Origin of the sequence: Streptomyces sp. HP-A2021, assembly GCF_022807935.1 — a bacterium.
GTDB lineage: Bacteria > Actinomycetota > Actinomycetes > Streptomycetales > Streptomycetaceae > Streptomyces > Streptomyces afghaniensis.
Window position 1 is genome coordinate 5,350,017 of sequence record NZ_CP094344.1, and the last position, 53,699, is coordinate 5,403,715.

General features: G+C 71.4%; 61 protein-coding genes (2 of these 61 cut by a window edge). 36 read left to right on the forward strand and 25 right to left on the reverse strand.

Annotated elements, in window-relative coordinates:
- Positions 1-119 carry the 3' portion of a VOC family protein gene (locus MQE23_RS24170; protein WP_020273456.1) on the forward strand. Its footprint begins 256 nt before the window's first position, so the window shows 119 of its 375 coding nt (coding positions 257-375); its start codon lies off the left edge, out of view; it ends in the stop codon at positions 117-119.
- On the opposite strand, the gene MQE23_RS24175 is transcribed toward MQE23_RS24170, so the two are convergent.
- Positions 113-475, reverse strand: a complete 363-nt coding sequence (locus tag MQE23_RS24175; protein ID WP_020273455.1) for a DsrE family protein — start codon at positions 473-475, stop codon at positions 113-115. The genes MQE23_RS24170 and MQE23_RS24175 overlap by 7 nt on opposite strands.
- A gap of 203 nt (positions 476-678) precedes the next feature.
- On the opposite strand from MQE23_RS24175, the gene MQE23_RS24180 reads away from it, so the two are divergent.
- The 3 genes from MQE23_RS24180 to MQE23_RS24190 are packed head-to-tail and all read left to right on the forward strand — an operon-like array spanning position 679 to position 2,684.
- Positions 679-1,254: an FABP family protein gene (locus MQE23_RS24180; protein ID WP_243380250.1), complete on the forward strand. Its 576-nt coding sequence runs from the start codon at positions 679-681 to the stop codon at positions 1,252-1,254.
- 16 nt (positions 1,255-1,270) lie between these two features.
- Positions 1,271-1,708 (forward strand): transcriptional repressor, encoded by a 438-nt coding sequence (locus MQE23_RS24185; protein WP_010036186.1) that lies wholly within the window; start codon positions 1,271-1,273, stop codon positions 1,706-1,708.
- A 10-nt stretch (positions 1,709-1,718) separates the two neighbouring features.
- Positions 1,719-2,684 (forward strand): folate-binding protein YgfZ, encoded by a 966-nt coding sequence (locus MQE23_RS24190; RefSeq protein ID WP_020273453.1) that lies wholly within the window; start codon positions 1,719-1,721, stop codon positions 2,682-2,684.
- Between the two features lie 19 nt (positions 2,685-2,703).
- Here MQE23_RS24190 and dtd read toward each other — a convergent pair whose 3' ends face one another.
- A complete protein-coding gene (gene dtd / locus MQE23_RS24195) occupies positions 2,704-3,129 on the reverse strand; it encodes a D-aminoacyl-tRNA deacylase (RefSeq protein ID WP_037669993.1) in 426 nt (141 codons plus the stop codon).
- A 212-nt stretch (positions 3,130-3,341) separates the two neighbouring features.
- Here dtd and MQE23_RS24200 point away from each other — a divergent pair, with 212 nt between their 5' ends.
- From MQE23_RS24200 to MQE23_RS24210, 3 genes are all read left to right on the forward strand, one after another.
- A complete protein-coding gene (locus tag MQE23_RS24200; RefSeq protein ID WP_020273451.1) occupies positions 3,342-3,974 on the forward strand; it encodes a hypothetical protein in 633 nt (210 codons plus the stop codon).
- A 75-nt stretch (positions 3,975-4,049) separates the two neighbouring features.
- A complete protein-coding gene (locus tag MQE23_RS24205) occupies positions 4,050-5,312 on the forward strand; it encodes a GNAT family N-acetyltransferase (protein WP_243380252.1) in 1,263 nt (420 codons plus the stop codon).
- 224 nt (positions 5,313-5,536) lie between these two features.
- Complete coding sequence (locus MQE23_RS24210) at positions 5,537-6,445, forward strand: GntR family transcriptional regulator (protein WP_082319905.1); 909 nt, start codon at positions 5,537-5,539, stop codon at positions 6,443-6,445.
- Positions 6,446-6,447: 2 nt separating this feature from the next.
- On the opposite strand, the gene MQE23_RS24215 is transcribed toward MQE23_RS24210, so the two are convergent.
- The gene (locus MQE23_RS24215) at positions 6,448-6,636 is read right to left on the reverse strand and encodes a hypothetical protein (RefSeq protein ID WP_020273448.1); all 189 of its coding nucleotides are present in this window, start codon (positions 6,634-6,636) and stop codon (positions 6,448-6,450) included.
- A gap of 139 nt (positions 6,637-6,775) precedes the next feature.
- Between MQE23_RS24215 and MQE23_RS24220 the strand changes: the two genes are divergently transcribed.
- The 5 genes from MQE23_RS24220 (at position 6,776) to MQE23_RS24240 (ending at position 12,367) form a co-directional block, all read left to right on the forward strand.
- Positions 6,776-7,654 (forward strand): winged helix-turn-helix domain-containing protein, encoded by an 879-nt coding sequence (locus MQE23_RS24220; protein WP_082319904.1) that lies wholly within the window; start codon positions 6,776-6,778, stop codon positions 7,652-7,654.
- Positions 7,655-7,746: 92 nt separating this feature from the next.
- Positions 7,747-8,397 carry an HAD family hydrolase gene (locus MQE23_RS24225; protein ID WP_243380253.1) on the forward strand — a complete coding sequence of 217 codons (651 nt, stop codon included), beginning with the start codon at positions 7,747-7,749 and terminating at the stop codon, positions 8,395-8,397.
- Positions 8,398-8,604: 207 nt separating this feature from the next.
- A complete protein-coding gene (locus tag MQE23_RS24230; RefSeq protein WP_020273445.1) occupies positions 8,605-9,618 on the forward strand; it encodes an aminoglycoside phosphotransferase family protein in 1,014 nt (337 codons plus the stop codon).
- A 41-nt stretch (positions 9,619-9,659) separates the two neighbouring features.
- Positions 9,660-10,283, forward strand: a complete 624-nt coding sequence (locus MQE23_RS24235) for a TetR family transcriptional regulator (protein ID WP_020273444.1) — start codon at positions 9,660-9,662, stop codon at positions 10,281-10,283.
- A 68-nt stretch (positions 10,284-10,351) separates the two neighbouring features.
- On the forward strand, positions 10,352-12,367 hold the full coding sequence (locus MQE23_RS24240) for an AAA family ATPase (RefSeq protein WP_243380255.1): 2,016 nt from the start codon (positions 10,352-10,354) through the stop codon (positions 12,365-12,367).
- An 84-nt stretch (positions 12,368-12,451) separates the two neighbouring features.
- Here MQE23_RS24240 and MQE23_RS24245 read toward each other — a convergent pair whose 3' ends face one another.
- On the reverse strand, positions 12,452-13,363 hold the full coding sequence (locus MQE23_RS24245; RefSeq protein WP_279345158.1) for an NAD(P)-binding domain-containing protein: 912 nt from the start codon (positions 13,361-13,363) through the stop codon (positions 12,452-12,454).
- Between the two features lie 51 nt (positions 13,364-13,414).
- Between MQE23_RS24245 and MQE23_RS24250 the strand changes: the two genes are divergently transcribed.
- Complete coding sequence (locus MQE23_RS24250; RefSeq protein WP_020273441.1) at positions 13,415-13,771, forward strand: helix-turn-helix domain-containing protein; 357 nt, start codon at positions 13,415-13,417, stop codon at positions 13,769-13,771.
- A gap of 156 nt (positions 13,772-13,927) precedes the next feature.
- On the opposite strand, the gene MQE23_RS24255 is transcribed toward MQE23_RS24250, so the two are convergent.
- The 3 genes from MQE23_RS24255 to MQE23_RS24265 all read right to left on the reverse strand — a co-directional run bounded on the left by MQE23_RS24255 (position 13,928) and on the right by MQE23_RS24265 (position 16,340).
- Entirely contained in the window at positions 13,928-15,109 is a 1,182-nt protein-coding gene (locus tag MQE23_RS24255; protein WP_243380256.1) for an SGNH/GDSL hydrolase family protein, read from the reverse strand.
- 5 nt (positions 15,110-15,114) lie between these two features.
- Positions 15,115-15,702 carry a TetR-like C-terminal domain-containing protein gene (locus MQE23_RS24260; RefSeq protein WP_020273439.1) on the reverse strand — a complete coding sequence of 196 codons (588 nt, stop codon included), beginning with the start codon at positions 15,700-15,702 and terminating at the stop codon, positions 15,115-15,117.
- 89 nt (positions 15,703-15,791) lie between these two features.
- The gene (locus MQE23_RS24265) at positions 15,792-16,340 is read right to left on the reverse strand and encodes a DUF2269 domain-containing protein (protein WP_243380258.1); all 549 of its coding nucleotides are present in this window, start codon (positions 16,338-16,340) and stop codon (positions 15,792-15,794) included.
- Positions 16,341-16,530: 190 nt separating this feature from the next.
- Here MQE23_RS24265 and MQE23_RS24270 point away from each other — a divergent pair, with 190 nt between their 5' ends.
- Entirely contained in the window at positions 16,531-17,184 is a 654-nt protein-coding gene (locus MQE23_RS24270) for a class I SAM-dependent methyltransferase (RefSeq protein ID WP_243380259.1), read from the forward strand.
- Between the two features lie 19 nt (positions 17,185-17,203).
- Here the strand turns inward: MQE23_RS24270 and MQE23_RS24275 are convergent, their stop codons facing one another.
- Positions 17,204-17,932 (reverse strand): hypothetical protein, encoded by a 729-nt coding sequence (locus MQE23_RS24275; RefSeq protein WP_243380260.1) that lies wholly within the window; start codon positions 17,930-17,932, stop codon positions 17,204-17,206.
- A gap of 104 nt (positions 17,933-18,036) precedes the next feature.
- On the opposite strand from MQE23_RS24275, the gene MQE23_RS24280 reads away from it, so the two are divergent.
- Complete coding sequence (locus MQE23_RS24280; protein ID WP_243380261.1) at positions 18,037-18,414, forward strand: VOC family protein; 378 nt, start codon at positions 18,037-18,039, stop codon at positions 18,412-18,414.
- On the opposite strand, the gene MQE23_RS24285 is transcribed toward MQE23_RS24280, so the two are convergent.
- Positions 18,404-18,928, reverse strand: a complete 525-nt coding sequence (locus MQE23_RS24285; RefSeq protein WP_243380262.1) for an AAA family ATPase — start codon at positions 18,926-18,928, stop codon at positions 18,404-18,406. The two genes, MQE23_RS24280 and MQE23_RS24285, sit on opposite strands and share 11 nt — an antisense overlap.
- A gap of 100 nt (positions 18,929-19,028) precedes the next feature.
- Between MQE23_RS24285 and MQE23_RS24290 the strand changes: the two genes are divergently transcribed.
- The 3 genes from MQE23_RS24290 to MQE23_RS24300 all read left to right on the forward strand — a co-directional run bounded on the left by MQE23_RS24290 (position 19,029) and on the right by MQE23_RS24300 (position 20,921).
- Positions 19,029-19,712, forward strand: coding sequence for a helix-turn-helix transcriptional regulator (locus MQE23_RS24290; protein ID WP_243380263.1), 684 nt, complete (start codon positions 19,029-19,031; stop codon positions 19,710-19,712).
- A gap of 89 nt (positions 19,713-19,801) precedes the next feature.
- Entirely contained in the window at positions 19,802-20,470 is a 669-nt protein-coding gene (locus MQE23_RS24295; protein WP_020273432.1) for a hypothetical protein, read from the forward strand.
- 118 nt (positions 20,471-20,588) lie between these two features.
- Positions 20,589-20,921 carry a DUF2516 family protein gene (locus tag MQE23_RS24300; RefSeq protein WP_020273431.1) on the forward strand — a complete coding sequence of 111 codons (333 nt, stop codon included), beginning with the start codon at positions 20,589-20,591 and terminating at the stop codon, positions 20,919-20,921.
- Between the two features lie 34 nt (positions 20,922-20,955).
- On the opposite strand, the gene MQE23_RS24305 is transcribed toward MQE23_RS24300, so the two are convergent.
- The 4 genes from MQE23_RS24305 to MQE23_RS24320 all read right to left on the reverse strand — a co-directional run bounded on the left by MQE23_RS24305 (position 20,956) and on the right by MQE23_RS24320 (position 25,395).
- Entirely contained in the window at positions 20,956-22,305 is a 1,350-nt protein-coding gene (locus MQE23_RS24305; protein ID WP_037669979.1) for a response regulator, read from the reverse strand.
- Positions 22,306-22,590: 285 nt separating this feature from the next.
- Complete coding sequence (locus MQE23_RS24310) at positions 22,591-23,679, reverse strand: C40 family peptidase (RefSeq protein ID WP_020273429.1); 1,089 nt, start codon at positions 23,677-23,679, stop codon at positions 22,591-22,593.
- Between the two features lie 214 nt (positions 23,680-23,893).
- Positions 23,894-24,715 (reverse strand): class I SAM-dependent methyltransferase, encoded by an 822-nt coding sequence (locus MQE23_RS24315; protein WP_243380265.1) that lies wholly within the window; start codon positions 24,713-24,715, stop codon positions 23,894-23,896.
- 56 nt (positions 24,716-24,771) lie between these two features.
- Positions 24,772-25,395 carry a dihydrofolate reductase family protein gene (locus MQE23_RS24320; RefSeq protein ID WP_037669976.1) on the reverse strand — a complete coding sequence of 208 codons (624 nt, stop codon included), beginning with the start codon at positions 25,393-25,395 and terminating at the stop codon, positions 24,772-24,774.
- 190 nt (positions 25,396-25,585) lie between these two features.
- Between MQE23_RS24320 and mshA the strand changes: the two genes are divergently transcribed.
- A complete protein-coding gene (gene mshA / locus MQE23_RS24325; RefSeq protein WP_020273426.1) occupies positions 25,586-26,923 on the forward strand; it encodes a D-inositol-3-phosphate glycosyltransferase in 1,338 nt (445 codons plus the stop codon).
- On the forward strand, positions 26,916-27,425 hold the full coding sequence (locus MQE23_RS24330; protein WP_020273425.1) for a YbjN domain-containing protein: 510 nt from the start codon (positions 26,916-26,918) through the stop codon (positions 27,423-27,425). Before mshA ends, MQE23_RS24330 begins: the two co-directional genes overlap by 8 nt.
- On the opposite strand, the gene MQE23_RS24335 is transcribed toward MQE23_RS24330, so the two are convergent.
- The gene (locus MQE23_RS24335) at positions 27,403-28,221 is read right to left on the reverse strand and encodes an AraC family transcriptional regulator (RefSeq protein WP_020273424.1); all 819 of its coding nucleotides are present in this window, start codon (positions 28,219-28,221) and stop codon (positions 27,403-27,405) included. The genes MQE23_RS24330 and MQE23_RS24335 overlap by 23 nt on opposite strands.
- 49 nt (positions 28,222-28,270) lie before the next feature.
- Here MQE23_RS24335 and MQE23_RS24340 point away from each other — a divergent pair, with 49 nt between their 5' ends.
- Complete coding sequence (locus MQE23_RS24340; protein WP_020273423.1) at positions 28,271-28,714, forward strand: DUF2000 domain-containing protein; 444 nt, start codon at positions 28,271-28,273, stop codon at positions 28,712-28,714.
- 217 nt (positions 28,715-28,931) lie between these two features.
- The gene (locus tag MQE23_RS24345) at positions 28,932-29,549 is read left to right on the forward strand and encodes a hypothetical protein (protein WP_243380267.1); all 618 of its coding nucleotides are present in this window, start codon (positions 28,932-28,934) and stop codon (positions 29,547-29,549) included.
- Here MQE23_RS24345 and MQE23_RS24350 read toward each other — a convergent pair.
- Positions 29,539-29,979 (reverse strand): DUF5707 domain-containing protein, encoded by a 441-nt coding sequence (locus MQE23_RS24350; RefSeq protein WP_243380268.1) that lies wholly within the window; start codon positions 29,977-29,979, stop codon positions 29,539-29,541. The genes MQE23_RS24345 and MQE23_RS24350 overlap by 11 nt on opposite strands.
- Positions 29,980-30,219: 240 nt before the next feature.
- Between MQE23_RS24350 and MQE23_RS24355 the strand changes: the two genes are divergently transcribed.
- The 3 genes from MQE23_RS24355 (at position 30,220) to MQE23_RS24365 (ending at position 33,591) form a co-directional block, all read left to right on the forward strand.
- Positions 30,220-32,541, forward strand: coding sequence for a histidine kinase (locus tag MQE23_RS24355; RefSeq protein WP_243380270.1), 2,322 nt, complete (start codon positions 30,220-30,222; stop codon positions 32,539-32,541).
- Positions 32,538-33,215, forward strand: a complete 678-nt coding sequence (locus MQE23_RS24360; RefSeq protein ID WP_020273419.1) for a response regulator transcription factor — start codon at positions 32,538-32,540, stop codon at positions 33,213-33,215. The genes MQE23_RS24355 and MQE23_RS24360 overlap by 4 nt, the downstream gene beginning before the upstream one ends.
- Before the next feature lie 97 nt (positions 33,216-33,312).
- Positions 33,313-33,591 (forward strand): hypothetical protein, encoded by a 279-nt coding sequence (locus MQE23_RS24365; RefSeq protein WP_128092589.1) that lies wholly within the window; start codon positions 33,313-33,315, stop codon positions 33,589-33,591.
- A gap of 3 nt (positions 33,592-33,594) precedes the next feature.
- Here the strand turns inward: MQE23_RS24365 and MQE23_RS24370 are convergent, their stop codons facing one another.
- The 3 genes from MQE23_RS24370 to MQE23_RS24380 all read right to left on the reverse strand — a co-directional run bounded on the left by MQE23_RS24370 (position 33,595) and on the right by MQE23_RS24380 (position 35,263).
- Positions 33,595-34,014: a nuclear transport factor 2 family protein gene (locus MQE23_RS24370; protein ID WP_020273417.1), complete on the reverse strand. Its 420-nt coding sequence runs from the start codon at positions 34,012-34,014 to the stop codon at positions 33,595-33,597.
- A 65-nt stretch (positions 34,015-34,079) separates the two neighbouring features.
- Positions 34,080-34,451 (reverse strand): hypothetical protein, encoded by a 372-nt coding sequence (locus MQE23_RS24375; protein WP_020271849.1) that lies wholly within the window; start codon positions 34,449-34,451, stop codon positions 34,080-34,082.
- A gap of 200 nt (positions 34,452-34,651) precedes the next feature.
- The gene (locus tag MQE23_RS24380; protein ID WP_037668437.1) at positions 34,652-35,263 is read right to left on the reverse strand and encodes a DinB family protein; all 612 of its coding nucleotides are present in this window, start codon (positions 35,261-35,263) and stop codon (positions 34,652-34,654) included.
- A gap of 915 nt (positions 35,264-36,178) precedes the next feature.
- On the opposite strand from MQE23_RS24380, the gene MQE23_RS24385 reads away from it, so the two are divergent.
- A complete protein-coding gene (locus MQE23_RS24385; RefSeq protein ID WP_037668440.1) occupies positions 36,179-36,493 on the forward strand; it encodes a hypothetical protein in 315 nt (104 codons plus the stop codon).
- 1,123 nt (positions 36,494-37,616) lie between these two features.
- Here the strand turns inward: MQE23_RS24385 and MQE23_RS24390 are convergent.
- Positions 37,617-38,378: a phosphoglyceromutase gene (locus tag MQE23_RS24390; RefSeq protein WP_020271854.1), complete on the reverse strand. Its 762-nt coding sequence runs from the start codon at positions 38,376-38,378 to the stop codon at positions 37,617-37,619.
- Positions 38,379-38,535: 157 nt separating this feature from the next.
- On the opposite strand from MQE23_RS24390, the gene MQE23_RS24395 reads away from it, so the two are divergent.
- Entirely contained in the window at positions 38,536-39,837 is a 1,302-nt protein-coding gene (locus tag MQE23_RS24395; protein ID WP_020271855.1) for an MFS transporter, read from the forward strand.
- Positions 39,838-39,894: 57 nt separating this feature from the next.
- Positions 39,895-41,172, forward strand: a complete 1,278-nt coding sequence (locus tag MQE23_RS24400; protein ID WP_243380271.1) for a serine hydrolase domain-containing protein — start codon at positions 39,895-39,897, stop codon at positions 41,170-41,172.
- Between the two features lie 28 nt (positions 41,173-41,200).
- Here MQE23_RS24400 and MQE23_RS24405 read toward each other — a convergent pair whose 3' ends face one another.
- From MQE23_RS24405 to phoU, 3 genes are all read right to left on the reverse strand, one after another.
- Positions 41,201-41,452, reverse strand: coding sequence for an SCO4226 family nickel-binding protein (locus tag MQE23_RS24405; RefSeq protein WP_020271858.1), 252 nt, complete (start codon positions 41,450-41,452; stop codon positions 41,201-41,203).
- A 173-nt stretch (positions 41,453-41,625) separates the two neighbouring features.
- The gene (locus MQE23_RS24410) at positions 41,626-41,781 is read right to left on the reverse strand and encodes a hypothetical protein (RefSeq protein ID WP_243380273.1); all 156 of its coding nucleotides are present in this window, start codon (positions 41,779-41,781) and stop codon (positions 41,626-41,628) included.
- A gap of 158 nt (positions 41,782-41,939) precedes the next feature.
- Positions 41,940-42,641, reverse strand: a complete 702-nt coding sequence (gene phoU, locus MQE23_RS24415) for a phosphate signaling complex protein PhoU (RefSeq protein WP_020271860.1) — start codon at positions 42,639-42,641, stop codon at positions 41,940-41,942.
- Positions 42,642-42,886: 245 nt separating this feature from the next.
- Here phoU and MQE23_RS24420 point away from each other — a divergent pair, with 245 nt between their 5' ends.
- Positions 42,887-44,179 carry an ATP-binding protein gene (locus MQE23_RS24420; protein WP_243380274.1) on the forward strand — a complete coding sequence of 431 codons (1,293 nt, stop codon included), beginning with the start codon at positions 42,887-42,889 and terminating at the stop codon, positions 44,177-44,179.
- Complete coding sequence (locus tag MQE23_RS24425) at positions 44,176-44,856, forward strand: response regulator transcription factor (protein ID WP_030243122.1); 681 nt, start codon at positions 44,176-44,178, stop codon at positions 44,854-44,856. The genes MQE23_RS24420 and MQE23_RS24425 overlap by 4 nt, the downstream gene beginning before the upstream one ends.
- Before the next feature lie 78 nt (positions 44,857-44,934).
- Here the strand turns inward: MQE23_RS24425 and MQE23_RS24430 are convergent, their stop codons facing one another.
- Entirely contained in the window at positions 44,935-45,627 is a 693-nt protein-coding gene (locus MQE23_RS24430) for a copper chaperone PCu(A)C (protein WP_243380275.1), read from the reverse strand.
- A gap of 592 nt (positions 45,628-46,219) precedes the next feature.
- On the opposite strand from MQE23_RS24430, the gene MQE23_RS24435 reads away from it, so the two are divergent.
- From MQE23_RS24435 to MQE23_RS24460, 6 genes are all read left to right on the forward strand, one after another.
- Positions 46,220-46,702, forward strand: a complete 483-nt coding sequence (locus MQE23_RS24435) for a CarD family transcriptional regulator (RefSeq protein WP_003953493.1) — start codon at positions 46,220-46,222, stop codon at positions 46,700-46,702.
- A 286-nt stretch (positions 46,703-46,988) separates the two neighbouring features.
- Positions 46,989-47,753 carry a 2-C-methyl-D-erythritol 4-phosphate cytidylyltransferase gene (gene ispD / locus MQE23_RS24440; RefSeq protein ID WP_243380276.1) on the forward strand — a complete coding sequence of 255 codons (765 nt, stop codon included), beginning with the start codon at positions 46,989-46,991 and terminating at the stop codon, positions 47,751-47,753.
- Positions 47,743-48,264: a 2-C-methyl-D-erythritol 2,4-cyclodiphosphate synthase gene (gene ispF, locus MQE23_RS24445; RefSeq protein ID WP_243380277.1), complete on the forward strand. Its 522-nt coding sequence runs from the start codon at positions 47,743-47,745 to the stop codon at positions 48,262-48,264. The genes ispD and ispF overlap by 11 nt, the downstream gene beginning before the upstream one ends.
- A gap of 45 nt (positions 48,265-48,309) precedes the next feature.
- Positions 48,310-49,707 carry a cysteine--tRNA ligase gene (gene cysS, locus MQE23_RS24450; protein WP_020271866.1) on the forward strand — a complete coding sequence of 466 codons (1,398 nt, stop codon included), beginning with the start codon at positions 48,310-48,312 and terminating at the stop codon, positions 49,705-49,707.
- A gap of 97 nt (positions 49,708-49,804) precedes the next feature.
- The gene (gene rlmB, locus MQE23_RS24455; RefSeq protein ID WP_037668455.1) at positions 49,805-50,746 is read left to right on the forward strand and encodes a 23S rRNA (guanosine(2251)-2'-O)-methyltransferase RlmB; all 942 of its coding nucleotides are present in this window, start codon (positions 49,805-49,807) and stop codon (positions 50,744-50,746) included.
- A 128-nt stretch (positions 50,747-50,874) separates the two neighbouring features.
- On the forward strand, positions 50,875-52,593 hold the full coding sequence (locus MQE23_RS24460) for a DoxX family protein (RefSeq protein ID WP_243380278.1): 1,719 nt from the start codon (positions 50,875-50,877) through the stop codon (positions 52,591-52,593).
- Between the two features lie 74 nt (positions 52,594-52,667).
- Here the strand turns inward: MQE23_RS24460 and MQE23_RS24465 are convergent, their stop codons facing one another.
- Complete coding sequence (locus MQE23_RS24465) at positions 52,668-53,399, reverse strand: nucleotidyltransferase family protein (RefSeq protein ID WP_020271870.1); 732 nt, start codon at positions 53,397-53,399, stop codon at positions 52,668-52,670.
- Positions 53,400-53,507: 108 nt separating this feature from the next.
- A protein-coding gene (locus tag MQE23_RS24470; protein WP_020271871.1) for a hypothetical protein crosses the window boundary here: on the reverse strand, positions 53,508-53,699 show its 3' portion. 264 nt of this gene lie beyond the right edge of the window; the window shows 192 of its 456 coding nt (coding positions 265-456); its start codon lies beyond the right edge, outside the window; the stop codon is at positions 53,508-53,510.

The window sequence follows — 53,699 nt, forward strand, 5'->3', positions numbered from 1 at the left end:
AGACCGCGCGGGCCGTCGCCGCCGGGGCCCGTCTCGCCGACTTCCAGCCGCAGGACGACGTCCGGGTGCTCCTGGACCCGGCCGGGCACCCGTTCTGCCTGTACACGGAGTCTCAGTAGACGAGCGCCTGGGTCTCCTCCGCCATCGCCTCCTGGACGAAGACCTGGGCGCCGGCGATGCGGATGCCCTTGAGGACGTCCTGCTCCGTGATCTCGCGGCGGGCTGCGCACTGCGTGCACAGCGTGACGCGGCCGGCGGCCAGGACCGAGTCGAGCAGGTCGGGGAGCGGGGCCGCGTGCGGCAGCTCGAACTCGGCGGCGCGGCCGGGCAGGGCGAACCAGGCGGACTCGCCGGTCAGCCACAGGGAGACGTCCACGCCGCTGGCCACGGCCACCGCCGCGACCGTGAACGCCTGGGAGCACCGCTCGGGGGCGTCGGCCCCCGCCGTCACCTTGATCACCAGCTTCTTCGCCATAGCCGGAATCGTAGTGCCGAAGGGGCCCGCGTAAGCTGGGCGCGGCCCTGTGCACACATCCGCACCCCGCTCAAGGAGCACCCCGTGGAGCTTTTCTTCGAAATCCTGTTGGTCCTGGTCGCCGTCGGCGTCCTCGCCTTCGCCGGACTGACCGTGAAGAAGCTGTACCAGGGCCAGCGCTGATCCCCGTCTAGGAAGTTCCCATGATCGAGATCCCGTCCGACCTCCACAAGGACCTCGTCCCGCTCGCCTTCCTGCTCGGCAACTGGGCCGGGGCCGGTGTGCACGACTTCCCCGGCTCCGAGAAGTGCAACTTCGGGCAGGAGGTCGCCTTCACCCACGACGGCCGGGACTTCCTCGAGTACCGCTCCCACAGCTGGGTGCTGGACAAGGACGGCAACAAGGTCCGGCCGCTGGAGTCCGAGCACGGCTTCTGGCGGATCGACGCCGACCGCAAGGTCGAGGTGACGATGACCCGCGACGACGGCGTCATCGAGATCTGGTACGGCGAGCTGGCCGACAAGAAGCCGCAGATCGACCTCGTGACGGACGCGGTGGCCCGCACCGCCGCCTCCCAGCCGTACACCGGCGGCAAGCGGCTCTACGGCTACGTCAAGAGCGACCTGATGTGGGTGGGCGAGAAGCAGACCCCCGAGGTCGAGCTGCGCCCCTACATGTCGGCCCAGCTGAAGAAGGTCGTCACCCCGGAGGAGGTCGAGCGCTGGGCCAAGGCCCTGCCCGACGACATGCCGGACGACGGGATCGCTTTCTTCAAGTAGTCCTAGACTGGCCGGTGTGGTGAGCACCGACTGGAAGAGCGATCTGCGGCAGCGCGGCTACCGGCTGACCCCGCAGCGGCAACTCGTGCTCGAAGCCGTGGACACCCTGGAGCACGCGACCCCCGACGACATCCTCGTGGAAGTGAGGAAGACGGCGTCGGGGGTCAACATTTCCACGGTGTACCGGACGCTGGAGCTGCTGGAGGAGCTCGGCCTGGTCAGCCACGCCCATCTGGGGCACGGGGCGCCGACGTACCACCTCGCGGACCGGCACCACCACCTCCACCTGGTCTGCCGTGACTGCCAGAACGTCATCGAGGCGGACGTCTCCGTGGCCGCCGAGTTCACCGCGAAACTGCGGCAGACGTTCGGGTTCGACACCGACATGAAGCATTTCGCGATCTTCGGCCGGTGCGAGGACTGCACGCTCAAGGCTTCAACTACCGAGTCGTAGGCTTACGGATATGAAGAGCCCCCTGCTGACCCTGCCCGGCGCCGTCCCCGCCGAGGGCGTGGACGAAGGCGTCGCCGCCCACTACGGCGATCTGTTCCGCGAGCAGCGTGCCCTCGCCGACGGCACCGGATTCGTGGACCTCTCGCACCGGGGGGTCGTCACCGTCACCGGCGAGGACCGGCTCGCCTGGTTGCACCTGCTGCTCACCCAGCACGTCAGCGACCTCCCGGCCGGCCAGGCCACCGAGGCGCTGATCCTCTCCGCGAACGGCCACATCGAGCACGCGCTGTACCTCGTCGACGACGGCGAGACCGTCTGGGCCCATGTGGAGCCGGGCACCCAGGACGCGCTGATCGCGTACCTGGAGTCCATGAAGTTCTTCTACAAGGTCGAGGTCGCCGACCGGACCGCCGATATCGCGGTCCTCCATCTCCCGGCCGGCTCCATCGCCGAGGTCCCCGAGGGCGTGGCCGTACGGGAGACGCCGTACGGCCGGGACCTGTTCCTGCCCCGCGCCGACCTGGAGGCGTACGCCGCGCAGGCCGGGCCGCCCGCCGGGATCCTGGCCTACGAGGCGCTGCGCGTGGAGCAGCACCGGCCCCGGCTCGGCTTCGAGACCGACCACCGCACGATCCCGCACGAGCTGGGCTGGATCGGCTCGGCGGTGCACCTGCAGAAGGGCTGCTACCGGGGCCAGGAGACGGTCGCCCGGGTGCAGAACCTGGGCAAGCCGCCGCGCCGGCTGGTCTTCCTGCACCTGGACGGCAGCGAGGTCCACCTGCCGGTGGCCGGTACCGAGGTCCGGCTCGCGGACGACGGCCCGGACGGCCGGAAGATCGGCTTCATCACGACCTCCGCACGCCACCACGAGCTGGGGCCGGTCGCCCTCGCGCTGGTGAAGCGGAACGTGGCCGTGGACGCGCCGCTGGTGGCCGGTGACACGGCCGCGGCCCAGGAAGTCGTCGTCGAGCCGTAAGGCTTGTCGTTCTTTCGGGTCAGATCTCGATCAGCACGGTGAACGGGCCGTCGTTCGTCAGTGATACGCGCATGGCCGCGCCGAAGCGGCCCGTGGCCACCGTCGCGCCCAGCGAGCGCAGCTGGGCGACCACCTCGTCGACGAGGGGTTCTGCGACATCGCCGGGAGCTGCGGCGTTCCAGGTGGGGCGGCGGCCCTTGCGGGCGTCGCCGTAGAGGGTGAACTGGCTGATCACCAGGAGCGGGGCGTCGACGTCGCTGCACGACTTCTCGTCGTGCAGCATGCGCACCGACCAGAGCTTGCGGGCCAGCTGGGCCGCCTTCTCCTTGGTGTCCTCGTGCGTGACGCCGACGAGGACGCACAGCCCCTCGCCCTCGATCGCCCCCACGGTCTCGCCGTCCACGACGACGCTCGCGCCGTCCACCCTCTGCACCACTGCTCGCATACGTCCATCATGCAGGGCGGTGAACATGAGACCGCGGGTGGTTCGCGCATGGCCCGAAAGGGTGGTTTGCTCAGGGCCCCAACAGGCCGCGCACGGCCGTATTTTGCTGCTTAACCGCCCATCTGGGGTCTATCGGGGGCACTCGTTCCCATAGCGGCCACTTGGGGTGGCACGATGCTTTCACACACCGGTCGAGGGGACGGTTGAGGCACATGAGCACATCCAGTACCGGACAGCCGCTGGCGGCTGTCTGGTCCAGCCACACGGGGACCGGGGCGGCGGAGTACCACCGGCCGCCCACACAGCGCACCGACAGCCCGCCGCTGCCCTCGGACGCTCCCGAGCACGAGCTGGCCGCGCTGAGCCTGCCCGAGCTGCGCACGCTGCGCCGTGACGCCCAGCGCGACGAAGCCGACCTCAGCTACGTACGGCGGCTGCTCCAGGGGCGGATCGACATCCTGCGGGCGGAACTGACACGGCGCACCCCGGTGGGTGCGGCCTCCGTCGCCGTACCCGCGGAGGCGTCCGTCGTGGAGCGGCTCGCGGAGATCCTGCGGGACGCCCCGGCCCGGCACCGCTCCTCCGCCCGCCATCTGACCCTGGGGACGCCGCAGGGCGAGGAGTACCGGCGGCTGGCCGCGGAGATGCTCGCCGAGGTCGAGCTGTCCGACCTGGACGCCCGCACGGACCTGGAGCTGAACACCGCGATGGGGCGGCTCGTGCGCTACGAGCAGCAGGTCTCCCGGCGGCGGCAGCGGCTCCAGCGGACGGCCGACGAGTGCAGCGCGGAGATCGCGCGCCGGTACCGCGAGGGGGAGGCCCAGGTCGACGACCTGCTCGTGTGAGGCTCCGCGGGCCCGGGAGGGCCGGCGGTCGGATATTTACGCGACACCGACCGGCCCTCCGCCTAGCGTGATGCCATGACCCCCACTCCCCGTGCCGACGGCATCGACGTACGCCCGATCACCGAAGCCGAGTTCGCCGACTGGCTGCGTGCCGTGAGCACCGGCTTCCTGCGGGCGCCGGCCCTGTCCGAGGAGGAGATCGAGGGGCGTCGCCGGCAGTTCGTCCCCGGCCGTTACCTCGGCGCTTTCGACGGGGGCCGGTGTGTGGCGACCTTCAAGTCCTTCGACCAGGAGCTCACGGCCGTGGGCGGGGCGAGTGTCCGGGCCGATGCCATCTCCGGTGTCACCGTCACGGCCACGCACCGCCGCCGCGGGCTGCTCAGCCGGATGATGGCGCAGGACCTGGCCGCCGCGAAGGAGCGCGGGGACGTCGTCGCGACGCTGATCGCCGCCGAGTACCCGATCTACGGCCGGTACGGCTTCGGGCCGGCGACCTGGATGTCGGAGTGGACGGTCGACGTGCCGCGCGCCGGTCTCGACGCGCGCTGGGCGGGTCCGGCGGACGGCGGGCGGGTCGACCTGCTGGAGGGCGAGGACGTCCGCAAGCTCGGTCCGGAGCTGCACGAGCGGCTGCGCCGCACCCAGCCCGGTGTCATCACCCGCGACGAGGTGTGGTGGCAGCTCAACACCGGCGCCCTGCGGTTCGACCCGTCGTGGAAGCTGCCCTTCTTCGTGGTGTACCGCTCGGCGTCCGGTGAGGTCGAGGGCATGGCCGCCTACGAGGTCGACGACAACTGGGGTGACGCCAAGCAGCCGTTGAACACGGCCACCGTGAAGTGGCTGCTCGGCGCGACCCCGGCCGCGGAGCGCGCCCTGTGGCAGTACCTGTGCTCCATCGACTGGGTCGTGACGGTCAAGAGCGGCTGGCGGGCGCCCGACGACCTGCTCCCGGTCCTGCTGCCGGATCCGCGGGCGGCCAGGATCACCTCGCTGGCGGACTGGCTGTGGGTGCGGATCCTCGACGTCGTACGGGCGCTCGAGGCGCGGACGTACGAGGGGGAGGGGACGCTGGTGCTGGAGGTCGCCGGGGTGGACGGTCTGACCGGCGGGCGCTACCGGCTGGAGGCCTCGGCCGCCGGGGCGTCCTGCACGCCGACCACCGAGAGCGCGGACATCGCGCTCGGGCTGGGCGAGTTGGGGGCGCTGTGGCTCGGCGACGAGTCGGCGGTGCGGCTGGCGGCGCTGGGCCGGGTCCGGGAAGAACGAGCGGGCGCCGCCCGGAAGGCCGACGCCCTGCTGCGTACGTCCAGGCGGCCTTGGTGCCCGGACATTTTCTGAGCCGCCCTCCTTCTGCCGACGACAGGGATACCGCATCCGTAGCGAGCTGTCCGGGGCTCCCGGCTCCCCTCCGGAAGGGAGCCCCATGATGGATGGCCAACCCCTTGAAGGCCTGACCATGTCACCCAAGTTGGCGACCAACTTCACTGTACTTATCTCCGCTTGGAAGCGGCTCATAACCACCTGGTGCTGAACTGCCGGAAGATGGCGGGAAGTTGTACTGTTTGGTTGTGGACCCGGAACACGCCCCCGTCACTGGACGGAAGAGGTCGCAACGGCCACAGAGAACACATCACGAGGTGGCCGACGAACTGCGCGCCCGGATCAGGTCAGGAGCGCTGCGGCCGGGCGAACGCATGCCCACCCAGGCCCAGCTGGCCCACGAGTTCGGCGTCGAGCGCGGTGCCGTACGCCAGGCCCTGCGCGTCCTGCAGTCCGAGCGGCTGCTCACCAACGTGTCCAAGGGCAGTCCGGCGACCGTCGCCCCCGACCCCGCCAGGGCGCTGACCGGCCCGCAAGCCCCGCCCCTGCCCACCACGGTGGCCCTCGCGCCCCGGATCGCGGCGGCCTTCGCGGCGGAGCACGTCGAGATCGACGCCGTGTGCCTGACGTCCATCTCCCTCACGCTCGCCATCGGTGAGCCGCTGCGGCAGATCCACGCCGGACGGCTGAAACCGGCCAAGGTCGACGTCCGGGTCCTGCTGCCGAGCCGGGACATCGACCTCGCCTTCCCGGTGCCGGTCGAGGGGCGCGACGACGACTGGGTGCACGAGCGGTGGCTGGCGATGCGCAACGCCCAGGGCCAGGTCCTCCAGCACAACCTCCTGGCCCTGCGCTCCACGCACGGCATCGACGTGCACGTCACGTTCCGGGCGCTGCCCTTCACCCCGCCGGTGAAGCTGTACCTGCTCAACAACACCGAGGCGCTGTTCGCGTACTACACGCTGATGCGCCGGGAGGCCGAGATCGACCACGAGCACCTGGAGATGTACGACGCCCAGGGCACCCAGTCGATGCTGTTCTCCTTCCAGCAGGGCCCCGGCCTGCGCGACACGACGTTCGTCGAGCAGTCGCACCTGTGGTTCAACGCACTGTGGGAGACGATCAGTTCGGAGCTGGTGCTCACGAGCTGAGGTCATCGGACGGGGCCCGTCATCAGCAGCGCGAGCACGACCGCTCCCGCGGAGCTGACGGCCGGGCTCTTGGCCTTGATGCCCACGGTGAGAAGGATCAGCCCGACGATTCCGGCCGGACCGTACTTCCACTGCACGAGCTGCTCGAAGGCGACGACGAACGCGGCGGAGAGGAGAGCGAGGGCAGGCATCTGGGTTCCCCCTTCGGAAGCAAAACTTCCGCCAACTCAAGCAAGTTGGCAACCAACTCTGATTAAGTTGTCCCCACTTGGCTACTAGTAATAAACAACCTTCAAACAACTCCCGCCAGATGGATCAGAGTTGTAGCGTTTGGTCGTGACCCAGGAGAGCGTGGCAGTGAACGGCAGCAGCAGGCAGTCGCCCCAGAAGATCGCCGACATCCTGCGGGAACGTATCCGCGCCGGTGAGCTCAAGCCGGGGGACCGCCTGCCCACCCAGGCCGAACTGGCGGAGGAGTTCGGTGTGGAACGCGGCGCCGTCCGTCAGGCCCTGCGGTCGCTCCAGGAGGACGGCCTCCTCACCAACGTCAGCAAGGGCAGCCCGCCGCGGATCGCCGCGCCCGCCCCGGCCCGCGGCGAGCCCCAGCCGACGATGGTGGGCCTGGCACCGCGGCTCACCGAGGCGTTCTCGGCCCGCCGGGTCCGCGTCGACGTCGTCTGCCACACCGCGGAGACCCTGATGGTCGCCATCGGCGAGCCGCTCCGCCTGATCCACGAGGGCCGCATCCACCCCGAGTCGATCGACGTCCGCATCCTGGTCCCCTCCCGGGACATCGAGCTGGCCTTCCCGGTGCCTGTGGAGGCGCACGGCGACGACAATCCGGTCCACAAGCGCTGGCTGGCCATGCGCAACGCCCAGGGTCAGGTCCTCCAGCACAACCTGCTCGCCCTGCGCTCCACGCACGGCATCGACGTGCACGTCACGTTCCGGGCGCTGCCCTTCACCCCGCCGGTGAAGCTGTACCTGCTCAACGGGGAGGAAGCGCTGATCGGCTACTACATGCTGACCAGGCGGGCGGAGGAGTGGGGCAGCCAGACGCTGGACATGTACGACGTCCTCGGCTCCCAGTCCCTCCTCTTCTCCTTCGTGAAGCGGGCGGGCCTGCGGGACGCGGCTTTCGTGCAGGAATCCCAGAAGTGGTTCGACGCCCTCTGGGAAACCATCACCACGGACCTGACACTCTCCTAGTGACTCCTGATACGACGCAGACTGGTTCGACGACAGTCGAGAACGAGAACGATCAGTACCACCTTCCGAATCTGATCAAAGGCGCCCGTGTCGTGCTGTGGGACTTCGACGGGCCCATCTGCCGGCTGTTCGCCAGGCACTCGGCGGACGGCGTGGCGGGCGACCTGGTGTCCTGGCTGGAGGGCCGGGGGCTGCACGGCCTGCTGACGGAGACGGAACGCGAGTCGCTCGACCCGCAGGTCGTCCTGCGCGCTGTGGACCGCCGGCATCCCGGCAGCGACCTCGTCGCGGAGCTGGAGGAACGTCTCACCCAGGAGGAGCTGCGGGCCGCGTCCTCGGCGATGCCGACCCCGTACGCGGATCCGCTGATACGCACCTGGTCGGCGGTGGGCTCCGGTCTCGCGATCGCCACCAACAACTCCCCGCGGGTGGTGCGCAAGTACCTCGAAAGCCGGGGTCTCGTCGGCTGCTTCGCCCCCCACCTCTACGGCCGCACCCCGGAACTTCACCACCTGAAGCCGGACCCCCACTGCCTCAACCGGGCGCTGAACGCCATGGGCGCCGCCCCGGCCGACGCCCTGATGATCGGCGACACCCCCTCGGACCGCGAGGCCGCCGCCCGTGCCGGGGTGCCGTTCCTCGGGTACGCGAGCAACCCCCGGAAGGCCAAGATCCTCAAGGAGGCGGGAGCCGACGCCGTGATCGAGTCCCTGGAGCCGGTGCTGGCGTTGCTGCGCGGCTAGGGGGTCCGGGCGGGCGAGGCATGTCGCTCGGGGGCGCCGGTTCACCTGGGAGGGCGGGAGTTCGGATCGATAGCCCCGTTCTCCCCTGATGACGGCGTCCGGTGGAGTAACGTGCCTTCCCCCTTACACCATCCGCACCACCGGGGCAGGCTGAACCACCCAATGACACCCCCATCGGTCACCGGTGCTCGGCAGCGAGCAGTCGAGATGAGCGGCGACCCGAACCTGGTCAAGGGGCCGCTCAAGGGGTACCACCACGAGACCTACGTCCTCGCGCTGCCCGGTGGGACACGAACCGTCAAGGTCCGTGAGCCGCGCTCCGAGATCCTGTGGTTCGACCGGAGGTGCTTCAAGTCGGAGGAGGCGCTGCTGCGCGCCCTCCAGGAGCACATCAGCCGTGTCCCCGGCATCGTCGATGTCGCCGGCATGGGACTCCAGGGCTTCATCGAGGGGCGGACGCTCGGTGAGCAGCGGCGGCCCGGGCGGCGTGTTCCCGACGCGGTGTTCGACCAGATCGTCGACCTCTTCAAGGAGATGGTGCGGGTCACGCCGGACATGCTGAGTGTGGAGCGGCGCTGTGAGGACAAGGACCGCGCCGAGGACGGGGACAGCGACGACTTTCTGGAACGTCTGATCGTCTTCGTCGAGGACCAGGTCTACCGGAAGAACCACACGGTGTTCGCGGGCCTGTTCCACGCGCTCGGTATCTCGGACGAATCGTTCACCCTCCTGAGGAAGCACGTGCTGGGGCTCCAGGGGCGCCCGTTCTGTCTCCTGCACGCGGACCTGCACCGGGAGAACTTCGTCCTCGACCCGAAGGGCCGGCTCTGGGCCATCGACTGGGAGCTGGCGATGCTGGGCGATCCGCTCTACGACCTGGCCACCCACCTCTACCTGATGCGCTATCCGGGCGACCAGGAGAACCGGATGGTCCGCGAGTGGTGCGACCTGGTCGAGAGGATCCGGCCGGGCAGTTCCTCCGGGTGGGAGCGGGACCTGCCGCTGCTCCTCGACTTCAAGCGGGCGCAGTCGGTCTTCACCGATGTCATCCGGGTGTCGCTGTCCCTGCGCGAGGACGCGGCCTTCAACTGGGTGGCCCTGCCCGTGGCCGCCGGCAAGCTCCAGAAGATCCTCACCGCCGCCGCGCAACCGCTCGGCCTGGCACAGGTGCCGAGCCGTGCGCAGATCATGGCCGCGCTGGTCCGCTGGCACACGTCCTGACGCGGACTCCCGCCCAGAGCCCCACTGCGTAGGCTCGCCGCATGAGTGAGAGCGGGCTGCGGGAGCGCAAGAAGCAGCGGATGTACCAGGTCGTGTCGGACATCGCGATCCGGCTCTTCCTGGAGAAGGGGTTCGACGCGGTGTCGGTCGCCGAGGTGGCGGCGGCGGCCGAGATCTCCAAGCCGACGCTGTTCCGGTACTTCCCGGCGAAGGAGGACCTGGTCCTGCACCGGATCGCCGACCACGAGGGCGAGGCCGCGCGGGTGGTGGCGGAGGCCGAGGGGGATCCCGTGGAGGCGCTGCGGCGGCACTTCCTGGCGGGGCTGGAGCGGTGCGATCCCGTGACCGGGCTCAACGACGATCCCCGGGTGCTCGCCTTCCACCGGCTGCTCTACGGGACACCCTCCCTGGTCGCCCGGGCGTACGCGCACCAGGAGCGGTCCGAGGCCGCGCTCGCCGAGGTGCTCGGGGGTGATCTGGACGCACGGCTCGCGGCCGGGCAGATCATGGCCGTGCGGCGGATCCTCGCGATGGAGAACTGGCGGCGGATCGCGGCGGGGGAGCGGGTGGCGGACGTGCGGGCGGACGCGGTGGCGGCGGCGGAGCGGGCGTTCGGGTGGCTGGCAGCGGGGCTGCCGCCCGGCATCCGGAGTGGTACCCGGTGAGTGATACCCGATGAGTGAGACGCGGTAATAAATTTAACTTGGTTGCGTTTTCGCGTACGCTCTGTGGAATGACGTCGACCGAGCCTGCCCTTCAGCATGTCCTCGACCGTGAGCGCGTCCATCACGAGCGCTGCCGGGCCGCCCTCGCCGCGATGGTCGAGGGGGCCGGGGAGCAGGTCGTCATCGGGGAGGACGTGTCCGCGTCCGGCGCCGATGCCGAGGTGCTCGGGTACCGGCTGCGCAGCCAGGCCAAGGCGCTGCGCGAGCTGCCCGAGGGGCCCTTGTTCTTCGGGGCCTTGCAGGGGGAGGACGGGCAGTTGCACATCGGGCGGCTGCGGATCTCCGAGCACCCGGCCGAACCGCCCCTCGTCGTCGACTGGCGTGCGCCCGTCTCGCGCGCCTTCTACCAGGCCACGGCCCGCGACCCGCAGGGCGTCGCCGTGCGCCGGCGGTTCGGGTGGGCGCCCGGCAGCCGGGGCGACTCCGCCGACCTCACCGGCCTGGAGGACGAGCACCTGGGGCAGGGCGAGGCGCGGACCAGCGAGATCGTCGCCCGGGAGATCGAACGGCCGCGCGTCGGGCCCATGCGGGACATCGCCGCGACCATCCAGCCCGAGCAGGACGACCTCGTGCGCGGGGACCTGGCGGTGTCGGTGTGCGTGCAGGGGGCGCCCGGCACCGGCAAGACCGCCGTCGGGCTGCACCGGGCCGCGTATCTGCTCTACACGCACCCGCAGCGCATCCGGCGCGGCGGTCTGCTGATCCTCGGGCCCAACCGCACCTTCCTGTCGTACATCGCGGAGGTCCTGCCGTCCCTCGGTGAGACCGGTGTGCGGCAGTCGACGCTGGCCGAGGAGATCGCGCGGCATCCGGTCAAGGGCCGTGACGAGCCGGCGGCCGCCGTCGTCAAGCACGACGCCCGGATGGCCGAGGTGCTGCGGCGGGCGCTGTACGCGAGGGTGCGCGCCGAGGGGGCCGGCTCCCTCGCCGTGCCGGACGGGTCGTACCGCTGGCGGGTGCCGGCGCAGACCCTGGCGCGGATCGTGGCGGACGTACGGGAGGAGGAACCGCCGTACGGGGTCGGGCGCGAGCGGGTGCGGGCGCGGATCGTGCGGTGCCTGCGCGAGCAGGCCGAACGGCGGGCCGGGCCGCCCCCCAACGCCTGGGTGCGCCGGATCGAGCGGGCGCGGCCCGTGTCCGCGTACGTCGACGCCGTCTGGCCCCGGGCGCGGCCCGAGGAGGTCGTGGCCGGACTGCTCGGCGATCCCGGGGTGCTGGCGGAGGCCGCCGACGGGCTGCTGGACTCCGCCGAGCAGCGGGCGCTGCTGTGGCGCAAGCCGCCCCGGTCGTGGAAGTCGGCCCGCTGGTCGGCCGCCGATCTGGTGCTCCTGGACGAGGTCGCCGGGCTGGTCGAGCACCCGGAGGGATACGGGCATGTCGTCGTCGACGAGGCGCAGGACCTGTCCCCGATGGAGTGCCGGGCCATCGCCCGCCGGGCGCCCTTCGGCTCGCTGACGGTCCTGGGCGACCTGGCGCAGGGGACGACACCGTGGGCGGCGCGGTCGTGGCGGACGGTCCTGGCGCACCTGGGGAAACCGGACGCGGCCGTGGTCGAGCTGACCACCGGCTTCCGTGTGCCGCGTGCGGTCGTCGCCCTCGCCAACCGGCTGCTGGAGCGGCTGGACGTGGACGTACCGGCGGCCCGTTCGCTGCGCGGGGACGGGGAGTTGCGGATGCGCGAGACGGCCCCGGACGGCGTGTCCGGCGCGGTGGTGGAGGCCGTACGGGACGCACTCCGGCGGGAGGGATCCGTCGGGGTCGTCGCGGCGGACGCGGACGTGCCCCGGCTCCGGGCGGCCCTGGACGCGGCCGGCCTCGACGCGGCGGGCCCGGAGGAACTCGGCGCGCGGTTGTCCCTGGTACCGGCGAGCGTCGTCAAGGGCCTCGAGTACGACCATGTCGTGGCCGTCGAGCCGGCGACGATCGCCGAGGCGGAGGAACGGGGGCTGCACCGGCTGTACGTGGTGCTGACACGGGCGGTGTCACGACTGGAGGTGGTGCGGGGGCGGCCGTTGCCGTTCTAGGCCGGGGTACCCCTCCGGCGGATCATGCCACGCGCGACGCCGCCCGGGCCGAGCCGGCCGAGCAGGCCCGGCCCTCCTGAGGGCTCACCCCCGCCCGATGACCTCCGCGATCCGGATGAAACCGTCCGTGCCGTGCCCGAGCCCGATCGCGCGGCGGGCCATGCCCTCGGCCGCGCGCATGACGCCGGCGTCGATGCCGTGGGCCTCGGAGACGTGGACGACGTGGGCCATGGACGACACCGCCGAGGTGAGCGGGTTGCCCTCGCCGGAGTACGTGCCGGCGTCGGCGTCCGCCGCGGTCTCGGCGAACAGGGGCGGCAGGATCGCTCCGATGCCCTGGGCGAAGGGCGCCAGCTCGGCGGCGGTGACGCCCTCGGCGCGGGCTACCGCCAGGGCGTGCGCGTAGCCCGCCATCGCCGTCCAGAAGATGTCGAGCAGGGCGATGTCGTAGGCCGCTGCCCGGCCCGTGTCCTCGCCGAGGTGGGTGTGAGTGCCGCCCAACGCCCGGCGCACGGGGGCCAGTTCCTCGTAGAGGTCCGCCGGCCCGCTGTGCAGGAACACGGCGTCGGGCGTGCCGATGGTCGTCGTCGGGGTCATGATCGCGCCGTCCAGGTAGCGGACGCCGTGCGCGGCGGCCCAGTCGGCGGTGTCGCGGGCCCGGGCCGGGGTGTCGGCGGTCAGGTTCACCACCGTACGGCCCTTGAGGGCGGCGGCGACGTCGTCCTGGCGCAGGACGGCGTCTACGGCGTCGTAGTTCACCACGCAGACGACGACCACCTCACCGGCGGCGGCTGCCTCGGCCGCCGAGCCGGCGCCCACCGCCCCCCGAGCGACGAGTTCCCGGTCTCTGCCCGGGGTGCGGTTCCAGACCGTGGTCGGCAGTCCCGCGTCCAGGAGGGCACCGGCCAGCGCGCGGCCCATCGGGCCGAGACCGAGGACGGTGACGGCGGGCCGGGCGGAATGTTCCGGGGACGAGGACGTGCTGTACGTGGACACGCTTGAACTCCCTTGCAGGCATGCACAATTGATGATGAATGGGGCTAAAGGATGACGCGCCGGCGCCAGGACCCGAACGTCTGCGGAGTGACCGCCGCGATCGCAGTGATCGACGGCAAGTGGAAGACGACCCTGCTCTGGCTGCTGGAGTCGGGCCCGCACCGTCCGGCGGAACTGCGCCGGCGGCTGCCGGGCCTCACCGAGAAGGTACTGACCGAGGCGATGCGGGAGATGGAGACGGACGGGCTGGTGCGTCGCGAGGTGTACGACGTGCTGCCGCCGAAGACGGTCTACTCCCTGACCCCGTTCGGCCGCGAACTCGCCGAGGCACTGGCCCCGCTGTCCGACTGGGGCCACCGGCGCCTGGAGAAACTGGCCGAGACGCAGGACACCCGGTCGGCCTCCTGACGCCCACGTCACCTCCGTCCCTTCGGTATCCGGCGCCTCACCGACGGCCCACCACCAGGTTCGCCCCGAGCCGGCCCGCTGCCAAGTACCCACAAAAAAGTGGGTGTTCGGCCCCGCCCGGTTCCTCAGCCGGTCAGATGCCGCAGCACAACTACGTCATGAACCCGCCGCGAAGGGGCCGTCCTCGGTGAAGGCCAGCGCGTGGAAGCGTTCGCCGATGTGGCGGTGGGTGGCGGCGTCCGGGTGGACCTCGTCGGGGAGGGGGAGCCGGGCCGCGTCGGACGCGCCGTAGAGGTCGAGGCCGTCGAGGTAGTGGATGTTCGGGTCGGCGGCGGCGCGCTGCCGGACGATGCGGGACAGTTCCTCCCGGATGACGCCGAGCGTCAGCTTCCCGGCCGGCACCTCCGCCGGGTCGCCCATCGCGGCGAACCGCAGCCGGCCCTCGCCGAGCGCGCCGACGTCCGGGGCCGTGGGCCCGGGCGTGGTCTCGTGGATGGCGCAGTGGATGGAGGAGACGACCAGCAGCGGGGCGTCGGGGTGCCCGTCGCGGATCGTGTCGAGGAAACCGTGCACGGCCGGACCGAACGCGCGCAGCCGCATCACGTCCCCATTGACGATGTTGATGCCGATCTTCACGCTGATCAGGTCGGCCGGGGTGTCCCGCGCGGCACGCGCGGTGAACGGGTCGAGCATCGCGCTGCCGCCCAGACCGAGGTTGACCAGTTCCACACCGCCGAGCGACGCGGCGATCGCGGGCCAGATGGCGGTGGGGCTCGCGGCGTCGGAGCCGTGGCTGATCGAACTGCCGTGGTGCAGCCACACCCGGCGGCCCCGGTCCGGCACCGGCTCCACGGGCGCGTCGGTGCGCAGGGCGACGAGCTCGGTGGTCTCGTTGTGCGGCAGCCAGATCTCGACGTCCTTCTCGCGCGCGGGCAGGCCGGTGAAGCGGACGGTACCGACCGGGCCCGGGGTGACCTCGCCGTCCCAGGTGGCCATGTCGATCGTGAGGACGTTGCCGCCCGTCCCGGGGGCCTGACCGGCCGGGCGGCCGTCGACGAGCAGGTCGTACAGGCCGTCCGGGCGGGGCGGGAAGCCGGCGTAGTCGCGCTTGGTGCGCAGCGTGTCCAGTTCGACGGCGGTCGCGGCGGTACGGAACGCCAGCCGCACGCCGGACGGCTGGGCCTCGGCCATGGCCAGCTGGGCGTTGGTGTTCTGCGCGCGGGCCCGGGCGGGCAGCCGGTGGGGGAGCAGCCCGTGCTCGGTGCGCTCCAGGTCGAGGGCGCCGCGCAGCAGGTCCGCCGTGAGGGGGGTGGTGATCCAGTCGTGCTCGGTGTGCATGGGTGTCAGCCTCGGGGGTCGGTGGGGGGTTCGGGCCAGTTCCGCAGCAGCGTGTCGAGGGCGTCGAGGATCCGGGCCCAGGTGTCGTCGGTGTCGGGGGCGCTGTGGCTGAACCCGCCGCCCATCTCCAGGCTGACGTAACCGTGGAAGACGCTGCCCAGCAGCCGGACCGCGTGGGTCTGGTCCGGTTCCGTCAGGTCGTAGCCGCGCAGCAGCGCCCGGGTCATCTGCGCGTGCCGGACGCCGGCGCTCGCCGCCGCCGTCCGGGGATCGAGCCGCAGCTGGGCGGCGGCGTAGCGGCCGGGGTGCTCCCGGGCGTAGTCGCGGTAGACGTTCGCGAGGGCGGCCAGAGCTTCCTTGCCGGCCCGGCCGGCCAGGGCGTCGGCGGCCCGGTCGGCGAGTTCCGTGAGAGCGAGCAGGGCGATCCGGGTCCTGAGGTCCTGGGAGTTCTTCACGTGCGAGTACAGGCTCGCGACCTTGACGTCGAACCGGCGGGCGAGCGCCGACACGGTCACCTGCTCGAAGCCGACCTCGTCGGCCAGCTCGGCACCTGCCTGGGTCAGGCGTTCCGGTGTCAGTCCTACGCGTGCCATACGGTCACTCCCTTCTGCCAGAAGGAAGTGTGCATCTGCCTAATAGCTTTAGGCAAATTCCCGTTCCGTTAGGGACACCGGATGCTGGCTCAGGCGTCCTGGAGGGCACGCCGGGCGGGTGCCCGCAGCCTCCTGCCCCGCTTGGTCGGGCCCCAGGGCTTCAGGACGGAGATCACCGTCATGAAGACGTAGGCGGACAGCGAGACGACCGGCCCGAACAGCACGTCACCGGCATCGGGCAGGGGCCCGCCCGCGGCGACGGCGGTGACCGCGGAGTTCACCCCGGGGCGCAGGGCGAACACCGTGGCGGTGGTCGTGGCGAGGGTCAGCCAGAACTTCGTGTACACCCAGCGGTGCCGGGCGAGTCCCCACGGCGTGCCCAGGGACAGCATCAGTCCGCTGAGCAGCGTGAGGAAGGCGACGGGGAGCAGGAGCCAGTCGGCGAAGAGCTTCATGGCCCGTACGGACGACTCCACGGTCACGGCGGACCCGGTGCCGGCCGCGGTGGTCCCGAGCGCGAGCAGCCCGAGCGTGAGCCCGAGCCAGCCCGCGGAGGCGATGACGTGGACGACGAGAACGGCCCGGCGCGCCGGGCGGCCGAGTTTCGGAATCGGGTGGGGCTTCTGCTTCGGCTTCACGCTGCCACCGTGCCGGGCGGGGGTGGCGGTGGCGTCTTACGGGCGGAGTAAAGCGGCGTACTGGCGTCGGAGTACGGGCGTCGGAGTACGGGCGGGGGAGTACGGGCGAGGGACCGGCAGGTGCTCGCCCGGCGTGTCAGCCCGGTCCTGTCAGCCCGGTCCTGTCAGCTCTGTCGTCTACCTTCGCGGCATGACCGAGCCCTCCCACCTCACCGCCGTCCGAGAGTCCTACGACACCGTCGCCGCCGACTACGCCCGGCTCGTCAAGGAGCCGGCCGAGCTGGACCCGGTGTCGCGCGCGATGCTGGCCGCCTTCGCCGAGCTGGTCCGGCCGCCGCACCCCGGGCCGGTGGCCGACCTGGGCTGCGGCCCGGGCAAGGTGACGGCACATCTGGCCGCCCTGGGCGTGCCGGTGTTCGGTGTGGACGTGTCGCCGGAGATGGTCGGGCTGGCCCGGGAGGCGTACCCGGATCTCCGCTTCACCGTCGGCTCGATGACCGCGCTGGAGACCGGCAGCGGCGAACTCGGCGGCATCCTGGCGTACTACTCCACCCACCACACCCCGCCGCAGTGGCTGCCGACCGTGTTCGCCGAGTTCCACCGCACCCTCGCGCCCGGCGGCCGGCTGATGCTGGCCGGCCCGGTGGGCGGCGGCGAGCACCTGCGCCCGTCGCACGCCTACGGCGACCATCCGGTGTCCTACGAGTCGTACCTGCTGCCGCCGGAGCGGATCGCCGAACTGTTGCACCGGGCCGGGCTGGTCATCACGACGCGTGTGGTGCAGGAGCCGGAGGAGGGGACCAAGAGGCAGATCGGCACGTTCCTGGCGTACAAGCCGCGGTAGCGGGCGGCGGGCCCCGCCGCTACCCGCCGTGCAGCCACACCCGCAACGGGCCGGCCGGCTCGAAGCCGTGCCGGACGGCGGCCTCCAGGTCGTCGCCGCTCTCGTACCCGACCACGGGCAGGGCGGGGAAGAGCCGCCCGAGCAGGTGCAGCAGGCCCGGCCATGCCGCGTCGGGTCCGCCGTCCCGCCCGAAGACGTTGGAGACGCCGACGACGTGTGCGCCGCGGGTGGCCACCGCTCCGGCGACGACGCGCCCGTCACCGGACCGCCCCGAGATCACGAAGGTCTCCGGGTCGGCGAGCAGTTCGTCCCGCCAGAGGTCCGCGTTCCCGGCGCCGCCGTCCCAGGCCCGTGCCCAGGCGCGCAGCGCGTCCGGATCGCGCACCACGTCCCACGCGAGATCCGTCGGCCCGGGGACGCGGACGGGCGCGGCCGCACCCGCCGGACGGTGGATCCACCGCGCCTCGAACAGCACCCGGAAACCGGCCCCCGTCAGATCGAGATCGGCGAAGCTGTCCTTGACCGAGGCGCCGGGGGAGCCCGTGTCGACCCGTGCCACGAGCGCGTCCGGGTCGGCGCCCGGCTCCAGCGTCACCGCGTCGGGGTAGTAGACCGGCGCCCGCCCCGCGGCGGCCCACGCCTCGCCCCCGAACTCACCCGCCACGCCGTGGGCCCGGCACATCACCGCGCACCACTCGGCGTTGTTACGGGCGGCGGCACGGACCAGGAACTGCGGCGCACTCGTCATGGGTGCGGATCATGGCCGCGTAGGGCCGGACAGTCGAACGATTTTGGGCCGGGCCGCTTCTAGGGTGATCGCGAGTGTCCACCGATGACCGGCCAGGAGGCGGCATGTCCGTACAGATGAAGTTGAGCGCCATAACCCTGGACTGCCCTGACCCTCTCGCGCTGGCGGCGTTCTACCAGGCGGCCACCGGCCTCGAACCGCACCCGAGATCGAACGCCGACTTCGCTTCTCTGGGCGGTGGGGACGGACTCTCCCTCGGCTTCCAGCGGGTCGACGACTACCGGGCCCCCAGCTGGCCCGGCCAGGAGGTGCCCCAGCAACTGCACTGCTGCTTCAGGGTCGCGGACCTGGAGGAGGCCGAGGCCCGGCTGCTGGAGCTGGGAGCGGGCCGGCCGGAGCAGCAGCCGAACGAGAGCAGGTGGCGCGTGCTGACGGACCCGGCGGGGCATCCCTTCTGCATCGTCGGAGGCCTCAGTTCTTGACGGCCTCCGCGATCCGCAGGGCGGCCTGGTCCGGCGTGAGGTGGGTGGTGTCGACGACCTCGGCCTCGGCGTGCAGCCAGGTGCGGGCCGCCTCGGCGTAGGGCTCCAGGTACTTGAGACGGAACCAGGAGTTGGGGCCGACGACGGTGTCGCCCGCGATGCGCCCGCGCAGCGTCTCCTGGTCGGCGTGGAGGACGAAGTGCCGTACGGGAATGCCGTGTTGGGCCAGCCCCGTACTGATCTCGCGCCAGTACTGCTCGACCAGGACCGTCATGGGCATCACCAGAGTGCCGCCGGCGTAGTCGAGTACGCGGCGGGCGGTCTCCACCACGAGCGGCCGCCACGGCGGCCAGTGCTGGAAGTTGTCCGTCTCGGGCAGCCCCGGCTTGATGTCCATGAGCGTCTCGCCGACCTTCTCGGCGTCGAACACCCGCGAATCCGGGATCAGCTGCTGCACCAGGGTGCTCGTCGTCGTCTTGCCGGCGCCGTGGGTGCCGTTGATCCATACGATCATGGGCCCACACGTTAGCGGCTCCGACGGCTGTCAGGGTGGCGTGGCGCACTTTTGCAAGCGGGTGCTTGCAATAGTTAGCGGGGTGCTGCACTCTGGAGTCATGGCATCGCTCAACGTCGGCAATCTCGGTGACTACCTGCGCGAACAGCGGCGCAACGCGCAGCTGTCGCTGCGGCAGCTCGCCGACGCCGCCGGGGTGTCCAATCCGTATCTGAGCCAGATCGAGCGCGGGCTGCGCAAGCCGAGCGCGGAGGTGCTGCAGCAGGTCGCCAAGGCCCTGCGGATCTCCGCCGAGACGCTGTACGTCCGGGCCGGCATCCTCGACGCCGAGCGGGACCGGGACGAGGTGGAGACGCGTGCCGTCATCCTCGCGGACCCGACGCTGAACGAGCGGCAGAAGCAGGTGCTGTTGCAGATCTACGAGTCCTTCCGCAAGGAGAACGGGTTCGGGACCGGCGACGGCTCCGCGCTCGTCGACCTCGTGGTCGCCGAGGACGCGGCGGACAGAGACGGTGACGGGGACGCTCCGGACGGCGGCACCGGGATACGACGGACCCGCACGGCCGACGGCGGCCGGCCCGCCGAGCGCCGTACCCCCGACAGCGACGGCAGCGACGGCGGTACGTCCGCGTCACCGTCGGCGGCCCGCCGCATACGCGAGGACGACGGCGGTACGTCACCCTCGCCCGCCCGCCGTGCTCGCAAGAACACCGGCACTACGCCCGCCCGCGCCCGCAAGACCACCGGCGGCAGTGACACCGACCCGCAGCAGACGGCCGGCTGAGCCGGACCAGGGCACCGGCCGTACCGCTGCGGATCACACAACCCTCAGCCGAACCCTCAAGCGAAACAGAATCCGGGAGGACCATCACCATGGCCATCACCGACGACCTGCGCAAGACCCTCAGCGACCCGACGCCGCTCTACTTCGCCGCAGGCACCGCCGACCTCGCCCTTCAGCAGGCCAAGAAGGTGCCGGCCCTGGTGGAGCAGCTGCGCTCCGAGGCCCCCGCGCGGATCGACGCCGTACGCAACACCGATCCCAAGGCCGTCCAGGAGAAGGCCTCCGCCCGGGCCAAGGAGGCCACCGCCCGCGTCAAGGAGACGCAGGAGACCCTCCAGAACAAGGTCACGGAGTTCATCGGCTCCATCGACATCGACATCAAGAAGCTCGGCAGCACGATCGACGCGGACCTGAAGAAGGTCGGCGAGACCGCCCAGGACTTCGCGCTGCGCGGCGTCGGCGTGGCCGCCGAGTACGCCGTCAAGGCCCGGGAGACCTACGAGAAGGTCGCCGAGCACGGCGAGCAGGCCGTGCGCACCTGGCGCGGCGAGGCCGCCGAGGGCATCGAGGACGTCGCCGAGGGCGTCGAGGAGCTGGCCGTGGCCGTCGAGCCGAAGGCCCAGCCGGTCGAGGTCAAGGAGGAGCCCGCGAAGCCCGCCGCCGCCACGGCCGCCCCGGCGAAGAAGGCCCCCGCGGCGAAGAAGGCCCCGGCGCGCAAGACCACCACCGCCAAGAAGAGCACCCCGCCGGCCAAGTAGGACGGCCAAGGGCGCAGAGCGACCGCAACGGGCCGGGCACCCTGGGGGTGTCCGGCCCGTTGTACGGGTACGGTGACCGCGTAGGGACGAGCCGAGTCAGGTGGTGGACGTAGTGTTGATGCAGGGCTTCGCAGGGTTCATGTGGCTTCTGAGCATTGCCCTGATCATTTTCAGCGGCTTCGCGTTGTTCGACGCCGCCGTGCGGCGGGAGGACGCGTACCGCGCGGCCGACAAGAAGACCAAGCCGTTCTGGATGATCATCCTCGGGCTGGCCTTCGTGGTGAACCTGCTCTTCCCGATTCTGTCGTTCCTGCCGATCATCGGCCTCATCGCGACGATCGTGTACATGGTCGACGTCCGCCCCGCCATCCGCGCGCTCCCCGGCGGCGGCCGCAGCAGCCGCGGCTCCAGCAGCGACGGCCCGTACGGCCCCTGGAACGGCGGCCGGTAAGCCCCCGGGCAGCACCGGAGCCGGCCGGCCGGGGCTACGGCACCCGGTCCAGCAGCAGTACCGCCACGTCGTCCGTCAGCTCGCCACCGTTGAGTTTGCGCACCTCGTTCACCGCCGCCCGCAGCAGCTCCTCGCCCCGCAGTCCCTCGGCGATCTGGCGGCGCACCATCTCCGTCATGCCGTCCTGGCCGAGCCGCTCCCGGCCCTGGCCGACATGGCCCTCGATCAGGCCGTCGGTGTAGAGCATCAGGCTCCACTCGGCGCCCAGCTCCACCTGCATGCGCGGCCAGCGGGCCCCCGGCAGCAGCCCGAGGGCCGGCCCGTTGTTGTCGTACGGCAGCAGGCGGGCCGGCTTGCCCGGGCGGGCCAGCAGCGGCGACGGGTGGCCCGCCAGACACAGGCCGGCGCGGCGGCCGTCCGGCGCGATGTCCACCGTGCACAGGGTCGCGAAGATCTCGTCGTCGGCCCGCTCGTGCTCCAGCACCTGCTGGAGCGTGCCCAGCAGCTGGTCGCCGCACAGGCCCGCCAGCGTCAGCGCGCGCCACGCGATCCGCAGCTCCACGCCCAGGGCGGCTTCGTCCGGGCCGTGACCGCAGACGTCACCGATCATGGCGTGCACGGTGCCGTCGGGCGTGCGCACGACGTCGTAGAAGTCGCCGCCGAGCAGGGCGCGCGAGCGGCCCGGGCGGTAGCGGGCGGCGAACCGGAGCGGGGAGCCGTCCAGCAGCGGGGTCGGCAGCAGACCGCGCTCCAGGCGGCGGTTCTCCTGGGCGCGCAGCCGGCCCTCGGCGAGCCGGCGCTCGGCCGACTCGGAGCGCTTGCGCTCCACCGCGTAGCGGATCGCCCGGCTCAGCAGCCGGCCGTCCAGCTCGTCGCGGAAGAGGTAGTCCTGGGCGCCCACGCGCACCGCCTCCGCGCCGCGCTCGGCGTCGCCCGAGGCGGTCAGCGCCAGGACGGCATGCCGGGGCGCGAGCTCCAGCACGTGCTTGAGCACGGCGAGCTCGTCATCGGAGTCGCTGCGGCCCGGAGCCGGCAGCGCGAGGTCCAGCAGGATGCAGTGGACGTCGTCGGTCAGCAGCCGCCCGGCCTCCGTGAGGTTGCGGGCCGTGCGGACGCGGATCGGCTTGCCTGCCTGGTCGAGCATGTCGGGCACGATCGGCGAACCGGCCGGATCGTCCTCGATCAGCAGCAGGGTCAGGTTGGTGTGGGCGGTGTTGTTCTCCACCTTGTCCGTGATGTTCCCGGCCGTGTCCGGCGTGCGCGGTGCCGCTGCCGAGGCGTCCGTGGCGGACTGCTCGGCGGGGCCGTCGCAGCGGGACTCGGCCTGCGCCTGACCACTCTCCACGGCCGGGATCGCTCTCTGCCGCGGTATGGGTACGGGCATCGTCTTGGGTTCCTTCCCTCCCCCCGAGGGCATGGCGGGGGCGAGGGACCTCGACCCACCGACCGGGACCATAGCGGGTGTCGGCGCCGCATTGGAATGGTGTGAGCCACGCCGCTGCGCCATCGGCCAGTGTCATATGCCGCGATATGCCCCTCAGTTGGACACCGCCGGGATGCTGCGGGGATGACGAACGTCACTTCAGCACGCTGTTTGGCGGCGGGTTCGGGGTGGGTTGGGTCACGTGGTTCGGGCCCGGGTGACCCATGGGGCGGTGTCTTCCCGCGCTCAGCCGGCGTCGGCGGGGGCATCCGGTCGTACCACCCCGAGGATGGGCATCGATCCGGCCCCCGCGATGGTCACCGTCCGCCCGGGCCGTGGCGCGTGCACGATCGCCCCGTCGCCGACGTACATCGCGACATGGCTGGCGTCGTCGAAGTAGATGATGAGGTCGCCGGGCCGCATGTCCTGGATGTCGATGTGCCGCAGCTGCTTCCACTGCTCCTGCGAGGTGCGCGGAATGCCGCGTCCGGCGGAGATCCAGGCCTGTGAGGTCAGCCCGGAGCAGTCGTAGGTCTTCGGGCCCTCGGCGCCCCACTGGTACGGCTTGCCGATCTGGGCCGTGGCGTACGCGACGGCCTTCTTGCCCTGCTCGGAGGCCTTTCCGCTGATCTCGTCGAGGATGCCGGAGTCGAGCCAGGCGGTCTGCGCCTTGCCGGCGGCCTCCTTCTCCAGCTCGGCGAGGCGCTCCTGCTCCTCCTTCCGGAGCTCGGACTCCAGCTTCTCCGCCTCCGCGATCTGCTTCTCGATCTTCTTCTGCGCGGCGGCCTTGGCCTTGCGGCCCGCCTCCAGTTTCTTCCACTGCGCGGAGGCGTCCTGTGCGTACCGCTCCAAGTCCTCCTGGGTGCGGGTCAGTTCGCCGATCAGGCCCTTGGCCGCGTGCTGGCCCTGCCGCACCCGGCCCGCCCCGTCGAGGAACTCCTGTGGATCGTCGCTCAGCATCAGATGGGCCTCGGGCGGCAGTCCGCCGCCGCGGTACTGGGCGGCGGCCGAAGCGCCCGCGCGGTCCTTCAGCTTCGCCAGCTTCTCCTGGCCCTTGACGATCTTCTTGGCGAGCTTGACGAGCTCGGCGGACTGCTTGTCCGCCTTCTCCTCGGCGGCGTTGTACTCGTCGGTGGCGCGGGCCGCGGCACGGTAGAGCTCGTCGAGTTTCTTGCGTACGGCCTCGAGGTCCTTGCCGGGCGCGAGGGTCGGGCCCGCGCTCGGGGTGGGTGGGGGACTGGGGCTCGCGAACGCCGTGCCCGGTGCGGCCAGCACCGTGAGCGCGCAGACCACGGTCACGGCCGTCGCGATCAGGCCACGCTTGCCCGTTCCCATACTTCAGCCCCCAAACTGATTAACCGTCAGTAACGTACGGTTCGCCTGGGGATGCTGCCATGTCGGCGCGCGAAGCGACAGGGGTAGTACTTCCCGCGGCCCCCTCCCCGATATGCCATCGGCATGACGATCTCCCCGCCTGTGTGACGAACGACTCAAAGAGATCGTTCCCTGCGGGCCATGCCGAGGAGTTTCAGCCGCCTGGCCCGGGCGGTCAGCCCCGGGGCGCCAGCGCCTCCCACCGCACCGTCACTTCGCCCTGCCGCCACCGCACCGGCCCGTCCGCCACGGGCCAGTCGGCGGTCAGGTCCCGTACCGCCCGGATCCAGCGCTGGCGGGCGCCGTAGGACGCGTAGGGCGCGGCGGCGGCCCAGGCGCGGTCGAAGTCGCGCAGGAAGGCGTGCACCGGCTCGCCCGGGACGTTGCGGTGGATGAGCGCCTTCGGCAGGCGTTCGGCCAGGTCCGAGGGGCGGTCCAGGGAGCCGAGCCGGGTCGCGAAGGTGACCGTGCGCGGTCCCTCCGGGCCGAGCGCGACCCAGACGTGCCGGCGTCCGATCTCGTCGCAGGTCCCCTCGATCAGCAGCCCGCCGCGCGCCCCGGTCGCCGGATCGGCCGGGGCGAGCCGCCCGCGCAGCCGGTGCCAGACGGCCTCGACCTCGCCCTCCGCGTACTGCCGCAGCACGTTCGCCGCGCGGATCAGCAGGGGCCGCTGCGGGATCGGGATCTCGAAACCGCCGTGCCGGAAGACGAGCCCCGCCCGCTCGTACGGCAGCGCCGCCGCGACCCGGGCCGGCTCGATCTCGACGCCCACCACGTGCGCGCGTGGCGCGACCGTACGGAGCCGGTGCAGCAGCTCGACGGCCGTCCAGGGTGCGGCGCCGTACCCGAGGTCGACGGCTACGGGATCGGCGGCACGGCGCAGTTCGGTGCCGTGCGTGGCCGCGATCCAGCGGTCCATACGGCGCAGGCGGTTGGGGTTGGTCGTCCCGCGCGTCACCGTGCCCACGGGGCGGCGGGTGGCGGCGCGGGATGTCATGCGTACGAGGTTAAGCGGCGCCCAGGCGTGCCCGGCCCCCGGTGTCGAACGGTTCCCTAGGCGCCGGTCCCGCCCCCGCCCCCGTACGTCCCGAACCCCGGAATCCCCGCCGACTCGAAGACATGCACCGACAGGCCGCCCGGCGTCGTCCGGTGGCCGGCCAGCCGCAGCCCGGCCGGTGCGCCGCCGTCCGGGAAGAGGCGGCGGCCCTGGCCGACCACGACCGGGGCGATCACGAGCCGCAGCGTGTCGATCAGCCCGGCGGCGAGCAGGGACTGGGCGAGCCGGGCGCTGCCGTGGATCTGGAGCTCCCGGCCGGGCTGCCGCTTCAGCTCCGCGACCTGGGCGGGGACGTCACCGGAAAGGATCGTGGTCGGCTCCCAGCCGGCCGTGGTCAGGCTCTGGGAGGCGACGTACTTCGGCAGACCGTTCATGATCCCGGCGAGCGGATGGTCGGTCATCGCCGGCCAGTCGCGGGCGAAGTTCTGGTACGTACGCCGCCCGAACAGCAACGCGTCCGCCTCGCCGAGCCAGCTGCCGGCCAGCCGCTCGAACTCCTCGTCCAGATGCGGCACGAACCAGCCGCCCCGCTCGAAGCCGTCGCTGGTGTCCTCGTCCGGGGCGCCCGGCCCCTGGGAGACACCGTCGAGCGACAGAAACTCCTGCACCACCAGCTTCATCACGCACCACCTCATCCCTCTCCCCCTCAGGCTTACCCCTACGCCCCACCTCCTCGAACGGTTGAGCGAGAAGCGGTAATGATTCGGTAAAAGTCGCGAATCAGGAAATGGAGCCCAACCTTCCGGTGTTGGACCGCTGGAGGGCACGTGCGCCCTGCCAAGGCATGCCCGGAGCGAGGAGGAACGCCACGTGAGCCAGTACATCGGCAGGCTCGGGCGGCGCTCGGCGTCCCCGCCCGCGCGCCTGCGGCTGCACCGCAGGCCCCGCCGGGTGGCCATGCTCTCCGTGCACACCTCCCCGCTCCACCAGCCGGGCACCGGCGACGCAGGCGGCATGAACGTCTACATCGTGGAGCTCGCGCAGCGCCTCGCCGCGATCAACATCGAGGTCGAGATCTTCACGCGCGCGACCGCGGCCGCCCTCCCGCCGACCGTCGAGCTCGCCCCCGGCGTCCTCGTCCGGCACGTCGACGCCGGTCCCTACGAGGGCCTCAACAAGGAGGACCTCCCCGCCCAGCTGTGCGCCTTCACGCACGGTGTGATGCAGGCCTGGGCCGGCCACCGCCCCGGCCACTACGACCTGGTCCACTCCCACTACTGGCTCTCCGGCCACGTCGGCTGGCTGGCCGCCCAGCGCTGGGGCGTGCCCCTCGTGCACGCCATGCACACCATGGCCAAAGTCAAGAACGCCAACCTGGCCGACGGCGACACCCCCGAACCGGCCGCCCGCGTCATCGGCGAGACCCAGATCGTCGCCGCCGCCGACCGCCTCATCGCCAACACCACCGAAGAGGCCGACGAACTGGTACGGCACTACGCGGCCGACACCGACAAGGTCGCCGTCGTCCACCCCGGCGTGAACCTCAGCCGCTTCTCGCCCGCCGACGGCCGCGCCGCCGCCCGGGCCCGACTCGGCCTGCCCCAGGACGCGCTGATCCCGCTCTTCGCGGGCCGCATCCAGCCCCTGAAGGCCCCCGACGTGCTGCTGCGCGCCGTCGCCGTCCTCCTCGACGAGCGCCCCGAGCTGCGCTCGCGCATCCTCGTCCCCGTCGTCGGCGGCCCCAGCGGCAGCGGCCTCGCCAAGCCCGAGGGCCTCCAGAAGCTGGCCGCACGCCTCGGCATCGCGGACGTCGTACGGTTCCACCCGCCGGTCGGACAGGAGCAGCTGGCGGACTGGTTCCGCGCGGCTTCCGTCCTGGTCATGCCCTCCTACAGCGAGTCGTTCGGCCTGGTCGCCATAGAGGCGCAGGCGGCGGGCACCCCCGTGCTGGCGGCATCGGTCGGCGGTCTGCCGGTCGCCGTGCGCGACGGACACACCGGCTTCCTGGTACGCGGCCACGATCCCGCCGACTACGCGCGCGTGCTGCGCGAGTTCGCCGACAACCCGGAGCTGTCGCCCCGGCTGGGCGGTCAGGCCGCGCGCCACGCCCAGTCCTTCGGCTGGGACACGGCGGCCGCCACCACGGCCGACGTGTACACGGCCGCGATGCAGGCACACCGCCGTCGCGTACGCTCGCAGCATGGGTGAAACCGATCTGGAACAGCGTGCGGCACAGGTCGTCGAGGGAGTGCTGAAGGACGCCGACCTGGAGTGGGAGAGCCCCCAGCCCGGCACCTACGTGGCCCAGCTCCCCGGCACCCGCAAGCTCAAGACGACGGTCTCCCTGATCGTCGGCCGCCACTCCCTCTCGCTGAACGCCTTCGTCATCCGCCACCCCGACGAGAACGAGCAGGGCGTCCACCGCTGGCTCCTGGAACGCAACCTCAAGCTCTACGGCGTGAGTTACGCCGTCGACCAGCACGGCGACGTCTACGTCACCGGCCGGCTCTCCCTGGCCGCCGTCACCGCCGAGGAGATCGACCGCCTGCTCGGCCAGGTCCTGGAAGCCTCCGACGGCAGCTTCAACACCCTCCTGGAGCTGGGCTTCGCCTCGGCGATCCGCAAGGAGTACGAGTGGCGGGTGTCCCGCGGGGAGTCGACGCGCAACCTGGACGCCTTCGCCCACCTCACCCAACGCCCCGACCGGTAGGCCCTCCCGCCCGGTAACGCCCGGGCGGTACGCCCACCAGCTTCCGGAAGTGCCGGGTGAGGTGGGACTGGTCGTAGAACCCGGCCTCGGCCGCCACCTCTCCCGGTGAGCGCCCTTCGAGCAGCAGCCGCCGGGCGCGGCCCACGCGCAGGGACGTCAGGTACTGGTGCGGGGCGATGCCGTAAGCGGCGCTGAACGCCCGTACGAGATGGGCGGGATGGGCCCCGACGAGCCCGGCCGCCTCCTGCAGCCCGACACCCTCGACGACCCGCTCGTCCAGCAACTCCCGCAGCCGCCGCGCGAGCACGGGATCCGCCGGCCGGGGCTTGTCGCTGTCGCCCCGCAGATGCCCGCGCAGCCGCTCCCCGACGAACAGCAGCCTGCTCTCGGCCTCCAGTTCCTCACCGGGCCGCAGCAGCGCGCCGTGCACCTGCCCGACGCGCTTGCGCAGCAGCGGATCGCGCAGGTCCGGCCGGTCGACGGCGGATCCGATGAGCTCGTCCCCGAGATACGTCCGGTCGAGATACAGCACCCGCTTGCGGAAGCCCTCCGGAGTGACGGGGGAGCCGTTGTGCGGCACGTGCGGCGGCAGCAGCGACACGGTGTCGTGCGGGGTGCCGTGCTCGTGCCGGTCGAGGTCGTACCGCACGGCGCCGGTGTCGACGATCAGCAGCGTCCAGGCGTCGTGGACGTGCATCGGGTACGCGTACTCGGTGAAGCGGGCGTGGAAGACCTCGACGACACCGGGCACGGCGGGCCGCCAGGCGGAGACGATCCGGGCGGGCTGGGAAGCCATGCAAAGAACGTACAAGACCCCGGCGAGGGCCGCCGGGCACGCTCGCATCATGAACACGCACACCGAACCGGCTGTGGAGCCGATCCGCTTCGACACGAAGATCGCCGTACTGCTGCGCGCCGACCTGGAGCCCTGGCAGCGTCTCAACGTGACGTCGTTCCTGGTCAGCGGCTTGGGCACGCAGGTCCCCGAGGTGATCGGCGAGCCGTACGAGGACGCGGACGGCGTGCCCTACCTGCCGATGTTCCGCCAGCCGGTCCTGGTCTTCGAAGCCACCAAGGAGACCCTGACCACGGCCCACACCCGTGCCCTGTCCCGCTCCCTGCCCCGTGCGATCTTCACCTCGGACCTGTTCGCCACGGGCAACGACCGCGACAACCGCGCGGCCGTACGGTCGGTGCCGACGGCGGACCTGGACCTGGTCGGGCTCGCGGTCTACGGCCCGAGGAACGCGGTGGACAAGGTGGTGAAGGGGGCGAGGATGCACCCGTGAGGCGGGACGCGGCCCTGCCTGCGACCAAAGTCGCGGACGTGTAGACCAACGGCTGACGACAGCGCATGCCCCGCCCGCCGAGACTCGCCTCATGGAGGACGCGAGGAACGTTCGGATGGGGAAGAAGCGGGTTCCGCCGGCGGGCACAGGCACAGGCACGGGCACGGACGCGGGCACGGAACTGTCCGAGTCCGCTTGGGTGATCACACTCTTCTGCATGGCATGCGGCGCCGGCATCGGCGCCGTCCTTCCGCTCCTCGCCCGCCTGCTGCTGAAGCTGCCGTGGGCACCGCTGGAGGGCCCGGCCGAACTGCTGACCTCGATCCCGGAACCCGCCCTCACCCTCGGCACGGTCGCCGTGGGCGCACTGGGCGGTCTGCTGCTGGGCCTCGTCGCCGTGCACGAGTCGCTCTCGGTCCGCGTCTCCGACACCCACCTCGCCCTGACCATCAGGGACAGCACGCGGGAGTTCACCCGCGAGGAGATCGCGGTGCTGTGCAGGGACGGCAAGCAACTCGTGGTGCTGGCCCCGGACGGCATGGAACTGGCCCGGGAGCACTGCGGCCTGCCCTGGCCGCGCCTGGCCGACACCCTCGGCGGGCACGGCTACCGCTGGGCGGAGGAGGACCCGTACCGCGCCGAGTTCCGCCGCTGGGTCCCCGGCACCCCGGGTCTCCCCGAGGGTGCGGACGCCCTGCTGCGGGCCCGCGCCCAGGCCCGCAAGAGCGACGACGACGCCGAGGACGCCCGTGAGCTGCGCCGCGAACTGCTGCGGCTGGGCGTGGTCGTACGGGACGAGGAGAAGCGACAGTACTGGCGGATCGTCAGCGAGTGACCTCGAAGGTGGCGGCCTGGGGCACGAACGTCGTGTCGCCGTCCTTACCCGTCGCCAGCGCCGAGACGTACCAGGTCCCGGCGGCCAGCTCGGACGCCTCCTCCTTCGTGGCCCGCACGGTGTACGTGCAGCGGGACGTCTCGGCGCCGGTGCTCCGGCACGTGGCGCGCTCCGCGGACCGCAGCTCCGCCTCGGTGGGGTCGAGCTTCGAACTGGCGGGCCAGGCAAGGACCTTGAGGCTCCGGACGCCCGAGTCGTCACTCACGTCCGTGGTGAAGGCGAGCGTGCCGGTACGGGTGTAGCGGGCCGACGTGTTCGCCAGGGACGGGTCGGTGGAGGCCGAGGCGGCCGCCACGGCGAGGCCGCCGGCGGTGATTCCGCCGATGGCGACGATGCCGACGAGCGACGCGACGAGAGTGCGCTTGGACATGGGAGATCCTCCGTGATGGGTCGTGGAATCGATCGGTCGGGAACGCGACGTTTCCCGATGCGAGATGTCGACGTTTCCCGATGCGGGATGTCGATGTGATCGAGCCTATGGACGGCAGGTCGCCCGGTCCTCACGCTGCGGAACGGTCGTCCCCGCGACGTCTGTAACCCAGGTAAGAGACCGAAATCCGCCTCCAGCCGGAGAGTGGCCCCTGGCCTGCGGCCCTAGCCTGGTCGGGTCATGAATCGAACCGACGACCGACTTCTCCCGGTCGCGCTGCTCTGCGCCCAGGCCGCGGTCTGGCCCGGCGCGGCGCTGCTGCGCGGGACCGTGCCGCCCGCCTCCGACCTGCTCGTGGCGGCGCTGGTCGGCGGACTGACGACGGCCGCGCTCGCCCTGCGCCGTACCCGCCCGGTGACGACCCTCGTCGTCATCGCCGCCGTCTGCGCACTGGGCGCCGGCCCGCTGCCCACCGGCGCGGTCGCGGTACTCGGCACGGCAGGTGTCGCACTGGCCCTGTTCAGCGTGGCGACCGAGCGCGACACGTACACCGCCGTCCTGTCCGTCGTCACGCTCGCCGCCTGGCAGTCACTGCACGGCCTCACCCTGCACGGCCTGAGCGCCCCGGACGGCCTGGACCTGGTCCTGACCGCTCTGCTCTACGCCGCCGCGTGCGGTTCCGGCCTGCTGGTACGGCGTACTCGTCGCGCCCGGCAGGCCGCCGAGCGCCTGCTGAAGCGGGCCGAGGCCGAGCGCCACCGCCTCCCGGAGGCCGAGCGGCGCCGTATGGAACGGGAGCTGCACGACGTGAGCGCCCATCACCTGACCGCCGTGGTCGTCACGGCCGGGGCGGCCCTCGGCCTGCGCGAGCGACGCCCCGAACTGGCCGCCGAGGCCCTCGAGTTCGCGGTCGAGACGGGCCGCGAGGTCAGCCGGGCGCTCGGAGCGGTCCGTGCACCGGCACCCGCACAGGAGGAACTGCCGTCCCCGGACGAACGGTTGCGGGCGCTCGTCGCAGGGTTCCGCCGCCTCGGGCAGCAGGTGGACTGCGAGATCGACCCACTCCCGGACGGCACCGTCGCGGACGCCGTGTACGGCATCGTCCGCGAGGCCCTGACCAACGTGACACGGCACGCGCCCGGCGCGCACACGACGGTTCTGTGCCGGTACGGCGACACGCGCACGGAGGTGGCGGTCAGGAGCGCGGCGCCCCCGGCCGGTTCACCGGCCCACGGCACAGGCCTCGGCTCGGGGCGGGGCCAGGGTTTCCTGCGGTCCCGGGCGAGGGAGGCGGGCGGCACGCTGACGAGCGGCCCGACGGCGGACGGGGGCTGGGAGGTCAGGGCGGTCCTGCCCGGCCGGAACACCCCGTCGGTCGAGCGAACCGTCCCCCGGACCTACCGCCTGGCCCAGCTGACGGCCGCTGCCGGTCTGGCCGGCCAGCCGCTGCTCCCGGTGCTGGTGATCCGGTCCTCGGAAACCACGCCTGGGTCCCACGTGTCCGCCGGCGTCCTCTTCGCGCTGCTGGCCGCCGCCCAGGCGGTGGCACTGCTGTGGCTGGCGCGAGCGCCCAGGGCGGCCTACGGCGTCCTGCTCGGGCTGGTGTTGCTGTGGCCGCCGGCGATGGAGGTGGGCGGGTACACCGGACCGGTGCTCCTTCCGCCGCTGCTGAGCGGGATCGCGACCTGTACGGCGCTCGTGGTGAAGGCGGCGCGAGGGGTCGCCGACCCGTCGCCCGGCCATCGTCTCCCGGGTGCTCTCCCGGGTGCCCTGCCGGGTGCTCTGGTGGCTGTGCCGGTGCACGCGGCAGCGGCGGCGGCCGCCGTCCTGGACCGCGGTACGACGCTCCCCGTCTGGGCGGTCGGAGCGGGCGCGGCGGCCGGAGCAGCCGTGGCTGTCGGCACGGCCCACTGGTACGGAACGCTGCGCGGCCGGCACGAGGCGGCCGGCCGCAGCACCCGGGACGAACGCCTGGCCACCTGGACCGAAGAGGCCGTCAGGGAAGCATGGGCCGAACGCCGCCGGATCGCCACGGGCCTGGAGACCACCGTCCTGGCACGCACCGCCGACATGATCGCCGAGGCGGAGGCCGGGCACCTCGACGCGACAGCGGACCGCGCACGCGAGGCCCTGGCCGCGATGCGAGCCCTGCTGGACACGGTGAGGGAGGGCGATCCGGCCCCCGACCTGCGACCGCAGCCCACCCTCCAGGCCCTCGACCTGCTGGCCCACCAGTGCCGGGCGACGGGCAGGGACGTGGAGATACGCCGGACGGATCGCGTGCCCGAGCGGCTGCCGACGGCGGTGGACCTGGCCGCCTACCACGCGGCCGAGACGCTGCTGGCGGCCGGCGGTACGCGGCCGGCCCTGCTCGAACTCGACGCGGACGGCGATACGTTGACGCTCACGGCCACAGGGGTGACCGCCGCAGCCGAGCCCGAAGTACGCCGGCGCCTGGAAACACGGGTCAAGGCACTCAACGGCACTCTCACCACCGGCCCGGGAGGCAGTACGCTCCGCCTCCGCCTGCCGCTGTCCGGAGAAGAGGAGACCGAGCGATGAGCCTCAAGGTGCTGGTCGTCGACGACCAGGGCATCGTACGGGCGGGCTTCGCGGCGGTGATCGACGCCGAGGACGACATGACGGTCGTGGGCGAAGCCGCCGACGGTGTGGCAGCGGTACGCCTCGCCGAAGACCTCTCGCCCGACGTCGTCCTCATGGACGTACGCATGCCCGAACTGGACGGCATCGCCGCCACCCGCATCATCACGGCCCGGGAGAACGCCCCCCGGGTCCTGGTCCTGACCACCTTCGACCTCGACGCCTACGTCTTCGACGCCCTGCGCGCCGGTGCCTCCGGCTTCCTCCTCAAGGACGTGCACGCCTTCGAACTCCTCCAGGGCATCAGGGTGGTGGCCACGGGCGAGTCGGTCCTGGCCCCGTCGGCGACCCGCCGCCTGATCTCCCACTACGCATCCGGCCCGGGCCCCCGCAACGCCGGCGGCCCCCACGAACTGAACACCCTGACCGCGAGCCAGCGGAACGTCCTGGGCCTGATCGCCGCCGGCCTCAACAACGCGGAGATCGCGGACACCCTGGGCATCACCGTAGGCACGGTGAAGTCCCACGTGAACGCGCTCCTGCGCAAACTCGGCCTACGGGACCGGGTCCAGGCCACGATCCTCGCGTACGACCTGGGCCTGGCGCACCCGAACAAACCCGGCACGCACCTTTGACGAACCCGATGACATCCCTATGACCTCCCGACCGAGGAGTCCCACCGTGACCGCTGCACCTCCCGGCCGCTCGCTCTCCCGCAAGGCGGCCCACGCCCTGCGCCATCCCGCCGCTCTCGTCTACCTCGCCGTCTGCGCGCTCCTGTTGGCATGGGCACTGGTAGTGACGCTGGCCGACGGTTCGGACGAGTCGATGGCGGGGGTGATCCCGCTCCTGGCGACCGCCCCCGTGAGCCTGGTCCTGCTGGCACTCCCGGACCACGGCTCGATGCTGGTCGCCGCCGTCGTGCTCGGGGCGCTGGTGAACGCCCTGGTCATCGGCGCGTGCGCCCGGGCGCTGCGCGGGGGCGACAGCGCTCGTGATCAATACACATAGGCGTCAGGGCGTGCACGCCGCGGCGATCGACGCGCTGTTCTCGTACAGATGATGCCGGGTGATCCGCCCGCCCTCGACGGTGAGCCGCAGCGCGAAGGGCCCTGAGAAAGACTTGCCGGTCGCACGGACGGTCCCGGAGAGGTGCCCCATCAGAACGGCGTCGGTACCGTCGACCAGGATCGTGTCGATGGACGCGCGGGCGTCCTCCGGCACGGTGTACTCGGCCAACTCGTCGGCCTGAGCGGCACATTCGGCGGCCGTGGACCGAGGTCGGATCCAGGGAACGACGGGGTTCTCGGCCAGCATCCAGTCGACCTTGTCCGCGAAGAGCCCGGTGAGCCCTTCGGTGTCGCCGGCGAGCCGGAGTTCGAGAAACTTCTGGACGGTGGCGCGGGTGGCGTCCGCGGCGCTGGTGGCTGTCATGAGAACCAGCGTGCCGGGACGCCGAAGGCCCGTCGATTACGTCGGAGGTAAGGACGGGGACGCTTCTATGCGGCGCCCGAGTAGATGCAGTCCATGGGCACGTACCCGGTGGTGCCGCGGTACTTCACCTTGCGCCAGTGCGGCGAGTCGTCTCCACCGCACGAGCTGTAGACGCCGCCCTTGACGGTTCCACTGGACATGCAGCCGTTGGTGTTCTTGTACCAGAGGCGCAGGGCTGTGGCGCTCATCTTCGGCTTGTTGCGGATCTTCACATTGGTGATGGCGTGCCCCATCGGGAAGTCCGCCGTGCAGCCGGCCGCAGCCGTGGCCGCCGAGGCCGTCCCGGCCGCGACGGTGCCTTCCGCGGCCGTTGCGGTGCTGGTGCCGAGCATCGCGCATGTGGCGATGACCACGGGAATCAGGAGACGCTTGGTCATTCGGGTCTTCCCCCTTGAACCTGCGAGGTCGGGTGCGGGCATGCCAGGAGAAGGCGCGAACGTTCCCCCGTTCCGCCGCACGTTGCAAGTGGGAACCTATCAGAGGGTACGGGCGCGTTTTCGCTGGACCGACGGCACACACAAGACCTCAACAACCGCTGCTGCGAATGGACTTGGCCGGCACCGACGCGCTCGGACGATCACTGCCCGACCCGTCCGTCGATCAGCTCACGCAGCAGGTCGGCGTGACCGCAGTGGCGCGCGTACTCGCCGATCTGCGCCACCAGCACGTCACGCAGCTGGAGCTGCCCACCCGGCTCGGGCCCGAGGTCGGAGTACCCGGCGTTCCGTGTGGCGAGGTCGGTGACACCGGCCAGATACCGCTCGTTGAGCTCCACCTCGGTCCGCCACTGCCGCCACGCCTCCTCCACGACCACCGGGTCCGCGACCGCACCGTTGAAGTCACCGTCCCGGTCCTCCTCGGTCCGGTACAGCTTCGGCGCGTCGTCCCCGGCCATCACCCGCCGGAAGTGCCGCTCCTCCTCGGCCAGATGCCGCACCAGCCCGAGCAACGACATGGTGGACGGCGGCGCGGACCGCCGAGCCATCTGCTCCGCGTCCAGCCCCGCGCACTTCATCTCCAGGGTGAGGCGGTAGTGCCGCAGGCTCTCCAGCAACGCCCCACGTTCATCGACGATCTCCACCTCGGTCTCGCGCGGGTCGTCGCCCGGATCCACCCACATGTCGGGATAGACGCTCGCCCGCGTCCACCGAGCGACCGCTGGTTCACTGACGTGCTCGTTCGAGACCATGCGGGGATGGTGGACGACGTGGGGAAGTGACCGCCACCGAATATCGGAGCCATGAGGTTCCCTATTCGGCGGTGCCTATCGCTTCTGTGCCCTGTAGCGCTTCATCAGCAGGGTGGTCCGCGCTTGGTCCGCCCGACCATTGAGCTCAGCCAGGAGATCGTCAGGGCACAACTCGTAACCTGGCCCCAAAGCGGGACCATACGCAGGCTGCGGCCGTCAGGCGAGGAAGTTTCTCTCTGGTTCCTCACGTAGGACCCGACTCCGTATGTACGGCCCGACTCCATGTCACACCGGCGTTGGCGTCTTGCTCGAGCAAAACAACAAGCCCCCTGCCGGCGGAGAACCCTCGGGCAGGGGGCTTACGATTGTGCGCTTACTTCTTCTCCCCCTGGGTGTTGTCGGGGATCCCGGTGGGCTGGCTGGGAGGAGTAGAGACACGTGGGCTTCGGCTTCGTCGGCCTCCACCACCGTGCGGCTGGCAGTAGCCGTTTCATCCGGCTGGGTTTCCGCACGCTCGTTCCTGTCGCGTCACTCCAGCGCAGCGCCCCATGAAGCGAGTCTGGCAGAGGCTGCGCGGGCAGGAGGCGACTGAGAGGCAACTGCTTGCGAGAGCTACGGAGTCTCACATGTGGTGCGGCGGACTTCAGCGCTCGAGGTCGGGCGCTGCCTCGATGACGTCAGCCCAGACGCGATCGATCCAGGGGTTGCCCTTGACACCGAGGCGTGCGGCGACGGCGTCGTCGAAAAAGCACGCCTGAGCGACTCCTACCGTCTCGTCGGGCCACCGATCCGCGATACGGAACCTCTGGGCGTGACCCGCACTCCACCGGCCGGAGCCGGGATCGCCGGTCGCGGAGCACCTCGGGGCGGCTTAGGCTTGAGATCAAGGGCCCTCGAGTGGAAGGGAACCTTGAGATGCATTTCGTTCTGATCGCGACCCACACCCCGGAAGTCTGTCCGACCTCTCACGCGACAACGCGCGACTTGATGCTGCAGACCGCACCTGATATCCCGAACCTCGCCCAGAAGGCAGGCGTCGAGATCGTGGCCGGCCCCTTCGTCAACCGTGAACACACGATTGTCGTGGTCGTACAGTCCGACAAGGTCGAGAACGTCGACCGCTTGCTGATCGATTCTCGCCTCCCTCAATGGAACCGCGTCCGCGTGCTGCCGTCGCTGACCATGGAGGAAGGACTCACCGATATCGAAGCGCAGACGCCGATCTTCTGAACCCACCCGCTCAGGCACGCGGCCGGTGCTTCGATGCGGGCGCCGAGATGCGCAATGGCCCTCCCGCCATCAGAGCAGACGAACACAGCCGGCCCCGCCTTCGCCTTCTTCAGGGCCGCGTGCTCTCACGCCGCGCCGGGCTGGAGATCGACCCGGCGCAGGTCGTGGAAGCGCCGTGGATCGATTGGCGTGGCGTGGGGCCAGAGCGTCGGGGCCCGGCGACGAGCAGCTGGAACACGGCTGCTGCCCTGGCTGGCTACGTGAGCCGGACGTTCGTACGGTCACAGGAGATTGCGACCAGCCACCTCCGTGCCTACTTCGGTCAGCCTTTGGAGTTCTCGCGATACCTTGCCGCGGAGCGTCTCGTCGCCGATGCGAACCTGACCGAGGAGCAGCGCGCCGAGGTCGTCACGGCACTCGCACAAGCCATGATTGCCGGGCCCGTCGCACCAGTTGCGGACATACCGAATGGCTCGAACGTTGACGCGGGAACGCGCGTGCGTAGGCAGGCTACGACGGTGCCAAGATTTATCGCTCATGGCTCCTGACCTCTACGGCACCTCCAGGGCGGACAGCGTGGAGGAACTGGCAACCGCCGTGGGATGAATGCTCTCAGCTTGGGAAGCTGGGGTCAGTTGGGGCTGATTCGTGTGCTGACCTGCGCGAACGGTTCGGAGAGCTGAATGCGGAGCCCGGCCGCAGCCTGTCCGCCCGGATCGCGCGCACGCAACGCCTCGCCCGGTCACTCCACGTCCTGTGCGACCACTACGAGAACGGCGACCACGAGTGCCCGAAGGCGCCCGAGCGAGCCGCGTACCTGCGCATGCTTCAGCACTACCTCGCATGCCCGGCGTGCGGGGCCGTGGATGACAACGGGAGGCCATCGGCGGGTGCGAGGCCGGGCGACCGGCTCTATGAGGAGTACCGGCGGACACGACGCGGCCCTGCCGCCCCGCCGGCAGCAACCCGAGAGAAGAAGGGGAACCGCCGCCCGGCCTGAGGGCAACCGACGGTCACGGTGCAATCGGAACGGGGAGGCCGACGCCGGGAAGGCGGCCCCAGCTCACAGCGAGAAGCCCCTGCCTACGGGACCTCGTAGGCAGGGGCTCGAATCAAGTACCGCTTACTTCTTCTTCCCCTGGTTCTTGACCGCCTCGATAGCCGCCGCAGCCGCATCCGGGTCCAGGTACGTCCCGCCCGGGTTCACCGGCTTGAAGTCGGCGTCCAGCTCGTAGGACAGCGGGATGCCCGTCGGGATGTTGAGGCCCGCGATGTCCGCGTCGGAGATGCCGTCCAGGTGCTTGACCAGGGCGCGCAGGCTGTTGCCGTGGGCGGCGACCAGGACCGTGCGGCCGGTCAGCAGGTCGGGGACGATCGCGTCGAACCAGTACGGGAGCATGCGGACGACGACGTCCTTGAGGCACTCCGTCTGCGGCCGCAGCTCCGGCGGGAGGGTCGCGTAGCGCGGGTCGGAGAACTGGGAGTACTCGGCGTCACGGTCCAGCGCCGGCGGCGGGGTGTCGTAGGAGCGGCGCCACAGCATGAACTGCTCCTCGCCGAACTCGGCGAGCGTCTGGGCCTTGTCCTTGCCCTGGAGGGCGCCGTAGTGGCGCTCGTTCAGGCGCCAGCTGCGGTGGACCGGGATCCAGAGGCGGTCGGCGGACTCCAGGGCGAGCTGCGCGGTGCGGATGGCGCGCTTCTGGAGGGACGTGTGGACGACGTCGGGGAGCAGGCCGGCGTCCTTCAGCAGCTCGCCGCCGCGCGTCGCCTCCTTCTCGCCCTTCGCGGTCAGGTTGACGTCCACCCAGCCGGTGAACAGGTTCTTCTCGTTCCACTCGCTCTCGCCGTGGCGGAGGAGGATCAGCTTGTACGGTGCGTCGGCCATGCCCCAGAGCGTAATCCACGCATTCGCCCGTTCGCGTGGCTGCCCGGCAGGCGGACGTTTGACGGGTTCTGTTAATTGAGTGGCCTCCGTCAAGCGGGACTTTGTAATTTGTGACCCCTACGTGCGCCGCTTACATCCTTGCGCCCTGGGGGAGCCCATGTCGTCCATGCCGTACGCCCTGCGGGCCAGACGTGCCGTCCGGGAGACCGTCTCCGGACTGCCCCGCGAGTTCTGGTGGCTGTGGACCAGCACCCTCGTCAACCGGCTCGGCGCCTTCGTCGCGACCTTCATGGCGCTGTATCTGACGCTCGACCGCGGCTACTCCGCCACGTACGCCGGTCTGGTCGCCGCCCTGCACGGGCTCGGCGGGGTGATCTCCTCACTGGGCGGCGGCGTGATGACCGACCGGCTGGGGCGGCGGCCGACCCTGTTGATCGCGCAGGCCTCGACCGCCGTGTCCGTCGCGCTCCTCGGGTTCGTGCACCACCCGGTGGCGATCGCCGGCGTCGCGTTCCTCGTCGGCATGGCCAGCAACGCGTCCCGTCCCGCCGTGCAGGCGATGATGGCCGACATCGTCCGGCCCGAGGACCGTATCCGCGCCTTCTCCCTCAACTACTGGGCCATCAACCTCGGCTTCGCCGTCTCCTCCATGGGGGCCGGGTTCATCGCCGAGGTCAGCTATCTCGCCGGGTTCCTGATCGAGGCGGGGATGACGATGGTCTGCGCGATCCTCGTCTTCGTGAAGCTGCCGGAGTCCAAGCCCGCCGAGACGGTGAAGACGACCGCTGCCTCCGACAGCTCCGTCAGCCTCGGGACCGTACTGCGCGACGGGCGCTTCATGAGCGTCGTCGGGCTGTCCTTCCTCGTCGCGCTGATCTTCCAGCAGGCGTCGGTGGGGCTGCCGGTGGCGATGGGCGAGGCCGGGTTCACGTCCGCCGAATACGGCATGGCGATCGCCGTCAACGGCGTCCTGATCGTCGTGCTCCAGATCCCGGTCACGCGATTCATCGAACACCGGGACCCGCGCCGGCTGCTCGTCGTCTCGTCCGTCCTCGCGGGGTACGGCTTCGGACTCACCGCCTTCGCCGGGTCGGTCGGCGTCATCGCCCTCACGGTGTGCGTGTGGACGCTGGCCGAAATCGTCAACGCCCCGACGCAGACGGGCCTGGTCGTCCGGCTGTCCCCGCTCCACGGACGCGGGCGCTACCAGGGGATGTACAGCATGTCCTGGTCCGTCGCCGCGCTCGTCGCCCCGCTCATGTCCGGGTTCGTCATCGACCGATTCGGGGCGGAGTGGCTGTGGGGGCTGTGCGCGGTGGTCGGGACGGTGGCCGGGCTGGGGTACGGGGCGTTGCTGCGGCGAGTGCCGGAGGAGGAGCCCGCTGAGCCGACCGATCCGGCCGGGCCTGCCGCCGCGGCCCCAGGGGAGGTCCCGGAGCGTTCCGCGTCCGCTCCCTGATCCGGTTCCGGGGTGTCCCCGATGGTGTGGCGATACGGCGCTTGATGAGCTGTTCCCATGACCCGTCACCGCCACCACCACAGCCAGCCGCTGGCAGCCCGCTGCCTCCTCGTCGTTCTCGCCGCGCTCGTCGGCACCGCCACCCTCGCCGTCGCCGCCTCCGCGGTGGCCGGTACCTCCCACCACCCGCCGCCCCGATTACAGCCGGACGGCCAGGCAGTCCAGAAGGACCAGGCAGCCCATACGAGGACCCAGGCCGTGCTGGACCAGATCGTCGCGCAGGGCACCCCCGGCGTCATCGCCCAGGTTCGCGACCGGCACGGAGTGTGGGACGGCCGGGCCGGTGTGCGGAAGCTCGGCTCGGAGCGGCCGCGGAGCACCCACGAGAGGTTCCGTGTCGCCAGCGTGACCAAGACCTTCACCGCCACCGTGCTGCTCAAGCTCGAAGCCGAAGGCAAGCTGTCGCTGGACGACAGCGTGGCCAAGTGGCTGCCGGGAGTGGTGCGCGGCAACGGGTACCGGCCCGGGCACATCACCGTGCGGCACCTGCTCAACCACACGAGCGGGATCTTCGACTACAACATGGACGCCGGCTTCCGGGCCAGGTACGCCGGTGAGGAGTTCGACCGGAACCGGTACACCAGGTGGTCCCCACGGGAACTGGTGGACATCGCGCTGGCCCACCCGCCGAACTTCCAGCCGGAGCAGGGCAGCAGGCCCGGCCGCCCCGGCGAGTGGGATTACTCGGACACCAACTACGTCCTCGCCGGCATGGTCATCGAGAAGGCCTCGGGCTGCAGTTACGCGCGTGCCGTCGAGCGCCTCGTCATACGGCCACTCGGTCTGCGCGGCACGAGCGTGCCGGACACCGTGCCCGGACTGCCCGCGCCCCACGCGCGGCACTACTCGACGCTCTTCGAGGACGGGCCGCAGGCGAAGGTGCGCGACGTCACCGAGTTCAGTCCCACGGTCGCCTTCTCCGCAGGACAGCTGATCTCGACCGTCGGCGACGTGAACACCTTCCTGTCCAGCTTGCTGGCCGGTGACCTGCTGCCGCCCGTACAGCAGCGGCAGCTGCTCGACGCCGTCCCGGTCGACGGGGACAAGGGCCATGGCGGCCCGGAGGACGTCTACGGCCTGGGCCTACGGCACTTCAAGCTCGCGGAGGGCTGCTGGGCCTGGGGGCACGGCGGCATGATCCCCGGCTCCGCGACCCGCACCCTAGCCGCGGCGGACGGCCGGCAGGTCATGACCATGAACCGCAACGGCGACTGGGGCGAGCAGCGGCTGGAAGACGCCGCTGTCGAATCCGAGTTCTGCCGGAGCGCTCCCTGAGGCCGGCCGACCGGCCGCGCCGCTCACTTCACTGGACGGTCAACGGCACCGCGTGGATCTCGTCCGCCTTGTGTCCCGCGCGTTCGTGAATGCGCTGGACCGCTTCCGCGGAGGGTGCTTCGGAGAGGCAGTAGACGAGGCCGGACTCCGGGTCCGCCCAGGCCCTCTCGAAGTGCACGTTCTCGTCCCCTTCTATGGCGAGGTCCGCGTTGTGGGCCTCGCGCAGCTGCTCTTCCGTGATGCCCTTCATGCTGTGGTGGACATCCATGAACTTGGCCATGACGTCACGCCTCCTTCCCAGTACCCGGCGGCACGCGCCGGTACAGCGGGCGTACCTCCATGGTCCGCCCGTACGGGCACGGAGGCGACCACAACGGTCCACGACGTCCACAACGCCGCAGGGCCCCGGCGGCGAACCGCCGGAGCCCTGTCGGTCGTACGAACGTGCCGGCGTCAGCCGCACTGGCAGGGGCTGCCCGACTGGCAGCCGCAGCCGCAGCCCGAGCCGCAGCCGCATGCGGCGACCAGGGGCAGGCTCCTGATCTCGGCGGGCTGCTCGGTCCGGCGCTCCTGCGCGGGGTCGGGCGTGGTGCTGGGGGATTCGGCCATGGGTCCCTCCTCGAGGCTGGTGCCTGTGCCCATTGGACGCCCGTTCCGCCAGGCGCATCAACGGCGCACTGAGGCGCCCGCGCGCCCCGGCCGATCCCCGCCCGGCCCTTTCACGCCGGAGCAGGACCGGGCGAAACCGAGGGAAGGCAAACCGAGGATCAGGCGCTCTCCGCCCCCGTCGCCGCCTGGATCTCCGGCTGCGAGTCCGCCTGCAGCTCGTCCGCGTGCTCACCCGTCACCAGGTACACCACCCGCTTGGCGACCGAGACCGCGTGGTCGGCGAACCGCTCGTAGTAGCGGCCGAGCAGCGTCACGTCCACGGCCGTCTCGATGCCGTGCTTCCAGCGGTCGTCCATCAGGTGCTGGAAGAGCGTGCGGTGCAGCAGGTCCATCTCGTCGTCGTCCTGCTCCAGCTGGAGCGCCAGGTCGACGTCCTTGGTGATGATCACCTCGGCGGCCTTGGCCATCAGGCGCTGGGCGAGCTGGCCCATCTCCAGGATGGTGGCGTGCAGGTCGCTCGGGACCGCGCGGTCCGGGTAGCGCAGGCGCGCGAGCTTCGCCACGTGCTGGGCGAGGTCGCCCGAGCGCTCCAGGTCGGCCGACATGCGCAGCGACGTGACGACGATGCGCAGGTCCGTCGCCACCGGCTGCTGCCGCGCCAGCAGGGCTATGGCCCGGGCCTCCAGGTCGTGCTGGAGCTCGTCGACCTTCTGGTCGGCCTCGATGACGTTCTCGGCCAGCTTCAGGTCGGAGTCGAGCATGGCGGTGGTGGCGCGCCCGATCGCCGAGCCGACCAGCCGGGCCATCTCCACCAGACCGTCGCCGATCGAGTCCAGTTCCTCGTGGTACGCGTCCCGCATCAGGCTTCCCTCTCGTGCGTCTGTGTCGGGGGTTCAAGGGCCGGGGCCCACCGAACAACCGGCGGTACGACCGTCGTATTACCAACGGTCCGAACCCCACGCTCCCACGTTCCGGCCCGTACGCGTCCGTTTCCGTCATCCCAAATGAACCAATACTGGCTCCTAGGTGAACTCTGGGCGACGAGTGTTCGAGCTCGCAGCCCGACGGCTGTGGCCCGTGCCCGACCCATGCCTAACCTGGGTGCATGGACGTGAACGCGGCGGTCGCCGCAGCGGCAGCGATCGCCGGGGTGCTCACCGGCGTGATCGCCATGCTGGCGTTCCGCTGGAGTGAGCGCGAACAGAAGCGCCCCACACGGACGTCCCTGCACACGGACCCGGTGCTGCCCCCGGGCGTGGACACCGTCCTGTCGGTCCTCAGGTCCTCCGCCGTCGTGCTCGACGAGGCGGACGCGGTGGTCAAGGCCAGCTCGGCGGCGTACGCCCTCGGCCTGGTCCGCGGCGGCAAGCTCGCCGTCGAGCCGATGCTGCAGATGGCCCGGGACACCCGGCGCGACGGGGAGATACGCCAGGTCGAGCTGGACCTGCCGCGGCGCGGAACCGGACGCGGGGAGGCCCTGGCCGTCTCCGCGCGGGTCGCGCCGCTCGGCTCCCGGCTGGTGCTGCTGCTCGTGGAGGACCTCACCGAGGCCCGCCGGATCGAGGCGGTGCGGCGCGACTTCGTCGCCAACGTCAGCCATGAGCTGAAGACGCCCGTCGGCGCCCTCTCCCTGCTGTCCGAGGCCGTCATGGACGCCTCCCACGACCCCGAGGCCGTCGAGCGGTTCGCCGGGCGCATGCAGATCGAGGCCACCCGGCTCACCAGCCTGGTCCAGGAGCTCATCGACCTGTCGCGGGTGCAGAACGACGACCCGCTGGAGGACGCCGAGCCGGTCCGCGTCGACGAGCTCGTCGCCGAGGCCGTCGACCGCTGCCGGCACCAGGCCGGCACCAAAGAGATCACCATGGCCGCGGGCGGCACCGCCGACCTGCATGTGTGGGGCAACCGCGGCCAGCTCGCCGCCGCCCTCGGCAATCTCGTCGAGAACGCGGTCAACTACTCGCCCGCCCGCACCCGCGTCGGCATAGCGGCCCGCAAGGTGAACGCGCCCGGCGGGGAACAGATCGAGATCGCCGTCACCGACCAGGGCATCGGCATCTCCGACAAGGACAAGGAGCGCATCTTCGAGCGCTTCTACCGCGTCGACCCGGCCCGCTCCCGTGCCACCGGCGGTACGGGCCTTGGGCTGGCGATCGTGAAGCACGTGGCCGCCTCGCACGGCGGGGAGGTCACGGTGTGGAGCGCCGAAGGCCAGGGCTCCACCTTCACCCTGCGGCTGCCGGAGGCCGGTGCGGCCCGCGACCGCGCACATCAGCAGCCCGCCCGAGAGATACGCGCAGGAGGCGCGGGCCTCGACGAGGAGGCCGGGCGGTCCACCCCCACATCCCCCGAATCAACCGCGTACGAAACGCTTCCTGCCCCGGAGGTCCTTCCGTGACCCGAGTGCTCGTCGTCGAGGACGAGGAGTCCTTCTCCGACGCCCTGTCGTACATGCTCCGCAAGGAGGGCTTCGAGGTCGCCGTCGCGACCACCGGGCCCGACGGACTCGACGAGTTCGAGCGCAACGGCGCCGACCTCGTCCTCCTCGACCTGATGCTGCCCGGCCTGCCGGGCACCGAGGTCTGCCGCCAGCTGCGCGGCCGTTCCAACGTCCCCGTCATCATGGTGACCGCCAAGGACAGTGAGATCGACAAGGTCGTCGGCCTGGAGATAGGAGCCGACGACTACGTCACCAAGCCCTTCTCCTCGCGCGAGCTGGTCGCCCGCATCCGCGCCGTGCTGCGCCGCAGAGGCGAGCCGGAGGAGGTCACCCCGGCCGCGCTGGAGGCCGGCCCGGTCCGCATGGACGTCGACCGGCACGTGGTCACCGTCGGCGGCACCAAGATCGACCTCCCGCTGAAGGAGTTCGACCTGCTGGAGATGCTGCTGCGCAACGCCGGCCGCGTGCTCACGCGCATGCAGCTCATCGACCGGGTCTGGGGCGCCGACTACGTCGGTGACACCAAGACCCTCGACGTCCACGTCAAGCGCCTGCGCGCCAAGATCGAGCCGGACCCGGGCGCCCCGCGCTACCTGGTCACGGTCCGCGGCCTGGGCTACAAGTTCGAGCCGTAAGCCGGCCGCGTACGACGAACGCGAAGGGCGGGACCTCCCAGGAGGTCCCGCCCTTTCGTACGGCTGTCCGGCGCGGGCTCAGTGCCCGGCGCCCGCCCCGGCCGTGGCGCTCGCCGAGGCCGCGTCGGTCGGCGTGCCCGGCGACTCGTGGCCGCCCGGGGTCTCGCCGGCGGCGGGGCTCTCGGTGCCGGCCGGCGAACCGGAGGGGCTCCCCGACGGCGAACCGGACGGGGACGCCGAGCCGCCCGGCGCGGCCGGCACCTCGGTCGGGCCCCACTCGGCGAAGTAGTGCTTGGCCGGGACGACGAACGCGCGCAGGCTGACGTCGCCCGTCTTGCTGAAGGTGAAGGTGACCTTCTGGGCGTTGCCGTCCCGGACGGCCTCGCGGCTGCTCGGCAGCATGGCCGTCGCGTTGTCCTTGCCGCCCAGGACCAGGCTGCCGCCGGCCGGGATGCTCAGGCTGCCGCCCTTGGCGGGCTTGAGCTCGGCCTCCTTGCCGGTGCCGGGCAGGGTGATGGACTCCAGCGTCTCGGCGGTGGTGCCGGAGTTGAAGAAGGTGGCGGAGATCGCGGCCGGGCCGGTCGACTCGAGGTCGGGCTGCGTGATCACGATCGCGTTCTGGATCTTGATGTTGCCGACGCTCGTCGCCGCGTTGTCCGGCTTGATCTCGAGGGTCTGCGCGTCGTTGCCCGCGCCGCACGCGGCGAGCGAGGCGACGGAGAACGCGATGGCGGCCGCGGCGAGGACGCCGCGTCGAAGGCTGCTGCTCACGGCGGCGGCAACTCCTTGACTCGAGCGGAGCGGCCGATAAAGCCGCCCTAAGTGTCTGTCAGCAGGCCACAGGTTACCGAGCCGTTCCCGCCCGGCCGCACCCGACCCCCCGGCACCCGTGCTCCCACTGAGTCACAAGTGACACCTGGGTCACATTGCCGGGGCGCTCGTCCTGCATTCACATAAGAGCCTCGGAAGAGCCTCGGACAGCAGCGCAAATTTTCCGTGAAGGAATGCGCGGACCACCTCGGAATTGATCACCGGCGACTCGCCCGGACGCCCGGTGATCAATTCCGGATTCGACCGGACCCCGGCTCGGGCCACCGAACGGAGTAGCGGAAGTCGATCATACGGAACCGGACATATGGGGATGTTCGGCCGCCTGGAGGAGGGTCCGGATGTGTGTAACGTACGCGTTTCGCTCGGCCCGGAGAGCCGCTCCGACCTGCGAATACCTTCTTCCACTCCCTGTCCGAAGCACGTTCCTGATGGACTTGTCAAGCCCCGAGATATGCCCTGACCTGCGAAAACGCCATTCAGAACCCGCAGTTTCCGTGTTACCCTGGATAGCCACGGAAGGGGTACCTGTCACATGACGTTCAAGGTTGGCGACACCGTGGTCTATCCCCATCACGGGGCCGCGCTGATCGAGGCTATCGAAACTCGCCAGATCAAAGGCGTGGACAAGACCTACTTGGTGCTGAAGGTCGCCCAGGGTGACCTGACAGTGCGTGTGCCAGCGGACAATGCGGAGTTCGTCGGCGTGCGTGATGTGGTCGGTCAGGACGGGCTGGACCGGGTCTTCGAGGTGCTGCGCGCGCCGTACGCCGAGGAGCCCACGAACTGGTCCCGTCGTTACAAGGCAAACCTGGAGAAGCTCGCCTCGGGCGATGTCATCAAGGTCGCAGAAGTGGTGCGTGACCTGTGGCGTCGTGAGCGTGAGCGCGGACTCTCCGCCGGTGAGAAGCGCATGCTCGCCAAGGCCCGCCAGATTCTGGTGAGCGAGCTCGCCCTCGCGGAGAACACCAACGAGGACAAGGCCGAGGCCCTGCTCGACGAGGTTCTCGCCTCCTGAGGCGAAGCCGGTCGCTCAGCACTCTGCTGATCAGCCCTGCACATCGAAATGCCGCGGTGCCCGATGACGATTCCTCTGTCGCCGGGCGCTGCGGCATGTTCGTACTCGGACGCCGAATGCGCCGTCACCGCCGGATGTGTTATCACTCACGATCCGGTGCTTGGCGTGCCGGGCCCGGGCAGCCGGCTCGACCGGCGTCACGGAAGGGTCCGGTCGAGCGCGTCGCGCCCGGCACTCCTCCAGGCCATACCCACGCCAGGGCAACACACAAACCTGACAGGAACCGATGTCTGACGATTCGCGCCCTTCGCCGTCGGCCGCCCCCTCGGCAGCCCGTACGGCGGCCGTGATCCCGGCCGCCGGCCGTGGTGTACGGCTCGGCCCGGGCGCCCCCAAGGCGCTCCGCGCGCTGGGCGGCACCCCCATGCTCATCCACGCGGTCCGCGCGATGGCCGCCTCCCGCGCCGTCTCGCTGGTCGTCGTCGTGGCCCCGCCCGACGGTGCCGCCGAGGTCAAGTCGCTGCTCGACGCGCACGCGCTGCCCGAGCGGACCGACTTCCTGGTCGTACCGGGCGGGCGGACCCGCCAGGAGTCCGTGAAGCTCGGCCTGGACGCGCTGCCGCCCGGCCACGACATCGTGCTGGTGCACGACGCGGCCCGGCCGCTGGTGCCCGTGGACACGGTCGACGCCGTGATCGAGGCCGTACGCGACGGTGCCCCGGCCGTGGTCCCGGCGCTGCCGCTCGCCGACACCGTCAAGCAGGTCGAGCCCGCCCGGGCGCCCGGCGAGCCGGAGCCGGTCGTCGCCACGCCGGAGCGCGCACGGCTGCGGGCGGTGCAGACACCGCAGGGCTTCGACCGGGCCACGCTGGTACGGGCGCACGAGACGGTCACCGGGGACGTCACCGACGACGCCGGCATGGTCGAGCAGCTCGGCCTCACGGTCGTGGCGGTGCCCGGCCACGAAGAGGCGTTCAAGGTCACCCGGCCCCTGGACCTGGTGCTCGCGGAGGCGGTCCTGGCCCGCAGGAGGCTCAACGATGGCTTCTGACGAGGTGCCCGCGATGGACGAGACACCCGGGATGCCGCTGCCCCAGGTCGGCATCGGCACCGACATCCACGCCTTCGAGGAAGGCCGCGAACTGTGGTGCGCCGGCCTGAAGTGGGAGGGCGAGGGCCCAGGCCTGGCGGGCCACTCGGACGCGGACGTCGTCGCACACGCCGCGTGCAACGCGCTGTTCTCGGCGGCCGGTCTCGGCGACCTGGGACAGCACTTCGGCACGGGCCGCCCCGAGTGGTCGGGCGCGTCGGGCGTCACGCTGCTGACGGAGGCGTCCCGGATCGTCCGCGAGGCCGGCTTCCGCATCGGCAACATCGCCGTACAGGTCGTGGGCTCGAGGCCGAAGATCGGCAAGCGCAGGGACGAAGCTCAGGAACTGCTGTCGAAGGCGGCCGGAGCACCGGTTTCCGTATCGGGCGCGACGACGGACGGACTGGGCTTCCCGGGACGTGACGAGGGCCTGATGGCGGTGGCGACGGCGCTCGTCGTGCGAGCCGGGTGAGCGGCACTGCCCCACACACACCCCACGGCCTACTACCCTGGTCCCGTGACTATTCGCCTGTACGACACCAGCGCCCGGCAGATCCGTGACTTCTCCCCGCTCAAGCCGGGTTGTGTCTCGATCTACCTGTGCGGTGCCACCGTGCAGGCCGCACCCCACATCGGGCACATCCGGTCGGGTCTGAACTTCGACATCATGCGCCGCTGGTTCGAGTACCGCGGCTACGACGTCACGTTCGTGCGGAACGTGACGGACATCGACGACAAGATCATCTCCAAGGCGGACCAGCAGAACCGTCCGTGGTGGGCCATCGGCTACGAGAACGAGCGCGCCTTCAACGACGGCTACACCGTGCTGGGTTGCCTGCCGCCCACCTACGAGCCCCGCGCCACCGGCCACATCACCGAGATGGTCGAGATGATGCGCGGCCTCATCGAGCGCGGGCACGCCTACGAGGCCGACGGCAGCGTCTACTTCGACGTCCGCTCCTGGCCCTCCTACCTGGAGCTGTCCGGGCAGGACCTCGACGAGATGCGGCAGCCTGCCGAGGAGGGCATCACCGGCAAGCGCGACCCGCGGGACTTCGCCATGTGGAAGGCGGCGAAGCCGGGGGAGCCCAGCTGGGAGACGCCGTGGGGCCGCGGACGTCCGGGCTGGCACCTGGAGTGCTCGGCGATGGCGCACAAGTACCTGGGCGCCGCCTTCGACATCCACGGCGGCGGCCTCGACCTGGTCTTCCCGCACCACGAGAACGAGATCGCCCAGGCCAAGGCCTACGGCGACGACTTCGCCGGGTACTGGGTGCACAACGCCTGGGTCACCATGAGCGGCGAGAAGATGTCGAAGTCGCTCGGCAACTCGGTCCTGGTCAGCGAGATGGTCAAGCGCTGGCGGCCCATCGTGCTGCGCTACTACCTCGGCACCCCGCACTACCGCTCGATGATCGAGTACAGCGAGGAGGCGCTGCGCGAGGCCGAGTCGGCGTTCGCGCGGATCGAGGGCTTCGTGCAGCGCGTGGTGGAGAAGGCCGGTGCCGTCGAGCCCGCCGCCGAGGTGCCGCTGGCCTTCGCCGAGGCGATGGACGACGACCTGGGCGTGCCGCAGGCGCTCGCCGTGGTGCACACCACGGTCCGGCAGGGCAACAGCGCGCTGGCCGCCGACGACAAGGAAGCCGCGGTGGCCCGGCTCGCCGAGGTCCGTGCCATGCTCGGCGTCCTCGGGCTCGACCCGCTCGCCGCCCACTGGGCGGGGGAGAGCGACCGCGGCGCCGACCTGCACGGCGTGGTCGACACGCTCGTCCGCATGGTCCTCGACCAGCGCGAGGCCGCCCGGGCCCGCAAGGACTGGCCCACCGCGGACGCCATCCGCGACCAGCTCGGCCAGTCCGGTCTGGTCATCGAGGACAGCCCGCAGGGGCCGCGCTGGAGCCTCGGACCGCGCTGACCCGACCGCGATCCGGAAGATCGATTGTGCCGCCCGGGCCTCCGGGCGGCACACTTCATAGACGTACGTTCGTACCGCACCCACAGACAGGTAGGTCATGGCAGCCAACAACCGCCGCATGTCCGGCAAGAAGGGCGCGCAGGTCGGCAGTGGCGGCCAGCGACGCAAGGGCTTGGAGGGCAAGGGCCCCACTCCGCCCGCCGAGATGCGCAAGGGACACAAGAAGAACCGTGTCGCCAGCGCCAAGGCGCGACAGACAGCCCGCCGCCCCGCGCCCCGGGGCCGCGGGGGCAAGTCCACGTCCGAGCTGGTCGTCGGCCGCAACCCGGTCTACGAGGCGCTGCGCGACGGCGTGCCCGCTTCCACGCTGTACGTCCAGCAGTTCATCGACAACGACGAGCGCGTCCGTGAGGCCCTCCAGCTCGCCGCCGAGCGCGGCGGGATCAACCTCATGGAGGCCCCCCGCCCCGAGCTCGACCGGATGACGAACGGGCTGAACCACCAGGGGCTCGTGCTCCAGGTCCCGCCGTACGAGTACGCCCACCCGCAGGACCTCGCCGACGCCGCCCTCGACGACGGCGAGGACCCGCTGATCGTCGCGCTCGACGGTGTCACCGACCCGCGCAACCTGGGCGCGGTAGTCCGCTCCGTCTCCGCCTTCCGCGGGCACGGCGTCGTCGTACCCGAGCGGCGGGCCGCCGGGATGACGGCGGGTGCCTGGAAGACGTCCGCCGGCGCGGCCGCCCGTACGCCCGTCGCCCGCGCCACCAACCTGACGCGCGCGCTGGAGGCGTACAAGAAGGCCGGCATCGTGGTCGTCGGCCTGGCCGCCGACGGCGAGGTCGAACTCGGTGAACTGGAGGCCCTGGGCGGGCCCGTCGTCATCGTCGTCGGCAGCGAGGGCAAGGGGCTGTCCCGCCTGGTCGGGGAGACCTGCGACTACCGGGTGCGGATCCCGATGCCGGGCGGCGCCGAGTCGCTCAACGCCGGTGTGGCGGCGGGGATCGTGCTGTACGAGGCGGCCCGCCGACGCGCCTGAACAAGCGTCCGCCATCTCACCCGTACGGGGTAATTCCGGTGACGTCGGGGCGACAAGGACAAGCTTGACGGGGTCCGGACAGATCCGGCGAGTCAAAGCAGTGTCCTATCCCGACGTCACTCGGTTAGATGAGTGTGGACACCAGAACACCCCGCACACCCACGGGGGACCGCTCGTCGGGACTCGACGACGCTCCCGCGCTGAGCATGGTGAAGGTCCCGAGCGACCCGGCGCAGGTCATCGTCAATCACGCGAGTTTCCGCGTGCAGTTGGGCGTCTCGACGCGTCGCGTCCAGTCCCCCCGGGTCGCACGGCATCTGACCGCCAGCGAGGACACCGCCCGCATCCCCGTCGTCACCGCCGGGGGCGCGGCGGACGGGGCCACCACCCGCCGCCGGCCCGTCGTCTGGAGCGGCAAGTCCGCGCCCGACGACACCGGCGCCCACCGGCTCCTCCAGGCCGTCCGGCACGAGAGCGTCCGCCACCCCGACGAGTCCGCCACGGACACCGGGGCCACCCAGGTCATCTCCCGCGTCGGCACCGACCCGCAGGGCCCGGGCTACGGCGCCGGGCACCAGGGCGGCGGCTACGGCGGCACCGGCTACGAGGGCGACGGCTACCAGGACGACCTCACCCAGACCGTCGAGACCCCCGTCATCGGCCCGCAGCGCACCCACGAGCCCGCCGACGGCTCCCGGCTGCTGCCGCCGATGCGCACGGTCGGCAGCGCCTACGACGAACCCGCCTACACCGACGCGGACTTCGAGGACCTCGCCGACGGGGCGGACGGCACCGAGCGGGCCGTCAAGCGCCACGGCGACGACCCGGCACGGCACGCCTACTATCCGGGCCGCCGGATGAACCTCGGCGTCGTCCTGCTCCCGCTGCGCGTCTTCCTGGGCTTCATCTCCATCTACGCCGGCATGGGCAAGCTGTGCGACCCCGTCTACTTCGACGGCGGCAAGCGCGGCTCCATGGTCAAGTGGCTCAACACCCTGCACCCCTGGGAAGTCGCCGAGCCGCTGCGCCAGTTCGCCTTCGAGCACCCGGTCGGCACCGGGCTGGCCATCGCCTTCGCCCAGGTCATCGTCGGCGTCCTGACGGTCCTCGGCTGCTGGCAGCGTGTCGCCGCCTGCTTCGGCGCCCTGCTCTCGGCCGCGCTGCTGGTCACCGTCAGCTGGAAGAGCGTCCCCGCCTACGAGACGCCCGACATCATCTACCTCGCCGCCTGGTCCCCGCTGATCATCGCCGGCGCCCCCGTCTACTCCGTCGACGGCCGCCTGGCCGGCAGCGCCTGGCGCCGCCTCGGACCCCGCGCCGACATCTGGGACCTGCGCCGTTACGTGCTGCGCCGCGGCGCCCTCGTCACCGCCGTCGCCACCGGCCTCACGCTGCTCGTCGGCTCACTGCTCGGCGGCGCCGTCCGCGACGCCGACCGGGTCGTCGTCCCCGGCCCGGGCGAGGCCCCGCGCAACGAACTGCCCGGCTCCCCGCTCCCGGGCGAACCCGGCAAGCGGCAGGACAGGCGGACCCCGTCGGCCTCCTCCTCGCCCACCCAGGGCGCCACGGCCGGCTCGGCCAGCCCCAGCGCGGGCACCACGACCCGGCCGGGTGCCACCCGGGACGCCGGCACGGTCACCGGCGGCTCGCCCAGTCAGACCCAGGGCAGCGCGGGCCAGGCCCCGCCCCGGCAGTCCTCCCCGGCCGGCCAGGCCCCGAGCACCACCTCGGGCCCCACCTCCGGCGGCACGGGCTCGACCGGCGGCTCGGGCTCGACCGGCGGCTCGGGCGACGGCGACTCCTCGTCCACGGGCCGACCGGGCCTGGTGGGCGGCTTGCTGGGGTAGCCGACCGGCATGAGCGAGAAGGGGCCCCACACCCTCGGGTGTGGGGCCCCTTCTCGGCTTCTTCGAGCGAGCTCTCAGCGACCCGACGCCGCCAGTTCCTTCGCGGCCTCCGTCAGATCCTTGGCCGTGTCGATGGCACGCCAATACGACCCCTGAGGGATCGTGAACCCGGCCAGCTTCCGCTCGCGGGCCAGCCGGGGAAACGTCGTGCGCTCGTGGTCCCCGCGGTCCGGCAGCAGCCCTGCGAACTCGGGGGAGAAGACATACACACCCGCGTTGATCTCGAAGGTCGACGGCGGGGCCTCGATGAAGTCCGTGATGCGGCCGAAGCCGTCCGTCTTCACCGCACCCCACGGCAGCCGCGGCCGGGCCAGGGCCAGCGTCGCGACGGCGTCCCGCTCGGTGTGGAAGTCCGCCATGTCACGCAGCGAGAACCGGGTCCAGATGTCGCCGTTCGTGGCGTACCAGGGCTGGTCCGGGTGGGGCAGATGCGCGGCCGCGTACTTGAGGCCGCCGCCGCGGCCGAGGGGCTCCGATTCCACGACCGTGGTGACGGAGACGGGCAGATCGGCCGTCTCGAGCCACTTCTGGAGCACCTCGGCGAGGTGGCCGCAGGAGACCACCACGTCCGTCACGCCCTCCTCGGCGAGCCAGGACAGCTGATGGCCGATGATCGGTGTCCCCGTCCCGGGGATCTCGACCATCGGCTTGGGCCGGTCGTCGGTGTACGGACGGAGCCGGGAGCCCTGGCCACCGGCCAGAACGACGGCTTGAACGGGGCGGGACGCGGCGCTCGGATCGCTCATGAGACCGAACTGTACGTGGCGTCCCGCCCGGGGCCGCGGCGGACGAGGGATCTCGCGTCAGCCGCTGCCGGCTTCTCACCTCTCTCGTGCGGCGGCAGGGCGGGGTGCTCAGCTGTGCGCGGCCGCGACGCCCGTGGCGAAGGCGGTGTCGCAGACCGGGCGGGCGTAGGACTGGGCGCGCGTCGGGCCGTAGACCCGGACGGCGGCCTCGCCTAGGGCGCGGGCGATGGACACGCAGTGCTTCGCCAGCGACGGGCGGCCGTTGACGGCCTGCTGGAGATGGGTGAGGGCGACGCCCGG

Coding starts and splice junctions, on each gene's coding strand:
- MQE23_RS24175 (WP_020273455.1), bottom strand. CDS start 475: ATGGCGAAGAAGCTGGTGATCAAGGTGACGGCGGGGGCCGACGCCCCC.
- MQE23_RS24180 (WP_243380250.1), top strand. CDS start 679: ATGATCGAGATCCCGTCCGACCTCCACAAGGACCTCGTCCCGCTCGCC.
- MQE23_RS24190 (WP_020273453.1), top strand. CDS start 1,719: ATGAAGAGCCCCCTGCTGACCCTGCCCGGCGCCGTCCCCGCCGAGGGC.
- dtd (WP_037669993.1), bottom strand. CDS start 3,129: ATGCGAGCAGTGGTGCAGAGGGTGGACGGCGCGAGCGTCGTCGTGGAC.
- MQE23_RS24200 (WP_020273451.1), top strand. CDS start 3,342: ATGAGCACATCCAGTACCGGACAGCCGCTGGCGGCTGTCTGGTCCAGC.
- MQE23_RS24205 (WP_243380252.1), top strand. CDS start 4,050: ATGACCCCCACTCCCCGTGCCGACGGCATCGACGTACGCCCGATCACC.
- MQE23_RS24215 (WP_020273448.1), bottom strand. CDS start 6,636: ATGCCTGCCCTCGCTCTCCTCTCCGCCGCGTTCGTCGTCGCCTTCGAG.
- MQE23_RS24230 (WP_020273445.1), top strand. CDS start 8,605: ATGAGCGGCGACCCGAACCTGGTCAAGGGGCCGCTCAAGGGGTACCAC.
- MQE23_RS24235 (WP_020273444.1), top strand. CDS start 9,660: ATGAGTGAGAGCGGGCTGCGGGAGCGCAAGAAGCAGCGGATGTACCAG.
- MQE23_RS24240 (WP_243380255.1), top strand. CDS start 10,352: ATGACGTCGACCGAGCCTGCCCTTCAGCATGTCCTCGACCGTGAGCGC.
- MQE23_RS24250 (WP_020273441.1), top strand. CDS start 13,415: ATGACGCGCCGGCGCCAGGACCCGAACGTCTGCGGAGTGACCGCCGCG.
- MQE23_RS24255 (WP_243380256.1), bottom strand. CDS start 15,109: ATGCACACCGAGCACGACTGGATCACCACCCCCCTCACGGCGGACCTG.
- MQE23_RS24260 (WP_020273439.1), bottom strand. CDS start 15,702: ATGGCACGCGTAGGACTGACACCGGAACGCCTGACCCAGGCAGGTGCC.
- MQE23_RS24270 (WP_243380259.1), top strand. CDS start 16,531: ATGACCGAGCCCTCCCACCTCACCGCCGTCCGAGAGTCCTACGACACC.
- MQE23_RS24275 (WP_243380260.1), bottom strand. CDS start 17,932: ATGACGAGTGCGCCGCAGTTCCTGGTCCGTGCCGCCGCCCGTAACAAC.
- MQE23_RS24280 (WP_243380261.1), top strand. CDS start 18,037: ATGTCCGTACAGATGAAGTTGAGCGCCATAACCCTGGACTGCCCTGAC.
- MQE23_RS24285 (WP_243380262.1), bottom strand. CDS start 18,928: ATGATCGTATGGATCAACGGCACCCACGGCGCCGGCAAGACGACGACG.
- MQE23_RS24290 (WP_243380263.1), top strand. CDS start 19,029: ATGGCATCGCTCAACGTCGGCAATCTCGGTGACTACCTGCGCGAACAG.
- MQE23_RS24295 (WP_020273432.1), top strand. CDS start 19,802: ATGGCCATCACCGACGACCTGCGCAAGACCCTCAGCGACCCGACGCCG.
- MQE23_RS24300 (WP_020273431.1), top strand. CDS start 20,589: ATGCAGGGCTTCGCAGGGTTCATGTGGCTTCTGAGCATTGCCCTGATC.
- MQE23_RS24305 (WP_037669979.1), bottom strand. CDS start 22,305: ATGCCCGTACCCATACCGCGGCAGAGAGCGATCCCGGCCGTGGAGAGT.
- MQE23_RS24310 (WP_020273429.1), bottom strand. CDS start 23,679: ATGGGAACGGGCAAGCGTGGCCTGATCGCGACGGCCGTGACCGTGGTC.
- MQE23_RS24315 (WP_243380265.1), bottom strand. CDS start 24,715: ATGACATCCCGCGCCGCCACCCGCCGCCCCGTGGGCACGGTGACGCGC.
- MQE23_RS24320 (WP_037669976.1), bottom strand. CDS start 25,395: ATGAAGCTGGTGGTGCAGGAGTTTCTGTCGCTCGACGGTGTCTCCCAG.
- MQE23_RS24330 (WP_020273425.1), top strand. CDS start 26,916: ATGGGTGAAACCGATCTGGAACAGCGTGCGGCACAGGTCGTCGAGGGA.
- MQE23_RS24335 (WP_020273424.1), bottom strand. CDS start 28,221: ATGGCTTCCCAGCCCGCCCGGATCGTCTCCGCCTGGCGGCCCGCCGTG.
- MQE23_RS24340 (WP_020273423.1), top strand. CDS start 28,271: ATGAACACGCACACCGAACCGGCTGTGGAGCCGATCCGCTTCGACACG.
- MQE23_RS24345 (WP_243380267.1), top strand. CDS start 28,932: ATGGCATGCGGCGCCGGCATCGGCGCCGTCCTTCCGCTCCTCGCCCGC.
- MQE23_RS24350 (WP_243380268.1), bottom strand. CDS start 29,979: ATGTCCAAGCGCACTCTCGTCGCGTCGCTCGTCGGCATCGTCGCCATC.
- MQE23_RS24355 (WP_243380270.1), top strand. CDS start 30,220: ATGAATCGAACCGACGACCGACTTCTCCCGGTCGCGCTGCTCTGCGCC.
- MQE23_RS24360 (WP_020273419.1), top strand. CDS start 32,538: ATGAGCCTCAAGGTGCTGGTCGTCGACGACCAGGGCATCGTACGGGCG.
- MQE23_RS24370 (WP_020273417.1), bottom strand. CDS start 34,014: ATGACAGCCACCAGCGCCGCGGACGCCACCCGCGCCACCGTCCAGAAG.
- MQE23_RS24375 (WP_020271849.1), bottom strand. CDS start 34,451: ATGACCAAGCGTCTCCTGATTCCCGTGGTCATCGCCACATGCGCGATG.
- MQE23_RS24380 (WP_037668437.1), bottom strand. CDS start 35,263: ATGGTCTCGAACGAGCACGTCAGTGAACCAGCGGTCGCTCGGTGGACG.
- MQE23_RS24385 (WP_037668440.1), top strand. CDS start 36,179: ATGCATTTCGTTCTGATCGCGACCCACACCCCGGAAGTCTGTCCGACC.
- MQE23_RS24390 (WP_020271854.1), bottom strand. CDS start 38,378: ATGGCCGACGCACCGTACAAGCTGATCCTCCTCCGCCACGGCGAGAGC.
- MQE23_RS24395 (WP_020271855.1), top strand. CDS start 38,536: ATGTCGTCCATGCCGTACGCCCTGCGGGCCAGACGTGCCGTCCGGGAG.
- MQE23_RS24400 (WP_243380271.1), top strand. CDS start 39,895: ATGACCCGTCACCGCCACCACCACAGCCAGCCGCTGGCAGCCCGCTGC.
- MQE23_RS24405 (WP_020271858.1), bottom strand. CDS start 41,452: ATGGCCAAGTTCATGGATGTCCACCACAGCATGAAGGGCATCACGGAA.
- MQE23_RS24410 (WP_243380273.1), bottom strand. CDS start 41,781: ATGGCCGAATCCCCCAGCACCACGCCCGACCCCGCGCAGGAGCGCCGG.
- phoU (WP_020271860.1), bottom strand. CDS start 42,641: ATGCGGGACGCGTACCACGAGGAACTGGACTCGATCGGCGACGGTCTG.
- MQE23_RS24420 (WP_243380274.1), top strand. CDS start 42,887: ATGGACGTGAACGCGGCGGTCGCCGCAGCGGCAGCGATCGCCGGGGTG.
- MQE23_RS24435 (WP_003953493.1), top strand. CDS start 46,220: ATGACGTTCAAGGTTGGCGACACCGTGGTCTATCCCCATCACGGGGCC.
- ispD (WP_243380276.1), top strand. CDS start 46,989: ATGTCTGACGATTCGCGCCCTTCGCCGTCGGCCGCCCCCTCGGCAGCC.
- ispF (WP_243380277.1), top strand. CDS start 47,743: ATGGCTTCTGACGAGGTGCCCGCGATGGACGAGACACCCGGGATGCCG.
- rlmB (WP_037668455.1), top strand. CDS start 49,805: ATGGCAGCCAACAACCGCCGCATGTCCGGCAAGAAGGGCGCGCAGGTC.
- MQE23_RS24460 (WP_243380278.1), top strand. CDS start 50,875: ATGAGTGTGGACACCAGAACACCCCGCACACCCACGGGGGACCGCTCG.
- MQE23_RS24465 (WP_020271870.1), bottom strand. CDS start 53,399: ATGAGCGATCCGAGCGCCGCGTCCCGCCCCGTTCAAGCCGTCGTTCTG.